Here is a 57,464-nt window from a genome sequence, read left to right as displayed (position 1 = left end):
CCGCAAGGCTCGTCAGCGTCTTGTCAGCATTCGCGAGCGTCGCCGCCGGGACATTGACGCTGCCGGGCACGCGACCGGGCCGGCCGTAGCGGCTCGGCTCGAGGCCCTGGTGAAACTGCGGTCCGAGTGCGTTGACGATCACCGTCGAGGGATCGCCGATCCGCGCCTTCACGACATCCTTGTCGACGAAGAAGCCGGCGCGTGGCGACGCCTTGAAGGTCGTCGCCGGATAGCCCTTCGGTGCGCCTGTTTCGATCGGCCGCCCCTCTTGCTTCCATTTGTCGAGGCCGCCGTCGAGCACGCGCGCGTCGACGCCGAGCGAGCGCAACATCCACCAGAACCGCGTCGACCACATCATGGTGCCGATGCTGTAGAGCACGATGGTCTTGGATGCATCAAGGCCGTGGCGGCCGAACGCGGCCTCGAGCTGGGGCACATCGGCCATCATGAAGAGCGGACCTGCGGAGATGTCGGAGAACTCGCCTTGCAGATCGAGGAAATCGGCGCCCGGGATGTGGCCGGCCGCAAAGGTCTTGTCGCCGGGCACCGCGCGATACGGCACGTCGCTGCCGGGCGGGACGGGCTCGTTGTAGGTCGTGCAGTCGTAGAGGCGCAGATTGGGATCGCCGAGAATGGCGGCGAGTTGCTCGGTGGTGATGAGGGCGTTCTCACTCATGGATCGAATCTCCCGTGATGAACTGCGAACCTATCTATTGCGCTTGCAACCAAATCCTCAAAACTTAACCCGTCACCCTGAGGTGCCGGAGCGCAGCGGAGGCCTCGAAGGGCGACGGCCACCAGCGGGGCCGTTCATCCTTCGAGGCTTGCCATGCCGTGCAAGAGCACCGCATGGCGCGCACCTCAGGATGACGGATTGAACAGGCGACGGCACATCGGCTACTGCTTCAACGTCTCCAGAAACCGCACCGGCTCACCTTGCGAGGCCGTCACCAGCTCGCCCTGCCACATCACGCGGCGGCCGCGGATGAAGGTACCGACGGGCCAGCCCGTCACACGCACGCCGTCATACGGCGTCCAGCCGGCTTTCGACGCCACCCATTTGTTGGTGATGGTCTCGCTGCGCTTCAAATCAACCACCGTGAAATCGGCGTCGTACCCGGCGGCGATACGGCCCTTGCAGGCCATGTTGTAGAGGCGCGCGGGGCCGGCGCTGGTGAGATCGACGAAGCGAGCCAGCGACAGGCGGCCGGCATTGACGTGATCGAGCATCAGCGGCACCAGTGTCTGCACGCCGGTCATGCCGGAGGGCGAAGCGGGATAGGTCTTCTGCTTCTCTTCCAGCGTATGCGGGGCGTGATCGGAGCCGAGCACGTCGATGATGCCCTGCTCGATGCCGCGCCAGATGCCGGCGCGGTGATCGGCGCCGCGCACCGGCGGGTTCATCTGCGCGAGCGTACCGAGCCGCTCATAGCATTCGGGCGCGACCAGCGTGAGATGATGCGGCGTCGCCTCGCAGGACGCGACGTCCTTGTGGTCGCGCAAAAACTCGATCTCTTCCTTGGTCGAGATATGCAGCACGTGGATGCGTTTGCCGGTCTCGTGCGCGAGCTTGACCAGGCGCTGCGTCGCCAACAGCGCCGCGGTCTCGTCGCGCCAGACCGGATGCGAGCGTGGATCACCCTCGATGCGCAGGGATTTCCGGTCGTTGAGGCGGTATTCGTCCTCGGCATGGAAGGCGGCACGGCGGCGGATCACCTGGAAAATACGGCGCAGGCTTTCGTCGTCCTCCACCAGCAGCGCACCGGTCGAGGAGCCGATGAATACCTTTACGCCGGCGCAACCCGGCGCACGCTCGAGCACCGGCAGGTCCTGCACGTTCTCGCGGGTGCCGCCGATGAAGAAGGCGAAATCGCAATGCATGCGGTGATGGGCGCGCTTCACCTTGTCGGTGAAGGTCGCTTCCGTCACCGTTAGCGGCGAGGTGTTCGGCATCTCGAACACGGCCGTGACGCCGCCCATCACGGCGCTGCGCGAGCCGGTCTCGAGGTCTTCCTTGTGCTCCAGCCCGGGCTCGCGGAAGTGCACCTGCGTGTCCATCACGCCGGGCAGGATGTGCAGGCCCTTGCAGTCGATCACCTCGGCGGCGGAGCCTTGCGACAGAGGACCCAGCTCGGCGATGCGACCGCCCGTGATGCCGATATCGCGAACACCCTCGCCGTCCTGGTTGACGACGGTGCCGCCCTTCAAGATCACATCGAAACGCTGGGTCATGGGGCCTCTCTCATCCCCAAGCGCAGGGCTCGAGGTCTTGTCGTTTATGCCTTGCGGGCTTACGTTCCGGAGCAACATGTCGCAAGAGATTTTCACATGAAATCAGCGTTTCTTCCCGACCGGGGCGTGGTCAAGGTCGCGGGCGAGGATGCGCGCAACTTCCTCAACGGCCTCATCACCACCGATGTCGACAGGCTCAAGCCGGGCCTGGGGCGATTCGGCGCGCTGCTGACGCCGCAGGGCAAGATCATCGTGGACTTCCTGATCACAGAGGTGCCCGCGGGCCATGGCGGCGGGTTCCTGATCGATTGCCCGAAGCCGCTGGCCGAGGGATTCGCCACCAAGCTGAAATTCTACAAGCTGCGCGCCAAGGTCACGGTTGAAACCCTCGATCTCGGCGTGCTCGCGGCCTGGGGCGGCCAGCTTGCGGCGCAACCGGACCTCGCCTTCGCCGATCCGCGCAATGCCGAGCTCGGTACCCGCATCCTGATCCCCGAGGATCTCAAGCAGAAATTGTCCGACCTGATCGGCGCCGAGTTGGTCGACGCTGCCGACTACGAGGCGCACCGCATTGCGCTCGGCGTGCCGCGCGGCGGGCTCGATTTCATGTACAGCGACGCGTTCCCGCACGAGACCAACATGGATCGGCTGGCCGGCGTCGATTTCGACAAGGGCTGCTATGTCGGCCAGGAAGTCGTCTCGCGCATGCAGCATCGCGGCACCGCGCGCACCCGCAACGTGAAGGTGCTGCTCGACGATCTCTCTCCGGAGGTCGGCGTCAGCGTCATGGCCGGAGACAAGCAAGTCGGCACCATGGGCTCGTCGGCGCAAGGCAAGGGCATTGCGCTGGTCCGCATCGACCGCGTCGCCGATGCGCTCGATGCCGGCCAGCCGCTCACCGCCGGCGGCCTGCCCCTGACGCTCGCCGAACCCGAAATCGTGCGTATTCCAACCAAGCAACCCACCGCATGAGCCGAGCCCCCCGCCTGCATCCCGACGGAAAAACCCGCTGCCCTTGGCCCGGCGAAGACCCGTTCTATGTCGCCTATCACGACACCGAATGGGGCGTGCCGGAATATGACGACCGCGCGCTGTACGAAAAGCTGATCCTCGACGGCTTTCAGGCCGGCCTCTCCTGGATCACGATCCTGCGCAAGCGCGACAATTTCCGCAAAGCCTTCGATGATTTCCAGCCGGAGAAGATCGCGCGCTACAGCGACAAGAAGGTTCACGCGCTGATGAACGACGTCGGCATCGTGCGCAACCGCGCCAAGATCGAAGGCACGATCCTGAGCGCGAAGTCGTATCTCGACATCATGGAGAAGGGCCCGGGCTTCTCGAAGCTGCTGTGGGACTTCATGGACGGGCGGCCCAAGGTCAACCATTTCAAGACCACCGCGAGCGTGCCGGCCTCGACGCCGCTGTCGGTGCAGATCTCGAAGGAGCTGTCCTCGCGCGGCTTCAAATTCGTCGGCCCGACCATCGTCTACGCCTTCATGCAGGCGACCGGCATGGTCAACGACCATCTGGTCGACTGCCACTGCCACGCGACCTGCGGCAAGACGCAGCGCAAGCCGCGCCTTAGGGCCAAATGACCGCGAAGAAGACGGCGCACGATGCGCAATCCCGCGCCTGGCAGCGCATGCTGTCGGGCCGGCGGCTCGACCTGCTCGATCCCTCGCCGCTCGACGTCGAGATCGCCGACATCGCGCACGGGCTGGCACGCGTGGCGCGCTGGAACGGGCAGACCACAGGCGCCCACATCTTCTCGGTCGCGCAGCACACGCTGCTGGTGGAGACAGTGATGCGGCACGAGATGCCGCGCGTCGACCAGCGCATGCGGCTCGCCGCGCTGCTGCACGATGCGCCCGAATATGTCATCGGCGACATGATCTCGCCATTCAAGGCCGTGCTCGACGGCCATTACAAGGCGGTGGAAAAGCGCCTGCTCGGCGCCATCCACGTCCGCTTCGGCCTGCCGCCGGTGCTGCCCGAGGAGATCACGCAGGCGATCAAGGCCGCCGATCGCGGCGCGGCGTACCTCGAGGCGACCGAGCTTGCCGGCTTCAGCGAGAGCGAGGCCAAGCGCCTGTTCGGCAAGGACCCGGGCCTCTCCGACAGCGTCCGGCGCGATTATCTCACGCCCTGGACCGCGGCGCGGGCCGAGAAGCAGTTTCTGGAGCGGTTCGGCGCGGTGTTTGCGTAGCATCATCCCTTCGTAGGGTGGGCAAAGCGAAGCGTGCCCACCAAACTGGGCGAAATGCGCGCGGTGCGAAATGGTGGGCACGGCGCGATGCGCCTTTGCCCACCCTACGAGCGCTCGCTATAATCAGCGGCAAAAAAGGTCCGTCATGATCCACGTCTGTTCCCTCGCCGCGCTTCCCGAAACCGTCCGCCTCACCAAGGCTAGCCACGTGCTGACGGTGATGGCCAATGTCGAACAGGTGGCGCGGCCCGTGTCGGTGCTGCCGGCCAACCATCTCAAGGTGTCGATGGACGACATCACCGAGGAGATGGACGGTTTCGTCGCGCCGTCGGAGGCGCATATCGACCAGGTGCTGGCTTTCGTGCGCGGCTGGGATCGCGCTGCGCCGCTGGTGGTGCATTGCTATGCCGGCATCAGCCGCTCCACCGCGAGCGCGTTCGCGGCGGTGTGCGCGCTCAATCCCGAGCGCGACGAGATCGAGATCGCCAAGAAGATCCGCGCGGCTTCGCCAATCGCCTCGCCGAACCGGCGCATCGTCAGCCTTGCCGACCGCGCCCTCGGGCGTAACGGTCGCATGCTGCGCGCACTCGACGAGATGGGGCCCGGCGCCATGATGGTCGAAGGCCGCCCCTTCGTGATCGAGCTCGAATGACCGCTGCAGGCCACTATGCAGGTGCCGCCGTCATGGCCGGGCATAGCCGTCCGAAGGACGGCGTCGCTTCGCTCGCCTATGTCCCGGCCATCCACGAACTTTCCCGCGGCACGCAGAACGTGGATGCCCGGGACAAGCCCGCGCATGACGTGGCACCACCCGCGATCATCATCGCATGAGCGACAAGCTGCTGACGCCGATCGAGATCGGCCTGACCGCGGCGATCGTCGCGATCGCGGAGCATGAGCCGCTGGTCCTCACCGCGCGCGGCAGCGACGGGCTGGCCGGACTGCCGTTCGGGCCGTTCGATGCGCTGAGCCACCGCACCTTCGAGATCGGCCTGCGCGCCTGGGTCGAGGAACAGGCGGCCTTGCGGCTCGGCTATGTCGAGCAGCTCTACACGTTTGGCGATCGCGGCCGTCATGCCGAGGCCGGCGACACCGGCGCGCATATGGTGTCGATCGGCTATCTCGCGCTGACGCGCGCGGTGGACGGCGAGCTTGCGGCGACCGGCGCGAGCTTCGAGCCCTGGTATCGCTTCTTCCCCTGGGAAGACTGGCGCGAGCAGCCGCCCGCGATCATCGCCCGCGACATCATTCCGGCGCTCACCAAATGGGCCGAGGAAGAGACGCCGGAGACCACGCGCGCACTGCCGCGCAAGGATCGCGTGCGGTTCTATTTCGGCCTCGACGGCGCGCCCTGGGACGAGGAGCGCGTGCTCGACCGCTACGAGCTGCTCTACGAGGCCGGGCTGATCGAGGAGGCGCGGCGCGACGGCCGTCCTGCGGCATTAGCGCGCAAGGCGCTACCCGCGCTCGGCACCTCCATGCGGTTCGACCACCGCCGGATTCTTGCCACGGCAATCGCGCGGCTGCGCGCAAAATTGAAGTATCGCCCTGTGGTGTTTGAACTTTTGCCCGCCGAGTTCACACTTACGGAGTTGCAGCATACGGTGGAGGCGATCTCCGGCCGGCATCTGCACAAGCAGAATTTCCGCCGCCTGGTCGAAACCGAAGCCCTGGTCGAACCGACCGGCGTGATGTCGACACAGACCGGCGGACGGCCGGCGGCGCTCTACCGCTTCCGACGCGAGGTGCTCCAGGAGCGGCCCGCGCCGGGCTTGCGCGTACGCTCCCGGCGCTAGAGCATGATCCGGAAAAGTGCGTAGCGGTTTTCCGAGAAGATCATGCTGAGATTCGCGTGATCGGCCCCTGCGCGCCGGTTGCCTGGAGGCTTCATGTTCGACGGCCCGTTTGACGTCTTCGCGTTGATCATCGCGATCATCGCCTTCCTGATCGCGATCAAGGCTTCCAGCGAGGCGGCCGAGCTGCGCCGCCGGCTGAGCTCGCTTGAAGAGAAATTTCATGCGCAGCGGCCGGTGCAACCGCCGCCGCTGCTGCCCGCCCAGGTGCAGGCCGAGGCGCCCGCGACGGCTGCTGCCGCCGAGCCGCCGCTGCTTGCGCCGGAAGCCGAAGCCGCACCGCCTCCGCTCGTCACCGAAGACGCTTCGCCGCCGCCCCTCGAAGCGAGCACGGAGGCCGATGCACCGCCGCCGCTGCCCGAGCCGGCTGCAGTTTCCAGAGAACCCGGCTTCGAGGAGCGTCTCGGCACGCGCTGGGTGGTGTGGATCGGCGGCCTTGCGCTCGCGCTCGGCGGCTTCTTCATGGTGCGCTATTCGATCGAGGCCGGCCTCGTCGGCCCCGGCGTGCGCGTGTTCCTCGGCGGCCTGTTCGCGGCTGCGCTGCTCGGCGCTGGCGAATGGACGCGGCGCAAGGAGAGCATCTCCAACATCGCGGCGCTGCCGATTGCCAACATACCCGCCATCCTCACCGCGGCCGGAACGGCGGTGGCGTTCGCGACCATCTACGCCGCCTATGCGCTCTACGGCTTCCTCGTGCCTGCGACCGCCTTCGTGCTGCTCGGCATCGTGGCGATGGGCACGCTCGCCGCGGCGCTGCTGCATGGACCGGCACTCGCCGGGCTTGGCGTCGTCGGCGCGTTTGCGACGCCGGTCCTCGTCTCCAGCGGCAAGCCGGACTATTGGGCGCTCTACATCTATCTCGCCATCGTCACCGCCGCGAGCTTTGGTCTCGCCCGGATTCGGCTGTGGCGCTGGCTTGCGGTGACCACTATCGCGTTCGCCGTGCTGTGGGTCTTCCCGGGGCTCGACACCAGCGACTTGCAGGTCGCGCCGCACGCCTTCCATGTCATCGCCGGCTTCGTGCTCGCCGCGCTGCTCGTGGTCTGCGGCTTCATGTTCGGACCAACCATCGAGGACAGCGAGATCGAGTCGGTGTCGTCGAGCTCGCTCGGCGCCTATCTGTTCGGCGCGATGCTGATCGTGCTCTCAAGCGCGCATGCGGATCTTGCGCTGATCGCCTTCACGCTGCTTGTCGGCGGAACGCTGTTCGTCGCCTGGCGGGCGCCGGCGGCGACCGGCGCGCTCGGCGCGGCCGCTGCGACCGTCTTCATCGTGTTCGCGGAATGGGCGGTGCGTGCCAATCCGGATATGCTGGTGTTGCCGGGCGGCCCGATGCCCGGCGTCGGACCGGTCGCGACCGACAGCTCAGTTACCCTGCATCTGGTGATGGCCGCGATCTTCGCCGCGGGCTTCGGCGTCGCGGGCTTTTTCGTGCAGGGCCGGTCGAATTCGCCGATCATCCCGGTGGTGTGGTCTGCGGCAGGCGTCGCGACGCCGATCGCAATCCTGGTTGCGCTCTATGCGCGCATCGCCCATCTGGACCGCTCCATCCCGTTCGCGATCCTCGCGGTCCTGCTCGCCGCGGCCTTCGGCGCTGCGACCGAAGCGCTGATGCGTCGCGAAGAACGACCGGGCGTGGCAACCTCGATCGCTCTGTTCGCGACCGGCACGCTCGGCGCGCTGGCGCTGGCGCTGACCTTTGCGCTGGAGAAGGGCTGGCTCACCATTGCGCTCGCGCTGATGTCGCTTGGCACCGCCTGGATCTCGTTGCAGCGGCCAATTCCCGTGCTTCGCCGGTTAGCTGCGATCTTCGCCGCGATTGTCACCGCACGCATCGCCTATGATCCGCGCATCGTCGGCGATGCCGTCGGCACAACGCCGATCTTCAACTGGCTGCTGTGGGGCTACGGCCTGCCGGCGGCCTCATTCTGGGGCGCGAGCATCTTCCTGCGCCGCCGCGGCGATGACGCCCCGCTGCGCGTGGTCGAAGCGGCTGCGATCCTGTTTACGGCGCTGCTCGCCTTCATGGAAGTCCGTCACCTTGCGACCGGCGGCGACATGATCTCGCCGCCGTCACTGCTCGAATTCGCGCTGCAGGTCTGCGTCGCACTCGCGATGGCGATCGGGCTGGAGCGGCTGCGGCTGCGCAGCCGCAGCATCGTGCACAATGTCGGAGCGGTCGTGCTCACCGTGATCGCCGGCCTCATCAGCGTGTTCGGCCTCTTCATCCTGGAGAACCCACTGATCTGGCGCATCGACGTCGGTGGCGCGGTGTTCAACCTGCTGCTGCTCGGCTACGCACTGCCGGCGATCCTGATGCTGCTGCTCTCTTATGCCGTGGTCGGCGCGCGTGGCAAGGTCTACGCCAACACGATTGCCGGCGGCGCACTGGTGTTCGCACTCGCCTATGTCACGCTGGAGATCCGCCGCTTCTATCACGGCCCGATCCTCTCCACGGGACCCACGACGGGCGCGGAGCAATACACCTATTCGATCGGCTGGCTCGCCTTCGGCGTCGTGCTTCTCGGTGTCGGCGTTCTCGTCAATTCGGAGCGCGCCCGCCTGGCCTCGGCGCTCGTGATCGCGCTGACGATCCTCAAAGCCTTCGTCATCGACATGTCGACACTGACAGGCATCTACCGCGCGCTGTCGTTCATGTGCCTCGGTATCGTGCTGGTCGCGATCGGCTGGCTCTACCAGCGCATCCTGTTCCGGCGGCAGGTCGCGCCGCCGGCTCCACAGACAGGCAGTTAAGTCTCAGGCCGCGCGGACCGATTCCAGGAACTGCGCGACCTCGACCTTGAGGCGCGTGCTGTCGGTCGCCAGCGATTTCGCCGCCGACAGCACCTCGACCGAGGCCTCGCCGGTCTCGATCGCGCCGCGCTGCACGTCGGTGATGTTCGAGGAGACCTCCTGCGTGCCGACCGAGGCCTGCTGGACGTTGCGCGAGATCTCCTGCGTGGCCGCGCCCTGCTCCTCGACGGCCGCAGCGATCGCCGCGGACACTTCGGAGAGCCGCTCGATGGTGCCGCCGATCTCCTGGATCGCGGTGACGGATTCCTGCGTCGCGGCCTGGATGCCCGAGACCTGCGCCCCGATCTCGCCGGTGGCCTTCGCGGTCTGCTCGGCCAGGGCCTTGACCTCGGAGGCGACGACGGCGAAGCCGCGGCCGGCTTCGCCGGCGCGCGCCGCCTCGATGGTCGCATTCAGCGCCAGCAGATTGGTCTGGCCCGCGATGGTGTTGATGAGCTCGACGACGTCGCCGATGCGGGAGGCCGCCTGCGACAGCGCATTGACGCGCTCGTTGGTCCGCGCCGCCTGCTCGACCGCTTCCGCCGCCATCCGCGCCGAATCCTGCACGCGACGGCTGATCTCGGTGATGGAGGACGACAGCTCTTCCGAGGCGGAGGCGACCGCCTGGACGTTGGTGGAGGCTTCCTCGGACGCGGCGGCAACCACAGTTGCCAGCTCCTGCCCGCGCTGCGCGGTGCTGGTCAGCGTCGATGCCGACGCCTCGAGCTCGGTGGATGCCGAGGACACGGTGCCGACGACCTCGCCGATCATGGCCTCGAACCTGCTGGTGATGGCGTCGACGCGGCGGCCGCGTTCGATCTTGGCTTCGGCATCGGCCGCGGCAGCTTCGTCGGCGGCCTTCTTGGCGATCAGGGCTTCCTTGAAGATCTGGAGCGCATCCGCCATCGAGCCGATCTCGGTCTTCTCGCCGCGATGCGGCACCTCGGCCGAAAGATCGCCTTCGCCGAGCGACTGCATCGGCTTGATGATCGAGGCGATGCCACGCGACACGTCGCGCACGAGATAATAGGCTGCGCTGATCGCGATCACGACCGAAAGCACGATGATGCCGACCAGCACGCGGAAGATCGTGGCGTAGCTGTCGGCCGCCTGCTTCGTCTCCAGCTCGGCGCCGCGATTGTTCATTTCGATCCCCTTCTGGAGCAGCGGATCGGCCGCCTGCGCCATCTTGGCGACCTTGGTCTGCAGCATTTCGTTGGCTTCAGCCGGGAACTTGCCGACGCTCTTGCGCGACAGCGCCATCACCTCCTGCACGCCGTTCAGATACTCGCCCCAGGCCGTGGCCCATTGCTGATAGAGCGAGCGCTCTTCCGATGAGGTGATCAGGGGCTCGTAGACCTTGCGGGTCTGCTCGATGCGGTCGCGCAACGAGGCAAGGCGCTTCTCGGCGGCCTCCTTGCCCTCGGCGCTCTCCTGCATCAGGTGCAGCCGCAGCGCGACGCGCAGCTCGTTGATGTCGGCCCGGAGCGAGCCGAGCGCACGCACGCTCGGCAGCCAGCTTTCGGCGATCTCGACGGTATGGGCGTTGATGTTCTGCATCGTGCCGATCGCCGTCACGCCGACGCCGGCGAGCGAGAGCACGAGGACCGACAGCACGGTCAGAAGCTTGAACACGATCGACAACTTCGACATCACGACAATCCCGCTGATACCAGGCAACGCACAAGTCACCCGCGCCGCAATCGTCGCATCGGACGACAGGGCCGGCTTCATTCCAAAAATGCTGGCTGGTTCTTATCCGGTAAGATTGCGCCCATAATTGCAAACAGGCGTTAACAAGAACCTAGTGGAACTACTGCTTCGCCGATTCTCGATACTCACAACGCCCGCGCAATCATTTACGGTTGCGGCGGTATCCCGCTGTGCACGTGAATGCGCTTCACGCGCGGCCGTTGGAGCTGGTCCACGCCCGGCGGGGCACAGATCAGGCCGCGCGCACGGTATCGAGAAATCTCCCGACCTCGAGCTTGAGACGGTTGCTGTCGCCCGACAGCATCTGCGCGGCGGACAGCACCTGCGAGGAGGCCGAACCGGTCTCGCTTGCGCCGCGCTGCACGTCGGTGATGTTGGACGAGACCTGATGCGTGCCTTGCGCGGCCTGCTGCACGTTGCGGGAGATTTCCTGCGTCGCCGCGCCCTGCTCTTCGACCGCCGCCGCGATGGTCGAGGAGATCTCGGACAGCTTTTCGATGGTGTCGCTGATGTCCTTGATGGCGCCGACCGATTCCTGCGTCGCGACCTGGATGCCGGAGATCTGCTGACCGATCTCGCCGGTCGCCTTCGCGGTCTGCTCGGCCAGCGCCTTCACCTCGGAGGCGACGACCGCAAACCCCTTGCCGGCCTCGCCGGCGCGCGCCGCCTCGATCGTGGCGTTGAGCGCCAGGAGGTTGGTCTGGCCCGCGATGGTGTTGATCAGCTCGACGACGTCGCCGATCCGCGTCGCCGCCTTGGACAGCTCGCTGACGCGTTCGGTCGTGGTGCGCGCCTGGCCGACGGCTTCGCTCGCGACACGAGCGGATTCCTGCACCTGCCGGCTAATCTCCGTGATCGAGGACGACAGCTCCTCGGTGGCCGAAGCCACCGACTGCACGTTGGTGGAGCTTCCTCCGAAGCGGCTGCAACCACCGTGGTCAGCCGTTGCGTACGCTCCGCCGTCGAGGTCAGCGTCGTGGCGGACGCTTCGAGCTCGGTCGAGGCCGACGATACCGTGCCGACGATTTCGCCGACGGCGCCTTCAAAATTGTCGGCAAGCCTACGCATCTCCGCTTTGCGCTGCTCGGCTGCGATCTGATCCTGCCGCATCTTGGCTTCCGCTTCCGCGCGCGCCTTCTGCTCGGACACGATCTTGAATTTCTCGACGGCACCGGCGACCTCGCCGACCTCGTCCTTGCGGCCGAGGCCCGGCAGCACCACCGAGAAATCGCCCGCCGCGAGCTTCTCCATCGCGAGCGTCAGCGCACGCATCGGCCGCGCGATGCTGAAGACGGAGAAGATGCATGCGCCGACGAGAACCAGTGCGACCAGCACACCGACGACGAGCGACGTCCGCGCAACCGATGCAGCCTCCGCTTCAGCCTCGGCGCGGGTCTCGACACTTCTCTGCTTGGAGAATTCGGTGATCTTGTTGGACAGGTCCGAAATCTCTTCGTTGATCGGCGCCAGCGTCCCTTTGCGGATGCCGTCGATCTCGGCCACGAGCTTTGCGTATTGCGCCGCCGCCTCGCCGTCCTTCTTTCCCTCGAGCGCGAGCTCCTGCCTGCGGACGGATTCGATCTGCTGCGCGCCTTTGCCGAAATCGCCGATCAGCACGGTCAAGCGCTCGATCCGCTGGCGGTTCTCGGGGGAGCGCGAGAGCTTCGCCATTTCACCGGCGAATTTCTGGGCCGCCGTCTGGCGGTCGTTGAAGTAACCGACCGCTTTCTGCATCTCGGCCGGCGAGGATGAGGTCAGGATGTCGCGAATGCCGATCTGCATGCCGCGGACCGAGGCCTTCGCTTCGGCGGCATTCTGCGCGATCGCCTGCTGCCCCGCTGCGCTCATGCCGAGCTTCTGGACCTCGGCGCCGCCGCTCATCTGCAGGTAGATCATCAGCGCAACGAGCCCGATGGTCAGCGCCGAGGTGACGGCGAGCTTGGTGCCAATTCGCAGATTTTGAATGAACGACATCGAAATATCCCGGCTACGCATGACCGCGCGGACGCGCGTGAAAAGTCCGGAAAGGCTAGCCGAGAGGTTCCTCATTAACGTTAAGCGGGGCGCATCGCGGCCTAGGTAGAAATACCGAAAACGCTGCTCAAGCTGCCGGACTTGCGCACTTTTCGCGTGTATCCGGGTCCCGCCTCGCGGATTTGCAGGGATCGCGATTCGTTAACGCCCGGCCCTCGTTCGCGGCCGTCAGCCCATCTTCTCGCCGACGAGGCTGACGCGGAAGACCGGCTTCTTGTTCTCGTCGAGCAGCTCCATGCGCCACTCGGCATTCGGCTTCAGGCCACGCGCGATGCCGCCGAGCAGATTGGCGCAGACCTCGGTCATCTCGCTCCAGGCGGCTGCCCTGTCCTCGAACTCGTACGGCTGGTCGGCGGCGCCGGAATAGCGGCCGGTGCTGATGCGGAAGAAATACAACGACATTGTAAAGCCCTTGCGCCCCCCGGCCCTGCGCAAATTGGGGCGCGACTAGCTACCAACGCATGAAAACCGCCGTCCGTATGATTACGGCGCAGCGGCTTCGTGCTCGATGGGCTCTTCGACGAGAAAGTACGCGGGGACGCCGCGGCCGGCTCACTGGGTCGAGCGGCGCAGCTCCAGCGGGGCGTCGTTCCTGGCGGGCTCGGCCTTCACCGGCTCGAGCCGACCGCTCTCGACACGCGGCGTCTCGACGCGCGCGGCGACCTCTGTGTTGGAGGCGCCGACCGAGCCGGTGCGCTCGGACGAACGCAGCGAGCGCGGACGCGCCGTGGCACGCGCCATCAGCATCTGGTTGCCGCCCTGGTGATGGAAGTCGCAATAGGCGAAGCCCATTCCCGACACCGAGCCGCGGAAGCTGCGCTCGTCGGTTTTTTCCAGGTTGAAACAAGGCTCGAACGGAATGCCCTTGATCGAGGCGCAGACGTTCTGGCCGCGGATCTGGAGTGTGTTGCCGGGCAGGCGGAGATGGCGCACCGGGCCCGAGCCCGAGAACTGCACCGCGCCGGCAGCGCCAAGGTCATCGAGGATGCGGCCCGCGCCGCGGGTGCCGTCGAAACAGGTGAAAGCGAACACCTTGCCGGCGACGAAGCGGCGCGCCTCGTCGGCATTCATGCTTCCAGCAATGGCGGGCGCAAACGTCGCTGCCGCCGTGACAGCCCCCAACACAATACGCGCAAGCATGCTCTACTCCGAACCGACCCCCGCAGCGGGCGATGCCTTATCTCTTTACCCGCTGCTTACCATACTAACCAAGGCAACATTGAAGCAGCTTGGTTGGTAAAGTCTGAACGCCGTTAGACAATTTTTACCACGACGCGACCGCGGACCTGACCGGCGAGGATTTTCGCGCCCCATTCCGGAACTTGGTCGAGCGAAATTTCCTGAGTGATTTCAGATAGTTTCGTCCGATCCAGGTCGGATGCCAGACGCAGCCAGGCAGCCTTCCGCGGCTCAATCGGGCACATCACGGAATCGATGCCGAGAAGGCACACTCCGCGCAAAATGAAGGGTGCGACGGAAGACGGCAGGTCCATACCGGCCGCCAATCCACAGGCCGCGATCGCCCCACCGTATTTTGTCATCGACAGGAGATTCGCGAGCGTGGTCGAGCCGACGCTGTCAACGCCGCCCGCCCAGCGCTCCTTGGCAAGTGGCTTGGCCGCCGCCGACAATTCGTTGCGGTCGATGACCTCAGTGGCGCCGATCTCTTTCAGATAGTCAGCCTCGGAGGCGCGGCCGGTCGAGGCGATGACGTGATAGCCGAGCTTCGACAGCACGGCGGTTGCGACCGAGCCGACGCCGCCGGCGGCGCCCGTCACCACCACGGGGCCGCTCTTGGGCGAGATGCCGTGCTTCTCCAGCGCCAGCACCGAGAGCATCGCGGTGAAGCCCGCGGTGCCGATCGCCATGGCATCGCGCGCCGAGAGCCCTTGCGGCAACGCGACCAGCCAGTCGCCCTTCACCCGCGCTTTCTCGGCATAGGCGCCGAGATGCGTCTCGCCCATGCCCCAGCCGGTGCAGACCACCTTGTCGCCCGCCTTCCATTGCGGATGCGAGGAGGCTTCGACCGTGCCTGCGAAGTCGATGCCGGCGATCATCGGGAAACGGCGCACCACCGGCGCCTTGCCGGTGAGCGCGAGACCGTCCTTGTAGTTCAGCGTCGACCATTCCACGCGGACGGTGACATCGCCATCCATCAGCTCGGCGTCGTCGAACTGCGTGAGCTGCGCGGTGGTGCCCTTGTCCGCCTTGTCGATCCGGATCGCCTTGAATGTGGCCACGGCTGAACTCCCTGACTTGTTTGACGGGGATGTTTAGCCGATCAGGCAGGCTGCGCAACCGCCCGCTGAACCGGTTTCTCCACGATCGGAAGATTGATCAGCGCCGAGAGCACGCCGAACAGGATCGAGAGCCACCAGATCGGCGTGTAGGAACCGAACTTCTCGAACACGATGCCGCCAAGCCAGACGCCGAGGAAGCCGCCGACCTGATGGCTGACGAAGGCAAAGCCATACAGCGTCGCGAGCCAGCGCGTGCCGAACATCAGTGCGACCAGCGCAGAGGTCGGCGGCACCGTCGACAGCCAGGTCAGGCCGGAGATTGCGCCGAACGCGATCGCCGAGAACGGCGTGATCGGGAACGAGATGAAGGCGAGCGTCGCAAGCGCGCGGGTGAAATAGATGGTCGAGAGGATGTAGCGCTTGGGCAGCGAGTTCTGGAGATAGCCGACGCTGAGCGATCCCATGATGTTGAAGAGGCCGATCGCCGCGATCACCCAGCCGCCGGTTTGAGTCGAGATGCCGCGATCAACCAGGAACGCCGGCAGATGCACGGTGATGAAGGCGAGCTGGAAGCCGCAGGTGAAGAAGCCGAGCACCAGCAGCACATAGGAGCGATGGCCGAACGCTTCAGCGAGTGCCTTGGTAAAGGTCTGCTCATCCGCAGGCGTCGCGTTCGCCGTGCTCGTGACCGGCGGCGTCGAGAGCGCCAGCGACAGCGGAACGATCAACAGCATCAGGAAGCCGAACACGGTGAGCGCCTGCTGCCAGCCGAAATTGTCGATCAGCGCGACGCCGATCGGTGCGAACAGGAACTGGCCGAACGAGCCCGCCGCGGTCCCGGCGCCGAGCGCAAGGCCGCGCTTCTCCGCCGGCAGCAGCTTCGTGAACGCCGAGAGCACCAGATTGAACGAGCAGCCGGCAAGACCAAAGCCGATCATGACGCCGGCGCCGATGTTGAGCGACAGCGGCGTCGAGGAATAACGCATCAGCAAGAGGCCGCCGGCATAGAGCAGCGCGCCGACGCACATCACCCGGAACAGGCCGAACCGATCGGCGACCGCACCGGCGAAGGGCTGGCCCAATCCCCACAACAGATTCTGCACGGCGATGGCGAGGCCGAACACGTCGCGGCCCCAGGCGAATTCGTGGCTCATCGGCTGCACGAAGAAGCCGAGCGCCGAGCGCGGGCCGAAGCCGAGCATGCCGATGGCGCAGCCGCAGAGAATGATGATCGCCGGCGTGCGCCAGGAGGAACGGGAGGCCGGACCGAGCTCGCCCACTTGTGTCGACATGCACTTCCTCATGTGTCGTTGGCGGATCCGGAATAGGCAGCCGCAACAGAGCGTTTAATGCAAATGCATGAAAGTCCCAAGTCAAAAAAGACTGCATTCCACGAAGGGCTGCCGCGAGAGCATTGCGTTTCGTCGCAGACTCGCCTGACGCGATAAGGCCGACTTGACGGGAATGTGTGCGGCTGGCCCTAGCGGCCGACTGCAGGGCGTGTTATCTTCGATTTACTCAAATTGAGTATATGTAGCTGTGGCGAAGCGCCCCGGCCCTCTCGGCCGGATTTCTCAGGCTCCATATATACTCATATAGAGCATAATTAGCATAGACGGGAGGCTTTGATGCCGATCACTGGAATTTACGGCCCCGACGATCTTGCAGGCCCGCCTCAGGGCCGCACCACCATCGCTCCTCGCGCTGCGCCGGCGCGCACGGAAGCTGCGCTGCCGATGCCCTCGCTGGAATGGACCGATGAGGTCGAGCGCGCCACGGCTCCGCTCTATGAGCGCGTGAAGCACGTGATCCCGCCGATCGAGTGGCCGCTGATGGCGCCCACCATCAAGGCCATCCATGAGCTAAAGGCAGCCCGCGGCGCGGTAATCCTCGCGCACAACTACCAGGCGCCGGAGATCTTCCACTGCGTCGCCGACATCGGCGGCGACTCGCTCCAGCTCGCGGTCGAAGCGACCAAGGTGAAAGCCGGCATCATCGTCCAATGCGGCGTGCACTTCATGGCGGAGACGTCGAAGCTGCTCAATCCGGACAAGACGGTGCTGATCCCGGACTCGCGCGCCGGCTGCTCGCTCGCGGCCAGCATCACTGGCGCCGACGTGCGGCTGCTGCGCGAAAAATTCCCCGGCGTACCCGTCGTCGCCTACGTCAACACCTCGGCGGAGGTGAAGGCCGAGGTCGACATCTGCTGCACCTCGTCCAACGCGGTGCAGGTGGTGGAGAGCCTGAACGCACCGACCGTGATCTTCCTGCCCGACCGCTATCTCGCCACCTACGTGGCCTCCAAGACCGACGTGAAGATCATCGCCTGGAAGGGCGCCTGCGAGGTGCATGAGCGCTTTACGGGCGAAGAGCTGCGCGCGTTTCGCAACGCCGATCCGTCGGTGCAAATCATCGCGCATCCAGAATGTCCGCCGGACGTGCTGGCGGAAGCCGACTTCACCGGCTCGACCGCGCACATGATCAACTGGGTGCGCAACAAGCGGCCGCGACGGCTGGTGATGATCACGGAATGCTCGATGGCCGACAATGTCCGCGCCGAGCTGCCCGATGTGGAGATGCTGCGCCCCTGCAATCTCTGCCCGCACATGAAGCGCATCACCCTCGCCAACATCCTGGAGAGCCTGCTGACCCTGCGCGAGGAGGTCACGATCGATCCCGCGCTCGCAGCGCGAGCACGGCGTTCGGTCGAGCGGATGATCAATCTGAAGAATTGAAGGCGAGAAGCAGCAACAACACAGCTGTCGTCCCGGACAAGCGCAGCGAAGCGGAGCGCAGATCCGGGACCCATAACCACAAGGAGTGGTTTGGCGAAGACTCGTGGTGACGAGCTCTCTCCGCAACTACTCCCTGGGGTTATGGGTCCCCGCTTTCGCGGGGACGACGGTGGAGTGAAAGGATAGAACCATGACAAACAACATCCACAACCTCACCCGCACCACCGACGACATCATCATCGTCGGCGGCGGCCTTGCCGGATTGTTCTGCGCACTCAAGCTCGCGCCGCGGCCGGTGACATTGATCTCGGCCGCGCCGCTTGGCCAAGGCGCATCCTCCGCATGGGCGCAAGGCGGCATCGCCGCGGCGGTGGCCGAGGGTGATACGCCGGAAGCGCATGCCGCTGACACCATTGCCGTTGGCGGCGGCATCGTCGACGAAGCCGTCGCACTCGGCATCGCGCGTGAGGCGGCACCGCGGATCCACGATCTGCTCGCCTATGGCGTGCCGTTCGATCGCGACCTTGAAGGCCGACTCGCCGTCGGGCGGGAAGCTGCGCATTCCGCGCGGCGCATCGTGCATGTGCGCGGCGACGGCGCGGGCGCGGCGATCATCGCGGCCTTGAGCGAGGCCGTGCGCCGCACACCCTCGATCCGGCTGATCGAAGGTTTTGTCGCCGAGGCGCTGTTGACGGAAGACGGCGCGGTCACCGGACTTCAATTGCGCAAGGCCGGCGATTCGGCGGCGCGACCGGTCCTGCTCGCCTCACGCGCGGTGGTGCTCGCCACCGGCGGCATTGGCCATCTCTATGCCGTCACCACCAATCCGGTTGAAGCGAACGGCTCGGGCGTCGCGATCGCTGCACGCGCCGGCGCGGTCATCGCCGACCCCGAATTCGTGCAGTTCCACCCGACCGCCATCATGGTCGGACGCGATCCTGCGCCGCTCGCGACCGAAGCTCTACGCGGCGAAGGCGCGACGTTGATCAATGGCGATGGCAAGCGCTTCATGCTGGCCCACCATCCGCTCGCCGAGCTCGCGCCGCGCGACATCGTCGCCCGCGGCGTGTTCGCGGAGATCGCCGCCGGGCGCGGCGCCTTCCTCGATGCACGTCAGGCGCTGGGCGCACGCTTCGCCGACAAATTTCCGACCGTGCATGCAAGCTGCATCGCCGCCGGCATCGATCCCGCGACGCAGGCCATCCCGATCGCGCCGGCGGTGCATTACCACATGGGCGGCATCGCGGTCGATGCACGCGGCCGCAGCTCGATCGACGGGCTCTGGGCCGGCGGCGAGGTGTCGTCCACCGGCGCGCATGGCGCCAACCGCCTCGCCTCGAACTCGCTGCTGGAAGCCGTGGTCTATGCCGCGCGCATCGCCGACGACATCGCCGGCCGCGCGATCCCCTCGCCGGCCCGGCTTCCGGATGCGCTGGTGACACAGCGCGTCGGCGCGCCGGATGCAGCCAGCGTGGCGCGGTTGCGGGCGATGATGAGTGCGAATGTCGGCGTGATCCGCGATGGTGACGGTCTTACCGAAGCCGTACGCAGCTTCGCCGCGCTGGAACGCGAGGCGACGAGCATCACCGTCCGCAACATGGCAACGACGGCCCTGCTCGTCGCAGCCTCGGCGTGGACCCGCCGCGAGAGCCGCGGCGCGCATTTCCGCTCCGACCATCCGGCGGATGTTCCCGCGCTGGCGCAGCGGACAATGACCACGCTCGCCGCTGCACGCGAAATCGCGGACAGCCTGAGCGAGCGTCCGCTGCCGCGCACCGTCCAACCCATGATTGCCTGAAGGACACTCGATATGACCCCGACCTCCCTGCTCTATCCCGACGCCTTCCTTTCGCCCCTCGCCATCGACGAGGCCGTGCAGCGCGCACTGGCGGAAGACCTCGGCCGCGCCGGCGACATCACCTCGCTCGCGACAATTCCCGAAGCAACGAAAGCGCAGGCCATTCTGGTCGCGCGCCAGTCCGGCGTGATTGCCGGATTGCCGCTGGCGCTGGCGACGCTACAAAAGCTCTCGTCCGACATCGAGGTGCGCGCCCATGTGCGCGATGCCGCGCGCGTCGCTCGGGGGCAGCACGTGCTGATGATCTCCGGCCCGGCGCGCGCCATTCTCACCGCAGAGCGGACCGCGCTGAATTTTGTCGGCCGGCTGTCGGGCGTCGCGACGCTCACGGCCGACTACGTCGCGCGCACCGAGGGCACGAAGATGCGGATCTGCTGCACGCGCAAGACCACGCCGGGATTGCGGGCGTTGGAAAAATACGCGGTGCGCTGCGGCGGCGGCTTCAACCACCGTTTCGGGCTCGATGATGCGATCCTGATCAAGGACAACCACATCGCGGTCGCGGGCGGCATCCGCCCGGTGCTGGAGCGCGCCCGGCCTTACGCCGGCCATCTCGTCAAGATCGAGATCGAGGTGGATACGCTGGCGCAGCTGCGCGAGGTGCTCGACACAAGTCTCGCCGACGCCGTGCTGCTCGACAACATGGATCTTGCGACCTTGCGCGAGGCGGTGCGGATGACGGAGGGGCGCCTCAAGCTGGAAGCGTCCGGCGGCGTCACACCGGACTCGATCGCCGCGATCGCGGCGACCGGCGTCGACTACGCCTCAGCCGGCGCGCTGACGCATTCGGCACCGAATTTCGACTGCGCGCTGGATATCGAGGCGTAGATCGTCATGCCCGGGCTTGTCCCGGGCATCCACGTTCTTCGTTCCCCATAGCCAGACGTGGATGGCCGGGACAAGCCCGGCCATGACGGTGTGGAAAGACTACCTTCGCTCGCTCACGCCCATCTCGGCGGAGCTCTTGGCTTCCTGCGCGAGCTCGGCCGAGAGCGCGGCGGTCTGCGCCGGCGTGCCCCAGCTCGGTTCCTCGCTGCCGTCGCCCCAGGCGCGCGGGCGGTAGAAGGTGTGCACGCCGGTCTTGTACATCTTCTTCATCTCGGCGACCCAGGACGGGCGCACCCAGTAGGCGTGGTAATGCGTGGACTTGCCGACCTCGGGCAGCCAGATCTGGCCGTCGAGCATCGCCTTCGAGATCTTCTTGGCGCGTTCCCACATCTCGGGCTCGCGGATCACGTCGGGATTGTTGTCGCAGGCGAAGGTGAACTGGCAGGCGAAGTGGCGATATTTGTTCTGGTAGACCACGCCGCACACGGTATCAGGATATTTGCCGGAGAACACGCGGTTCATCACCACCTGCGCGACCGCCATCTGGCCGCGCACGGCTTCGCCGCGAGACTCGAAGTAGATCGCTTCCGCGAGACATTTTTCCGATTTCGCGCGCGACTTGTCGTCGAGCGCGAGCCGCTCCGCCGGTGATCTGGCGCGCTGGTTGTCGACGTTGACCTCGCCCTTCGGCGCGACGCTCTCGCCGCTTTCGATATCCCTGGCGATCTCTTCGGTCGGCGGCGTCAGCGATGCGGTCACCTTCATGTCGGGATCGGGCATCACGATCAGCGGCTCGGCGCCGGGCTGCCAGCTCTCGATGCTCTCGAGATTGCCGCCGAGCGAGGAGCTGCCGAAGAACAGGTTCGCGGTCTTGACGCTGAAGGGATCGCGCGGCGGTGCCGCCGGTAGCGTCGCCTTCTTCAGTGCCTCCAGCGGCTGCACCGCGAACGATCGGGCAAGGTCGCTGGCCTTTGGCGGATTGGCATATTGCGGCAGCGGCGGCGCGCGCAGCGCTTCGGCGAGTTCGGGATCGAGCGCGGCTGCGGACTCCGGCGACATTGCTTGCGACATCGCTTGCGGCAAGGTGGCGGTCTTCGCGCCGAACACGGAGCTGTTCGAGGTCGCGGGATCTTCCTGCGCGGGTGCGGCGTCCGGTGCCGTCGTCTCAGGCGCCTGCGTGGGCGCGACGGTTGCGAGCCGATCGCCCTTCAGCGAGCGATCGACCTTGGGAAAATCGGCGGCCTGGTAGCGCGGCGGCGCCTGCAGCGCCGGATTGCGGCTGATCGCGCCGGTGACGTCGCGACCGTCGAGACTCGCGAGCCGAACCATCGCGCTCTGCGGCGTCGACGTGCCAATGGGGCGGGAAAAGCTGTAGGTGGCGAGCTGGATCGAGGACGCCGCGGAAAACACCTGCTTCTGCCAACGCTCGGCGACGCCGGGTTGGCGCGCCAGCAGAGAAGCAATGTCCTGATAGCCGGTCTCTCTCGGCATCAATGCGAAGATGCAGAGACCGATGCCGAAGGACGCGAACCGCGCGCCCTTCGGATGGTTACGCAACACTGACATCGATACGCTCACGCAACGCTTACGCCCGTTCCGATCGAACTCAGTACATCCGTGCAATTCGATCTTTTTCGTAAGTATCTAATTTAGGTTGCCGGGGCGTTAATCGGCGTTGCGCGCGCGGCACACTCAAGCGAACACAGGTGTTTTCACGGAGCGATTGCGTGCGTGGTAAATACCGCCTCATCTGAAGCGGTAAACATCTGGTCAACGCGTATGGTGAAGGAACTCTTGCACGCGCGTCTCATTACGGGACGCGTGTTGAGTTCCCTCCATCGTTATTTGCGAGCGCACGCTCTCGCCACGCCGTCATTGCGAGGAGCCCTTGCGACGAAGCAATCCAGAAACCCCTCCACGGAGAGATTCTGGATTGCTTCGCTGCGCTCACAATGACGGCGTGGAGAGAGCAGTGTGCAAAAATGAAAAGAGGCGGGGTCTGGCCCCGCCTCTTCGCATTCAACATTTCAATTCTTGCTTACGCCTGGCTCGCAATCGCCTTGCCGAGCGCGGCCTGCGCCGCGGCAAGCCGCGCGATCGGCACGCGGTAGGGCGAGCACGAGACGTAGTCGAGGCCGATATTGTGGCAGAAGGCGACGGAGGCGGGATCGCCGCCGTGCTCGCCGCAGATGCCGACCTTGAGCGAGGCGCGCGTCTTGCGGCCACGTGCGACGCCGATCTTGACGAGCTCGCCGACACCTTCCTGGTCGAGCGCGATGAAGGGATCGACCGAGAGGATGCCCTTCGCCACGTAGGGACCGAGGAAGCTCGCCGCGTCGTCGCGGCTGATGCCGTAGGTGGTCTGCGTGAGGTCGTTGGTGCCGAACGAGAAGAACTCGGCCGACTGCGCGATCTCGGCCGCGAGCAAGCAGGCGCGCGGCAGCTCGATCATGGTACCGACCTGATAGGCGAGCTTGGTGTTGGCATCGCGCATCACCGACTGCGCGGTGGCATCGATCCGCGCCTTGACCAGATCGAGCTCGGCCTTGGTCGCGATCAGCGGCACCATCACCTCGAGGCCGATGGCCTTGCCGGTGCGCTTCTGCGCCTCGACCGCCGCCTCGAAGATCGCGCGCGCCTGCATCTCGGCGATTTCAGGATACGCGATCGCGATGCGGCAGCCGCGGAAGCCGAGCATCGGATTGAACTCCGACAGCTCACGCGCGCGGTCCGCGAGGCGCCGCGGGTCGGTGTTCATGGCGCGCGCCACTTCCTCGACCTCGGCATGGGTGTGCGGCAGGAACTCGTGCAGCGGCGGGTCGAGCAGACGGATCGTGACGGGCAGGCCCTTCATGATCTCGAACAGCTCGACGAAGTCGGCGCGCTGCATCGGCAGCAGCTTTGCCAGCGCCGCGCGGCGCGCCTGCTCGTCCTCGGCGAGGATCATCTCGCGCACGGTGCGGATGCGGGTTTCCTCGAAGAACATGTGCTCGGTGCGGCAGAGGCCGATGCCTTCGGCGCCGAACTTGATCGCGGTGCGCGCGTCCTCAGGCGTGTCGGCATTGACGCGCACGCCGATCTTGCGGACCTGGTCGGCCCAGTTCATCAGCGTGCCGAACTCGCCGGACAGCTCCGGCTCGATCATCGGCATGCGGCCGGCCAGCACCTGGCCGAGCGAGCCGTCGATGGTGATGACGTCGCCGGTCTTGAAGGTGCGCGAACCGATGCTCATGGTGCCGCGGCCGTAATCGACGCGGATGGTGCCGCAGCCGGAGACGCAGGGCTTGCCCATGCCGCGCGCGACCACCGCCGCGTGCGAAGTCATGCCGCCGCGCGTGGTCAGGATGCCTTCGGCGGCGTGCATGCCGTGGATGTCTTCCGGGCTGGTCTCGATGCGGACCAGAATCACCTTGCGTCCATCGCCCTGGAGCTTGGCCGCTTCGTCCGAGGAGAACACGATCTCGCCGGAGGCCGCACCGGGCGAAGCCGGCAGGCCGGTCGCGATCACGTCGCGCTTGGCGTTGGGATCGATGGTCGGATGCAGGAGCTGGTCGAGCGAAGCCGGATCGATCCGCGTCACCGCTTCCTTCTTCGAGATCAGGCCCTCATTGGCGAGCTCGACCGCGATGCGCAGCGCCGCCTTCGCGGTGCGCTTGCCGCCGCGGGTCTGGAGCATCCACAGCTTGCCCTGCTCGACCGTGAACTCCATGTCCTGCATGTCACGGTAGTGCTTCTCGAGCAGCGTGTAGATCCGCGTCAGCTCCTTGAAGGCCTCCGGCATTGCTGCTTCCATCGACGCCTTGTCGGAGCCCGATTCCTTCCGCGCTTCCTCGGTGATGTCCTGCGGCGTGCGGATGCCCGCCACCACGTCCTCGCCTTGCGCGTTGATCAGGAACTCGCCGTAGAGCTTGCTCTCGCCGGTCGAGGGGTTGCGGGTGAAGGCAACGCCGGTCGCCGAGGTCTCGCCCATGTTGCCGAACACCATGGCCTGCACGTTGACCGCGGTGCCCCAGGATTCCGGAATGTCGTGCAGTTTGCGGTAGGTCACCGCGCGCGCGTTCATCCAGGATGAGAACACCGCACCGATCGCGCCCCAGAGCTGATCGTGCGGATCCTGCGGAAACTCCTTGCCGGTCTCGCGGGCGACGGCGTCCTTGTACTTGCCGACCAGCTCGACCCAGTCCTCGGCCGACAGGTCGGTGTCGAGCGAATAGCCCTGGCTGTCCTTGAAGGTGTCGAGGATTTCCTCGAAGTGATGATGCTCGAAGCCGAGCACCACGTCGGAATACATGGTGATGAAACGGCGATAGCTGTCATAGGCGAAGCGGCGGTCGCCCGAGAGCTCGGCCAGCGCTTCGACAGTCTCGTCGTTGAGGCCGAGATTGAGCACGGTGTCCATCATGCCCGGCATCGAAGCGCGCGCGCCGGAGCGCACGGAGACGAGCAGCGGGTTCTTGGTGTCGCCGAACACCTTGCCGGTCAACTTGCCGACATAGTCCAGCGCCTTCTCGACCTGCGGCTTCAGCTCCTTCGGATACGACTTGCCGTGCTCGTAGAAATAGGTGCAGACCGAGGTCGGGATGGTGAAGCCGGGAGGCACCGGCAGGCCGAGATTGGCCATCTCGGCGAGGTTGGCACCCTTGCCGCCGAGCAGGTCGCGCATTTCCGAGCGGCCCTCGGCCTTGCCGTCACCGAATGTGAACACCCATTTGCCGGCCTTGGGCGCCGCTGGCGCGGCCTTGGCCGGGGCAGCCTTCTTCGGCGCAACCGGCTTGGTCACAGCCTTTGCAGCTTTCGCGGCGGGCTTTGCAGCCGGCTTGGCTGCTGGCTTGGTGGCCGCTTTTGCAGTCGCTTTGGCAACCGGCTTCGGGGCGCTCTTGGCCAGCGCCTTGCGGGCCGGCGGCGCGGCTTTCGCGGCGGCGGAAGACTTTGATTTCGCTGAAGATTTATTAGGCTTCGAGGCGGCTTTGGCCATAGCTTGCACACAACCTGCGAGAGGGACGGGAAATCGCGGGCCTTACACCATTTTGGGCGGGCCCGCGCAAGTCGGACTGTTCCGGAAAGTGAACCCCTAGAGGTGAAGCCACTTCAGGAGCCCAAGCCCGATCGCGCCATTGATGATGAGAAAGATCGCGACGATCAGGTTGAGCAGCCGCGGCATGATCAGGATGAGCACGCCCGCAATCAACGACAGGATCGGCGAAATGTGGGCGACGGTGATGTGCATGAACTATCTTTCCATGAGGTGAGGCGAATCGCGGGCGGATCATAGCGGCCCTGGTTCCGCGAGTAGAGACGCGCAAGCGGCGGGCCGGTTCCCGCCACTCACGAAAACTGCCCGAAATTGCCGCCGATGCGGCAGGGCTTTTCCCGGAACATTGCCAAGAGGCATGCATTGGCAACCGGTCGCGCCACTGGCGCGTCCCGAAGAATCACGACGAAGGAGTTTTCCATGCGGAACAGGATTCTTGCTCTTGCAGCGCTTGCGGCCGCGATCGGCTCGCCCTTGGCGGCGCAGGCGCAAAGCGGGGTCACGGTCGGACGCGCGCCTGTCGTGGTCGATTCTGGCCCGACCATCGCGGTCGAACAGCGACCGGCCTTCCGCGACTATGTCGTTGAACAACGTGTGCCGGCCTTCCGTATTCCGGATCGCGTGGTGGTCGGAGCCACCTTACCGGAGACCGGCATCACCTATTATGACGTGCCGCAACGTTTCGGCGCCACCACCTATCGCTACACCGTCGTGAACGGCGAGACCGTGCTGGTTGAGCCGCGCTCGCGTCGCATCGTCGAGGTGATGGACTAGTTCAGCCCGACATGAACTCAACTCGATGTCCGGCGCGTCACTTCAATCAGGCTGGCGCGAAGCAGTGTTAAATCGGACATCAGGCCCTGCCCGGTCCTCCCCCCGCCGGGCGGGGCTTTTTTGCGCCCGTCATTCCGGGACGCGCGGAGCGCGAGCCCGGAATCCATCGAGCCGCGCGTGACGTAGAGAAATGGATTCCGGGCTCGCGCCAAATGGCGCGCCCCGGAATGACAGTGGTGTTTGCCGCGCGACCGCGCCTCAATCCTGGATCTTCGAGAAATCCGCCACCGCACGCGTGGCGCTGCGGATCTCGTTGAGCAGCTTCAGCCGGTTCTCGCGCACCTTCGCATCGTCGTCGTTGACGCGCACCTTGTCGAAGAATGCGTCGACCGGCGGACGCAGCTTTGCCATCGCGCTCATCGCGGCGGCGAAGTCCTCCTTGGCGACGGCGGCGCTTGCTTCCGCCTTCACCTCGCCGATCGCCTTCGCCAGCGCCTTCTCCTCGGCGAGGCTGTAGAGCGCAGCATCGGGCGCGCCGTCGAAGCTGCGCTTGTCCTTCTTCTCCTCGATCGAGAGGATGTTGCTGGCGCGCTTGGTGCCGGCGAGCAGGTTCTTGCCGTCGTCGCTGTCGAGGAATTTTCCGAGCGCCTCGACGCGGCGGACGATCATCAGGAGATCGTCCTGGCCGCCGAGCGCGAACACGGCATCGACGAGATCGTGACGCGCGCCCTGCTCGCGGAGCTGGACTTTTAGCCGGTCGGCGAAGAAGGCGAGCAGGTCGCTCGGGAGCTTCTGCGCATCCGCGGGCTGCACCGACAAGCCGGCGAGCGCGGACGCCGCCACCTGCATCAGCGACAAACGCAGCGCATTCTCGGCGATCAGCCGGATCACGCCCAGCGCTGCGCGACGCAGTGCATACGGATCCTTCGATCCCGTCGGCTTCTCGTCGATGGCCCAGAAGCCGACGAGCGTATCGATCTTGTCGGCGAGCGCCACCGCAACGCTAACCGGATCGGTCGGCACGCGATCGGCGGGGCCTTGCGGCTTGTAGTGTTCCTCGCAGGCAGCAGCGACGGAGGCGTCCTCGCCTTGCGCCAGCGCGTAGTACTTGCCCATCAGGCCCTGCACCTCGGGGAATTCGCCGACGACTTCAGTCAGCAAGTCCGCCTTGGCGAGATGCGCACCACGCGTCGCCTTGGCGACATCGGCGCCGACCAGCGGCGCGATCTCGGCGGCAAGACGCTCGATGCGTTTGATGCGCGCGCCCTGCGTTCCAAGCTTCTCGTGGAAAACGATCTGCTCGAACTTCGGCAGCCGATCCTCGAGCTTCGTCTTCAGATCAGTCTCATAGAAGAACTTCGCATCCGACAGGCGCGGACGGATCACGCGCTCGTTGCCTGATACGATGACCTTGCCGCCGTCGGTCGCCTCGATATTGGCGGTGAGGACGAATTTGTTGGTCAGCTTGCCGGTCTTGGGATCCTTGACGACAAAGCACTTCTGGTTGTTGCGGATGGTTGCACGGATCACTTCGTCGGGGATCGCGAGATATTCCTGCTCGAACGATCCCATCATGACGACCGGCCATTCGACGAGGCCCGAGACCTCGTCGAGCAGCACCTGATCCTCGACCAGCTCAAAGCCTTGCGCGAAGGTCAGCTCCTTGGCGTCTTCGAAGATGATGTCCTTGCGCGCCTGCGGATCGAGGATGACCTTTGCCGCCTTCAGCTTGGCTTCATAGTCCTCGAAGCGGCGCACGGAGATCGCGTCCGGCGCCATGAAGCGATGGCCATAAGTCGTCTGGCCGGCCCCGATGCCGTCGACCTCGAACTTCACGATATCGGGCTCTTCCGTCTCGAGCCCGAACGTCGCGGTGATCGCGTGCAGCGGACGCACCCAACTCAGCGAGCCCGGCTTGCCCGAGCGCGCACCCCAGCGCATCGATTTCGGCCAGGGGAAGGTGCGGATGATAACGGGCAGGATTTCCGCGAGCACGTCGATCGCGTCGCGACCGGGCTTCTCGATCAAGCCGATGTAGAAGTCGCCCTTGGGGTCGCGCTGGATCTTGGCCTCATCCAGCGACTTCAGACCTGTCGCTTTCAGAAAGCCCTGCACCGCCGCATCGGGCGCGCCGACCTTCGGTCCGCGGCGCTCGGTCTTCAGATCAGGCTGGCGCGCGGGGATGCCATGCACGGTGAGCGCGAGGCGGCGCGGCGTCGCGAAGGCTTTCGCGCCCTCATAGACCAGGCCTTCGGCGACGAGCTTGTCGGTGACCATGCGGCGCAGATCGTCGGCCGCCTTGGCCTGCATGCGCGCGGGGATTTCTTCCGAGAAGAGTTCAAGCAAAAGTTCGGGCATCAGGCCGCTCCGCCCGCTTCAGTATGGATCCAGGCCTCGCCGCAGGCTTTTGCCAATTCGCGCACACGCAAGATGTAGCTCTGCCGCTCCGTCACCGAGATCACGCCGCGCGCGTCCAAGAGATTGAAGACGTGACTGGCTTTGATGCACTGGTCATAGGCCGGCAGCGCCATCAGGTGCTGCTTCTTGTTGCCGCCTTCGCGCCAGCCGGCGTCGAGATACTTTCGGCAGGCCGCTTCCGCCATCTTGAACTGCTCGAACAGCATCGCGGTGTCGGCGTATTCAAAATTGTGCCGCGAATATTCCTGCTCGGCTTGCAGGAACACGTCGCCATAGGTGACCTTGGCGTCGCCCTCGCGGCCGTTGAAGTTGAGGTCATAGACGCGGTCGACGCCCTGCACATACATCGCAAGGCGCTCGAGCCCATAGGTGAGCTCGCCCGCGACGGGGGCGCATTCGAAGCCGGCAACCTGCTGGAAGTAAGTGAACTGGCTGACTTCCATGCCGTCGCACCAGCACTCCCAGCCGAGGCCCCAGGCGCCCAGCGTCGGGCTCTCCCAGTCGTCCTCGACGAAGCGGATGTCGTGCACGGCGGAATCGATGCCGATCGCGGCAAGCGACTTCAGGTACAGCTCCTGAAGGTTCGGCGGCGACGGCTTCATGATCACCTGGAACTGGTAGTAGTGCTGCATCCGGTTCGGATTCTCGCCGTAGCGGCCGTCCTTGGGCCGGCGCGAGGGCTGCACATAGGCCGCATTCCAGGGCTTAGGCCCGAGCGCGCGGAGTGTCGTCGCCGGATGGAAGGTGCCTGCGCCCATCTCCATGTCGTAGGGCTGCAGGATCACGCAGCCCTGCTCGGCCCAGAACCGCTGGAGCGCGAGGATGAAGCCCTGGAACGAACGTTCCGGGCGCATATGGGCGGGCAATGAGGCGTCCATCGTCAGATCAGGCTCTCGCGGGGGGTTTTGAATCGCGCGGGACCGTATCGACGGCGGGAGTGGGAATCAAGGCAAAGGGGGCGGATTCGGGCCAAACAGCCCATCGTCCCGGGAGGTGCCGTAGGGTGGGCAAAGGCGCGCTTGCGCCGTGCCCACCATCTTTCGCTGAAATCGATACTGCTCGTGGGCACGCTTCGCTTTGCCCACCCTACGGCAGCGGTGTGTGGAGCGGTTAACCCGGCCTATAAGCTCCGGTCACGGGGTCACGTTTCAGCGTCTGGATGTCCCCCATGTGGGCGGCTTCGGCGACGCGCGACAGGCGCATCTCCTCCAGCTCCTGGTTGATCCGGACGGCGGTCTTGTAGGCCCAGCGGACCACGGCAAGCCCGCCCAGGACGCCCGCGAAAGCGACGAACGGCGGCATCTGTCGATCCTTGTTCACTGCTCAGCCCCCACAAGCATTCTCGCGCAGACCGAGCCGCGCTGCAATTGGCTCGGGGCGGACCAAATGGCGCGGGACGGCTCGGCCTAGAACCCGAATTTCGCCCAAATCGCCCGCGTCTCGACCGCCGAGATCAGCTCGTCCGGCAGCCCGGCCATTGATTCCATGGCCAAAAGCTGCCCCGCGCCGGGCGCTTTCCGCCCAAAAAGGCCGGACAAAAGTCCTGTCGGCTGGGCAATCACGGGGGTGAGAACCTTCTCGCCATAGCGGGCACGAAGAGTTGAGCGGAGATCGCCGATGCCGTCGGCGAGCCCGAGCGCGATCGCGCTCTCGCCGGCCCAGTACTCTCCGGTGAAGAGCGTGTCGTCATTGCCGTTCAGCCGTGCGCCGCGGCTGTCCTTCACCAGCGAAATGAAGATCTGGTGGATCTCGCGCTGGATCGCCTTCAGCTTCGCCACGTCATCCGGGTTTTCCGGGAGGAACGGATCGAGCATCGCCTTGTGCGCACCGGCGGTGTAGAGGCGCCGCTCGATGCCGAGCCGCCTGATCGCGTCCTGGAAACCGAAGCTGCCGCCGACCACGCCGATCGAGCCGAGGATGGAGGACGGATCGCAGATGATCTCGTCGCCGGCGCAGGCGATCATGTAGCCGCCGGAGGCCGCGACGTCCTCGACGAACACCAGTACGGGCAGCTTCTTCTCCGCCGCAAGCTGCTTGATGCGCAGATAGATCTGGCGCGACTGCACCGGCGAGCCGCCAGGCGAATTGATCACCAGCGCTACCGCCTTGGCATTCCGATAGGAAAACGCCCGCTCCAGGATTCGCGCGACCCCGGCGAGCGTCATGCCCGGCCGCAGCGGTGTCACCGCCCCGATCACGCCCGAGAGCCGCACCACCGGCACCACCGCCGTGCCGGGACGGAAGCGCGCCGGCAGATATTGCATGAGCTTGTCGGCTAGGCCGGAACTGTCTCGATCGTTCAATTGTTCGGCCATGCCGTTACCTCTGATTAACCATTTCTTATCACGCGAGTGTCATTGGAAGTGCCTGGAACGTGTTTTGCAGATTTTCCGTTGGGAGGCTGCAATGGGGCAGCGGAGAACACCATGAAAATCTATCTGCTGATGCTGCTGATCGGTGCGCTGTTCATGGCGATCCGCCTGACGTCCCCGCAGGAACAGCAATCGGAATCGCTTCCCCAGTAAGCCGTCACGGCTCCGCCAGCGGCAATGCGGCCCTCCCTTCCAGAATATCGCTCACCTCTTTTTTAGGCACGCGTGACTCATCGTTGAGCACGAGGCCCGATAGCAGGCGTGTCGGGGCCCGACCGCCCTTGACCGCGCGGACCAGCACGCGGATCGCGGGCCGTCCCGCCTCGCCATGAACCGGCAGGATCGCGAGGCTCCCGAAGCCGCGTGACAGCGCTGCCAGGACATCGCCGATTCCATCTGCACGCCAGATCAAGGTGAGCGCGCCATTCGATCGGAGGATGCGCCGTGCTGCATGCACCCAGGCATGCAGCGTCTCGTCGGTCGCGACATGCGCGGTCTGGCGCGCCTGATCGGGCGAGCCACGGTGGCGCGCAGGATCGTTGAAAGGCGGGTTCATCAGCACGGCATCGACACTGTCGGGCGGCAGGTCATTTGCCGCAAACGCCTGCGCATCCGCGGTGACGTCGAGCACGATGGCCTCGGCGGCGATCGCGTTCGCCGCCGCATTGGCGCGCGCCAACTCCGCCAGTTCCGGATTGATCTCGACCAGGCAGAGCCTGATCCCAGCGACGCGACGCGCCAGCGCCAGCCCGGCCGTGCCGATGCCGGCGCCGAGATCGACCACGCGGTCGCCTGCGTGGGCCTCGGTCGCCGCCGCCAGCAATATGGCGTCGTGCCCGGCGCGATGGCCGCTCCGCTTTTGCTTCAGCTGCAACTGCCCGCCGAGAAAGGCGTCCTCGGTGATATCTGTGACGACGTCAATCATCGCCGCGCAGTTCGTGGCTGAGGCCCGCCTCGGTCAGGAGCTGACGGGCCTCCTGGGCGTCGTCCTCATGGACCAGGATCCGCCGCGGCAGAATGCCGAGCGAGCCCTCGATGATGCTCATGTTCTGGTCCAGCACCAGATGATGGATATTGGCGCCGTCGAGCAGCGCGCCGATCGCCGACACCAGCACCATGTCGTTGGTCCGAACCAGTTCACGCAAAACGCAGGTCTCCTGCCTGAAAGGGGCTAAAAGGGGCAAATGTCAATGGTTCCGCGGGCCTTGCCGCATCCGCTGCCAGTTTCTATTGTCTTTCCATCAGAATAGCCCCTCCGGGGCAAATATTGGAGACCGGCGTGGCCGTCATCGTACCTTTCGAAACTCCCGGCGCGTCGATCGAAGAGCTGGTGGCCCTTGTCGCTGGTGACATGGAACGCGTCAACGCCACGATCCTGTCGCGGACCGGCTCAGACGTAACCATGATCCCGGAGGTCGCCAACCACCTGATCTCCTCCGGCGGCAAGCGGCTGCGGCCGATGCTGACGCTCGCCATGGCCAACCTCGCCGGCTGCACCGGCGACGGCCACATCAAGCTCGCCGCGTCCGTCGAGTTCATGCACACCGCCACGCTGCTGCACGACGACGTCGTCGACGAGAGCGAGATGCGCCGCGGCAAGCTGTCGGCGCGCATGCTCTGGGGCAACGAGGCCAGCGTGCTGGTCGGCGACTTCCTGCTCGGACAGGCGTTCCGCATGATGGTCGAGGTCGGCTCGCTGCGCGCGCTCGACATCCTGTCCGCGGCCGCCGCCACCATCGCCGAGGGCGAGGTGATGCAGCTTGCCGCCGCCAAGAACACAGCGACCACCGAGGACGAATATCTCGCCGTGATCCGCGGCAAGACCGCCGAGCTGTTTGCTGCGGCCTGCGAGGTCGGCCCTGTGATCGCCAACCGCCCCAAGGCCGAGCAGACCGCCTGCCGCTCGGTCGGCATGAATCTCGGCATCGCCTTCCAGCTCGTCGACGACGTGCTCGACTATGGCGGCAAGAGCGCAAAGCTCGGCAAGAATACCGGCGACGATTTCCGCGAGGGCAAGATCACCCTGCCCGTCGTGCTCGCGTTCCGCCGCGGCAATGACAACGAGCGCGCCTTCTGGATCCGCGCGCTCGAACGCGGCGAAATCGGCGATAGCGATCTCGACCACGCCATCGGCCTGATGAACAAGCACCGCGCGCTCGAGGACACGCTGAGCCGCGCCCAACACTACGGCGCCATGGCGGTGGATGCGCTGGCGCTGTTCCCGCCCTCGCCGATGAAGAGCGCGCTGGAGCAGGTGGTGGCGTTCTGCCTGGCGCGGTCGCACTGAGCGACTGCCTTTCTTTCCTCTCGCAATTTGCTCCGTCATCCTGAGCCGCGAGTGGCGCGATGCATAGCATCGCGCCAGGAGCCTCGAAGGATGCACGGCCGAGCTACATCCGGGCCGTTGCCCTTCGAGGCTCGCTGCGCTCGCACCTCAGGGTGACGGCGATAGATTTGTGCGTGATGCATCAACGCCGTCATTGCAATGACGGAGTTCGAGGCAACAGCACACCCACTCTCGTGTCCCGGACGCGCTGCGGCGTGAAACGCCGCTGCGCTGAGCCGGGACCCACGTACCGAGCGATCAGCAACATAGGCCCCGGCTCTGCAGCGCACCGCTGAAGAATCGCTGCGCTGCGTCCGGGGCACGAGAGCGGTTATCCAGCAACCACTCACATCTCACCAATAGGCCCGCGGCCACACTCATCGCTCTCCCATCCCACCTCACCGGCGAACTACCTCCAAATTCTCACCGCTCCCTCCACCCGCAGGACGATTGCCTTCCCAGTCGCTTGCATTTTGCAAGTCACCCCCCTACCTTCCGCCCCATGCAGCCCAAATCCCCTTCCATCCTGGAATGCCCGGTCGGCCGCGCCGTGGAGACGGTTGGCGAGTGGTGGAGCATCCTGATCCTGCGGGATGCGTTTCAGGGCGCGACCAAGTTCGACGAATTCCAGCAAAGCCTCGGGATCGCGCCGAACATCCTGTCGCGCCGGCTTGCCCATCTCACCGCGAGCGGCATGTTCGTGCGCCGCCGCTATCAGGAGCGGCCGCCGCGCTATGAATATGTGCTGACCGACAAGGCGCGGGATTTCTTTCCGGTGGTCGCCGCGCTGCTCGCCTGGGGCAACAAGCATCTCGCCCCAAAAGGCGAATCCATCCTGCTGGCGAGCCGCGACGGCATCCGTCCACTCGAGCCGGTCGTGGTCGATGCGAGAGACATGCGTCCGATCACGCTCGCCAATACGGTCGCCATTCCCGGCCCCCGCGCCAGCCGCGGCATGCGCGCGCGGCTCGCTTCGCTCAAAGCCATGAACCCGGCCGTCGCGCCGGCTGGAGACTGACATGCGTCGTATCGTCGTGACAGGCATGGGCGCGGTGTCGCCGCTCGGCTGCGGTGTCGAATTGTCGTGGCGCCGGCTGCTTGCCGGCCAGAGCGGGCTGCGCCCGCTGCCCGAATGGGCGCAATCATTGCCCGCACGGATCGCCGGCCTCGTGCCCGACAAGGCCGACGATCCCGAGGGCGGATTCGACCCGGGAGAGGCCGCCGCGCCAAAAGACCAGCGCAAGATGGACCGCTTCATCCTGTTCGCGCTGCTCGCCACCGCAGAAGCGGTCGCGCAAGCCAAATGGACGCCGCAGGACGCATCTGCGCTGGAGCGCACTGCGACGATCATCGCCTCCGGCGTCGGCGGCTTCCCGGCGATGGCGGAAGCCGTGCGCATCACCGAGCAGCGCGGTGCGCGCCGCCTCTCGCCGTTCACGATTCCCTCGTTCCTCGCCAATCTCGCCGCCGGCCACGTCTCGATCAAATACGGCTACAAGGGCGCGCTCGGCACGCCTGTTACGGCGTGCGCCGCCGGCGTGCAGGCGATCGGCGATGCCGCGCGCATGATCCGCGCGGGCGAAGCCGATGTCGCGATCTGCGGCGGCGCGGAGGCCTGCATCGACATCGTCAGCCTCGGCGGCTTTGCCGCGGCCCGCGCGCTGTCGAGCGCATTCAACGACGAGCCCGCACGCGCCTCGCGCCCGTTCGATCGCGACCGCGACGGTTTTGTCATGGGCGAAGGCGCCGGCATTTTGGTGATCGAGGATCTCGAGCATGCGCTGGCGCGTGGCGCGACGCCGATCGCCGAGATCACCGGCTACGGCACGACCGCGGATGCCTACCACATGACGTCGGGTCCGCCCGACGGCGACGGCGCCCGCCGCGCCATGGAGCTCGCGCTGCGGCAGGCGCGGCTCGAGCCCGGCGATTTGCAGCACCTCAACGCGCATGCGACCTCGACGCCGGCCGGCGACGAAAGCGAGCTCGGCGCCATCGGCGCGCTGTTCGGCCGCAATCGAAACATCGTCGTGAGCGCGACCAAATCCGCTACCGGCCATCTGCTCGGCGCTGCCGGCGGCCTGGAAGCGATCTTCACCATCCTCGCCTTGCGCGACCAGATTGCGCCGCCCACGCTCAATCTCGAAAACCCCGACGCGAGCGCCGACGGCATCGACATCGTCTCGGGCAGCGCGCGGCCCATGCCGATGCAGAACGCCATCTCCAACGGATTCGGCTTCGGCGGGGTGAACGCCAGCGCGATCTTCCGCCGCATGGGCTGAACGACGGGCCTTGCAATCGTGGCAGCCCGCGCTACGAAAACAGGATGACCGAAACCAATTTCTGGCTGTTCCTGGCCGCAGCATTCCTCATTGCGGCAATTCCCGGCCCCGGCATTTTCTACGTCGCGGCACGAACCCTATCGGAAGGACGCGCAAGCGGCTTTGCCTCGACCGCGGGCACGGCGCTGGGCGGGATGGTCCATGTCGTGGCCGGCAGTCTCGGCATCTCCGCGATCATCCTGACGAGTGCGGAACTGTTCACCGCGGTGAAATTCGTCGGCGCACTCTATCTGGTCTGGCTCGGCATCAAGACGTTCCGTAGTGCCGGCCGCGCGCTGTCGCTGGAGCGCGAAGCCGTCGGTGACAAGCGCGCGTTTCGCGACGGCGTGCTGGTCGAGGCGCTGAACCCGAAGACCGCGGCGTTCTTCCTCGCCTTCATTCCGCAATTCCTCGATCCCGCGAGATCGAGCCCCACGCTGCAATTCATCATGCTGGGTGCGATCTCGGTGACGCTGAACACGCTCGCCGATGTCGTCGTGGTGCTGATGGCCTCGGCGACGCGCACGCAGCTGATCGGACGGCCGCATCTGATGCGGCGTCTCACCCAGGGCTCCGGCGTCTTCATCGCGGGACTCGGCCTCTCGCTCGCGCTGGCGAGGCGGCCGGCAAATGGCTAGCGCGCCGCAAGACCGTTTCTATGAATCGCACGGCCTGCGGCTGCATTATGCCGATTGGGGCAACGCGGGCGCGCCGCCTCTCATCCTGGTCCATGGCGGCCGCGACCATTGCCGCAGCTGGGATGTCATCGCGCGATCGCTTCAGCCGCATTTCCATGTGGTCGCGCCCGACCTGCGCGGCCATGGCGATTCCGACTGGACCCGTGGCGGCAGCTACGCGCTGACGGAGTATGTCTACGACCTCGCTCAGCTCGTTCCGACCATCGCAGCGCCTCAAGTCACTCTCGTCGGCCATTCCATGGGCGGCATGGTGAGCCTGATCTTTTCAGGATCGTTCCCCGAGCTGGTCACCAGGCTCGTCGTCCTCGACGGCGTGACCATGCTGCCGGATTCACCGAAGCCACCGGTGCATGAGCGCATCGGCAAATGGGTCAGCCAGCTCGACAGACTGCACGACCGCACGCCGCGCCGCTATGCCACCCTCGCGGACGCCGCCGCGCAGATGGTGCTCCACAACAAGCGGCTGTCGCGCGAGCTCGCGCTGCATCTTGCCAGCCACGGCGCGCGGCAGAACGAGGACGGCACCTATAGCTGGAAGTTCGATCCCTACCAGCGCGCCAGCGCGCCGCACCGGCTCTGGCCGGACGATCACGTCGCGCTGTGGTCGCGCATCGCCTGCCCGACGCTGCTGCTCAATGCCGGCGAAAGTTTTCTGGCGGGCGCGAGAGCGGCAGGCCTCGAGCGCTATTTCCCCAACGCGCGCATTGAAACGATAGCCGGCGCCGGGCACTGGCTGCAGCACGACAAACCGCAGGAAGTGCTCGGCGAGATCCGGCGTTTTTTGGGTTTGGCTGAGGACGGCGCGGGTTAGCTCCGCTGCCGTAGCTGCCGTAGGGTGGGCAAAGCGAAGCGTGCCCACCAATCTATCCGTTCAAATCTCGATTGACGGTGGGCACGGCGCTGTCGCGCCTTTGCCCACCCTACGGCACCGTCTTCGGAGAAACGCTTAACTCAACGTCCCCGCATGCACCCACCAACCGGGATGGTCGCGCCGGATTTTTTCGGCGGCGGCATGGGCCTCGGTCGCCGCGCCATAGACCGCAAAGCATGTCGCACCGGAGCCGGACATGCGGGCGAGCTTGACGCCGGCGGAAGAGCGCAACGCTTCCAGCACATCGCCGATCACGCGCTCGATGCGCATTGCCGGCGCTTCGAGATCGTTGGCGACGGTTTCGAGAACGTCGACCCAATCGGCGATCGAGGCGCCCTCCTCCGGCCAGGCCGGCGCTTCGAGGACCGAGGTTGCGCCGACCAGAAGCTCACCGTTGCGCAAGCCCAGCGCCTGGAACACGTCCTTGGTGGCGACCGGCACGCGCGGATTGACCATCACGCAGGGCATGCTCGGCAAGGCGAGCGGCAGCAGCTGCTCGCCGACGCCGGTCATGTCGCAGGCGCGCGAGAACAGGCACACCGGCACGTCGGCGCCGGTCGCGAGCGCGACCTTATGGATGCGCGGATCGTCGAGCGAGAGATTGTTGAGGCGCGCCAACAGTCGCAGCGCCGCCGCGGCATCCGCCGAGCCGCCGCCGATGCCGGCGGCAACCGGCAGCACCTTGTCGAGCGCGAAGGCGCCGAGCTTCAGGTCCGGCACGGCCTCGGCCAGGAGCTTGGCCGCCTTGAACACGAGATTGTCCGATGTCTCGCCGCACGCCGCGGCCAGCGGCCCGGTGGTGGTGAGCTTCAGCTCGCCGCCCGGCTCCAGCGTGAGCCGGTCGGCGCAGTCAGCGAACGCGACCACGCTTTCGAGATCATGATAGCCGTCGGCACGACGGCCGACCACGCGAAGGCTCAGATTGACCTTCGCGCGCCCTTCTTCAACCAACGCCGGCATCGGCGATACGCCCCCAGTTACTTGGATCAACCGCCCTTGCCGTCGTCCTTCTTCTTCTCCGCCTGCGCGGCCGAAGAGTTGGAATTGTCGTCCACCATCCCATTCGCGATCTTGGCCTCGATCTTCGGAAGGTCATCCGGCTCGGGCTTGAGATCGCGGGCGTGCGACCACTGGAATTTGGCCTCCAGCGTGCGGCCGACGCGCCAATAGGCATCGCCAAGGTGGTCGTTGATGGTGGGATCTTCGGGCTTGAGGTCGATCGCGCGCTCGAGGTTCTTCACCGCTTCCTCGTAATTGCCGATGCGGTAATAGGCCCAGCCGAGGGAGTCGACGATGTAACCGTCGTCCGGACGCTGCTCGACGGCGCGCTTGATCATCTTCATGCCCTCGTCGAGGTTCACGCCCTGGTCGATCCAGGAATAGCCGAGATAGTTGAGGACATGCGGCTGGTCGGGCTGCAGCTCGAGCGCCTTCTTCATGTCGGCTTCGGCCTTGCCCCACTGCTTGGAACGCTCCTCGCAGATGCCGCGATAATAGTACCAGACGCTGTTGGCCTTGTCGTTGCCGGCCGGCAGCACGTCGATGCCTTGCGAATAGGTCGCGCCGCAATCGCCGAACTTCTTGCGGCCGCGCTCGATATTGCCGAGCGCCATGATGGCTTCGAGATCCTTGGAATCCTCAGTGGTGACGCCCTTGAGGATCTTGATCGCCTCATCGGTACGGTCGGCGGAATCGAGGTCGATCGCGAGCTGGATCTGCGCGTTGCGCTTGAGCGGCGAGGACGCCGGCACGCGCTCATAGACCTTGATCGCCATCTGCGGCCGCTTCACCGACTCATAGAGATCGGCGAGCGAGAGCAGCGCCAGCGGATGGCTGGGCTGCAGGTAGAGCGAGAGCTGGAGATAGACCAGCGCAAGATCCTCGCCGCCGCGGCGGGTCAGCGTGGCGCCGATGCCGTAGAGCGCTTCGGCCGCGCCAGCCTGCGCGGAATCGACCAGCGGCGGCATCTTCTTGCCGGCCTTGGTGTCGCGCAGGCCTTCCACGATCAGTGGATGGCGGGCGAGCTTCTTGTCGAACGCCTGGTAGACGTTGGTCGCCGCAGCCGAATCCTTGTTGCGCGACAGCCAGCGGGCATAGGCCTCGGTCACGCGCAGCATGGAATCGTCGAGCTTGTAGGCGCGCTCGAAGCGGGTGCCGGCGTCCTTCTCCTTGCCGGAGAGCTCGAGGATCATGCCGGCATGGAGGTCCTTGAACAGCGGATACCATTCGGGACCGGCCAGCTTGTCGATGGTGGCGACACCGCCCTTGGCATCGCCGGCGCCATAGGCGGCCCAGCCCGACAGCAGCGTGGCGACGAGATCCGTGATCGGACCGCGGATCGACTGGTTGATGTTGCTCTGCGCGGTCGCGTACTTCTTCAGCTTGAGATCATGCACGCCGACGACGAGACGCGCGACACGGTTGGTCTTGTCGATGGTGAGGATGCGCTCGGCGAGCTTGACCGCTTCGTCGATGTCGCCGTCGGCGACCGAGGAGATGAAGGCGCGGTCGAGCAGCTCGTTGTTTTTCGGATCGGTGCGCAGGGCCGAGCGGTAGAACGCAGCCGCCGAAGCCGCATCGCGCTCGACGCTGGCGTGGCGGGCGGCGAGATAGCTGCCTGCGGTGGTGAGCGACTTCAGATCGTTTCGGGTCGGAAACTGCGCCGCCGTGTCGGACGGATGGTCCGGCGTCTGCGCCAGGACCGCGCCGGGGACCGTCGCGATCGCTGTGCCCATGAGGGCGATGGCGGCAACAGTCCAGCGGTTGAAACGATATGAAAACATCAGGGCTCGCCTTGGGTTGGTAGTGCCTGGGTTTGCAGCAGAAGGCCGTCTCGCATGCGAACGCGGCCGGTGGCATTGGGACCCGGAACCGTAGGGCCGACAATGCCGCTTTTGGCGCTTCACCGCAAGGATTCGGGCACGCGATCCCCTCCGCACGCCCCAAATCGGCCGACAACGCCCCAAGACGCTGCCAGTATGGCCTTATCGTGGCCGCGGGCTGCCGTGGCGGCCCGGTTCTCACGCGAACGTGCGTCACAATGCCGGGGGGCCCGTAACCTGGGTCACATCGGCCGTGGCTGCCCCCTTGGATTACATCGCCTCGTAGTTCGGCCCGCCGCCGCCCTCCGGGGGAACCCAGGTGATGTTGCCGTTGGGGTCCTTCACGTCGCAGGTTTTGCAGTGGACGCAGTTCTGGGCGTTGATCTGGAAGCGCGGGCCTGAACCCTCCTCGATCCATTCATAGACGCCGGCCGGGCAATAGCGGTTCGAGGGACCGGCGAACACGTCGTGCTCCGAGGTCTTCTGGAGGTTCATGTCCGTGACCTTCAGATGGACCGGCTGGTCCTCCTCGTGATTGGTGTTGGACAGGAATACCGACGACAGCTTGTCGAAGGAGATCTTTCCGTCCGGCTTCGGGTAGTTCTTCGGTGCGTGGCTCTTGGCAGGATCGAGCGTGGCGCGATCGGGCTTGGCGTGAGACAGCGTGCCGAACAGCGAGATGCCGAACAGCTGGTTGGTCCACATGTCGAGGGCGCCGAGCGGAACACCGAGAAGGGTGCCGAACTTCGACCACAGCGGCTTGACGTTGCGGATCCGGAACAGGTCCTTGCCGACAGCGGACTCGCGCCAGGCGTTCTCGTAGGCGACGACCTCGTCGTTGGCGCGGCCCTCGGCAAGCGCGGCGGCGACATGCTCGGCTGCGAGCATGCCGGTGCCCATCGCGTTGTGGACGCCCTTGATGCGGGGAACGTTGACGAAGCCCGCGGCGCAGCCGACCAGCGCACCGCCCGGGAAGGTCAGGCGCGGCACCGACTGGTAGCCGCCTTCGGTGATGGCGCGCGCACCATAGGCGAGGCGCTTGCCGCCTTCGAACACGTCGCGGATCGAGGGATGGGTCTTGAAGCGCTGGAATTCATCGAACGGCGACAGATACGGGTCGTCGTAGTTGAGATGCACGACGAAGCCGACCGCGACGCGGTTGTCGTCGTAGTGGTAGAGGAACGAGCCGCCGCCGGTGGAATTGTTGAGCGGCCAGCCGAACGAGTGCTGGATCAGGCCCTTCTTGTGCTTGGCCGGATCGATCTGCCAGACTTCCTTCAGGCCGATGCCGAACTTCGGCGGTTCGCTCTTGGCGTCCAGTGCGAACTTCGCGATCAGCTGCTTCGACAGCGAGCCGCGCGCGCCTTCGGCAAACAGCGTGTACTTGCCGAGCAGCTCCATGCCGCGCGTGTAGGAATCCTTGTGGGTGCCGTCCCTGGCGATGCCCATGTCGCCGGTCGCGATGCCACGCACCGCGCCCTTGTCGTCATAGAGCACCTCGGTCGCGGCAAAGCCCGGATAGATCTCGACACCGAGCGCTTCCGCCTTCGGCGCGAGCCAACGGCAGACATTGCCGAGCGAGCCGATGTAGCAGTGATGGTTGTCCATCAGCGAGGGCATCGCGAAGCCCGGGAGCTTGATGCGGTTGTCGCCGAACATCCAGTAGAAGTGGTCGTCCTTGACCTGCGTCTTCAGCGGACAGTCGGGATCCTCGCGCCAATCGGGGATCAGCTTGTCGAGCGAGATTGGATCGATCACGGCGCCGGAGAGGATATGCGCGCCGACCTCGGAGCCCTTCTCCACGACGACGATGTTGAGATCGGCGTTGAGCTGCTTCAGCCGGATCGCCGCGGCCAGGCCCGAAGGGCCGGCGCCGACGATGACGACGTCGAATTCCATGGATTCGCGCGGGGGAAGTTCTTCGGTGCTCATCTGATCTCAGCCCTTGAGACGGTTCCTTGTCATTTGCGCTCCCTTGTTTCCGATTTTTCCGGGTAGGACAACCACGGAAATGCGTTCCGCTGGGATGCAAGGCGCCTTAAGATGAACTAATAGTCTGACTTTCCAAATGATCCCCGAGCCCGCACCCACCGTCCGAGAGCTTCTCGCCTTCTATCTGGAGGCAGGGGTCGACTGCGCGCTCGCGGAGGAGCCGATCGACCGCCTGGCGGAATTGGACGCACCGCCTCCGGCCCCGCGCGCGGCACCGCCGGTCGAGGCGCCGCGGTCGGTCGCCGCGCCTGCAGTGATGCGCGGCGAGGCCGCACCTGCGCCCGACATCGCCATCGCGTCCGCACGCGAGGCCGCGCGCACCGCGCCGACGCTCGAGGCGCTGCGTGAGCTGATGCAAAACTTCGAGGGCTGCGCGCTTAAGCACACGGCGACGCGGCTGGTGTTCGCCGACGGCAATCCGCAGGCGCGCATCATGTTCGTCGGCGAGGCTCCGGGCCGCGACGAGGACATCGAGGGGCTGCCGTTCGTCGGGCGCAGCGGCAAGCTGCTCGATCTGATGATCGGCGCCATAGGCCTCAACCGCACCACCGCCTACATCGCCAACGTCATTCCCTGGCGGCCGCCCGGCAACCGCACGCCGACACCGCAGGAGACGCAGATCTGCCTGCCCTTCATCCAGCGCCAGATCGAGCTGGTGAATCCCGATGTGCTGGTGACGCTCGGCAATCCCTCGACGCAGACGCTGCTGTCGACGCGCGAAGGCATCATGCGCACGCGCGGACGATGGTTCGAGTACGAGACCGGCCATCGCACCATCCGCGCGCTGCCGACGTTCCACCCGGCCTATCTCTTGCGGTCGCCGGCGTACAAGCGCCTGGCCTGGCAGGATCTGCGCGCGATTGCGAAGGTGCTGGCGGGATAGCGGGCTCCCGTAGCTCGTGTAGGGTGGGCAAAGCGAAGCGTGCCCACCATCCTTATCGTTGCGACGGATCGGCTTGACGTGGGCACGGCGCTTTGCGCCTTTGGCCACCCTACGATGTCAGCGTCCGGAGCACGCGCGTCAGCTCCCCTTCGGCCGCACGATCGCCCAGCCGACCCGCAGCAATCCCTGTCGACCATTGACCAGCCATTCGAACGCGCGCGGCACTTCCGGCACGATGCCGGGAAAGCGCGCGAGGATGTCCGGCGGCGGGGTGCCGGCGGTATCGGAGGCGCGCCAGACCACGACGCCGCCGGTCTCGCTGAACTTGGCCTGGTTCATCCACGGCGTCCGCCCGGGCTGGGCGTCGATGAACAGGTGCGGCCGGCCGGAATGCAGCGTGATCAGGCTGGCAAGCTGGGTCTCGCCGGCGACCGCGCGCAGGCGATGGTTGGTGCGGCGGGCGAAGCTCTCGTCGAAGAAATCAGAGATCGCTCGCGCGGGCATCGAGGTCGCGATCTCGTTGGTGCCGGTCCAGGGCAGGAACAGCACGGCGAGCACAACGCCGGCGGCCGGCGCGGCGACGGCGGCAGCCCACACCGTCCGCAGCATCCGCGCGCGGCGCATCGCGATGAGGTCGCCGGCCGCGACCACCACGGCAAGCCCGGACATCACCAGCACGACGCCGGCGCCGCCGACGACGGAGTCGAGCCCGAGCAGGCCCGAGATCAGCACCGCGCCGAATGCCGGCGCCAGCGCAAAGAAGTAAACGAAGTTGCGCCCGAGCGGCTCGACCGGCGGGCGGAAAATGATCGGCGCCTCCTCGCCCTTGGCGACGAAAAGACCGGTGTTGAGGAAGGTCAGCGCCGGGATCGCGGCCGCGCCGAGCACGAGCCCGCCGAGCAGCCAGGCCGCATGGATGGCGCGGGCGTTGAGCTCCGTGACTTGCGGCAAGGCCGGCATCGTAAACGTCTCGGCGCGCATCAGCCAGACCGCATAGGGCAGCGCCAGCACCGCGACGACGATCAGCGCGAATAAGGGATCGAGCGAGCGCAGCGTGCGGCGGCCGCCGGCGGTCGAGATCGCGAAGACCACGATCAGCAGCAGGAGGAAGATCGCGGCGGGCGTGGTGAGCAGCAACAGGCCGGCCTCGATCGACCAGGCGAACCAGGCATTGCCGCGGCGCTGGCCGATGACCTGCCAGGAATGCAGCAGCAGCAACGCCCAGAGCGGCCGCGCCAGCACCAGCGGGCCGAAGTCGAGCCCGGGCGAGGAGAAGGCCAGCACCGTCATGGTCAGGAGCACGGCAAGCACCGCCTGCTGCGAGCCGACCACGGCGCGGGAGAGATGATAGAGCGCGATGAAGGTCGCAATCTCGCAGAGCTGGGCCAGCACATAGACGCCGAACACGTGGCCGCCGGCGGCGCGGTAGGCGATGTCGGCGAGCCAGATCGGCAGCGGCGGCCCCAGATCCGTACCGACCTGATATTCGCGGCCGAACGCCAGCAGCGTCGCAAGGCTGCCGGGCGGGCTGCGATAGAACGCCAGCGCCACGAACAGCCACATCAAAGCCTGGAGCAGCACGGCGATCCACACGATCAGCCGCGGCCGGGCGCGAATGAGCTCGATGACCAGGGAGGTAAACCGCATGCAACGTCCGAAAGATGCAGCCAACCCGTCCAGCCGGCCCTATTCGCTCACACCTGTTTTGATAATGGGCGCTGCGCGCTGTGGCAACGACCGTCTGCTCCCTCTCCCCGTTCTTACGGGGAGAGGGTTGGGGTGAGGGGCCCCTGCCTCCACAATGACGGTGAGAGCTGAGCTCGCGGAGACTCCCCCTCACCCGCACGCGGGGAGAGGCGAAAGAGGCTGCGGAGAGACGCGCTACAGATTTGCCGACGCGTCGACCTCGACGCCCGCTTCCATCTGCACCTCGACCTCGCTCACCGAGAACAAATCCTGCACCGGCTCGACGGTCCAGGGCATATGCTTGGCGCGGGCCGCCGCGACGGGGGCGAAGAAGCTGCGGTGGTGGACGCTGGGGCCGAGGCGATCGAGGGCATCGAGATGCTCGGGGACCGCATAGCCCTTGTGCTGCTCGAAGCCGTAGCCGGGGCAGTCCTGCGCCAGCGCGCACATCAGGCGGTCACGCGTTACCTTGGCGATGATCGAGGCGGCGGCGATCGACAGCACGATGCCGTCACCGCCGATCACGGCCTCGCAGTCGCACGCCGTGTCGAGCCGGTCGCGGCCGTCGACGAAGACGTGGCGCGGCTGCTCCGGCAGCGCCACCACGGCACGCTTCAAGGCCCACAGCGAGGCGCGCAAAATGTTGTCGCGGTCGATTCGCGAGGGCGAAGCGACGGCGACCGAGACCTGCGCGGTGGCGCAGATCTTGTCGAACAGCTTTTCGCGCTCCTCCGCGGTCAGGCGCTTGGAATCGTCGATGCCGCGCGGGATGCGGTCGGGATCGAGAATCACGGCGGCTGCCACCACGGGGCCGGCCAGCGGCCCGCGGCCGGCCTCGTCGCAGCCGGCGACCGGCCAGACGCCGCGCTTGATCAGCGCGCGCTCGCGGCGGAAGCTCGGCGGCGCGATCGCGATGATGCCCTTCTTGCCCGGCAGGACCGGCGCGGCCTTGACGGCAGCTGCCTTCGCCTTGGCAGGCGCGGCCTTCTTCGCAGCAGCGCTGGCCTTGGGCGCGTCTTTGGCCGGCTTCTTGGCGGACTTGTCCCGAATCATGGCCGGGATCGTGCGCAAGCGATCCAGCCAGCGCAACCGGGAACCCTGCGCAATTCCCGTTATTCAGACCGTCGCTACTCCGCCAGATGCACCCGCCGGTCCTCGCCGACCTCGATGCCGGGCGCGACGACCACTTCCCAGGTATGGCCGTCGGGATCGGCAAAATAGCCGGAATAGCCGCCGTAATCGGTCTCATGCGCCGCCTTCAGCGGAGCAGCACCCTTGCCAAGCGCGAAGGCTAGCACCGCATCGACCTCCTCGCGTGTCCGGCAGTTCCAGGCGAGCGTCGTGCCGCGGAAGGTCGATGGCCTCGGATCGTCAGGCAACTTGGCGTCGGCCGCGAGCAGATCCCAGGGATACAGCGCGAGCACCGGGCCGCCGGTGTCGTAGAACGCGACGGCCTCGCCGGTCGCCTTCAGCCGGCGCGCAAAGCCGAGCGCGTCGTAAAAGGCGATGCTGGCGCGGATGTCGCTGACGCCGAGCGTGATGACAGTAAGCCGCGGTACCGGCGGAGGGAGTTCCTTGCTCATGCGACGCCTCTTCCGTTTCCCAATCAAAACAGGCTGAGCTGCTCGCCGTTCTGCTTCGGCTTGGCAAAGTGATCAGTCGTCAGCTTCGAGCGCCGCTTGTTGAGACCAAGCCTCTCGCAGGCGATCTCGAAGCGGCGGCCGATGGTCCAGGCCATCGGTCCCGTTCCCTTCATCCGCTCGCCCCATTTCGCGTCGTAATCGCGGCCGCCGCGCATGTCGCGGATCAGCGTGAAGACGTGGCGATAGCGGTCCGGATAGTTGGCCATCAGCCATTCGCGGAAGAGATCGCGCACCTCCAGCGGCAGCCGCAGCAATACGTACGACGCTTCCTTGACGCCGGCATGGGCGGCGGCATCGAGGATGCGCTCGATCTCGGAATCGTTCAGCGCGGGGATCACGGGCGCGACCATCACGGTGGTGGGAATGCCGGCCTCAGAGAGCTGCTTCAGCGCCTCCAGCCGCTTCGGCGGCGTCGAGGCGCGCGGTTCCATGGTGCGCGCCAGCTTCGGATCGAGCGAGGTGACTGATAGCGCGACCTTGGCGAGGTTGCGCCTCGCCATCCGCGCGAGGATGTCGATGTCGCGCGCCACCAGCGCCGATTTGGTGACGATGCCGACGGGATGGCCGGTGCGCTCCAGCACCTCGAGAATGCCGCGCATGATTTTGCGCTCGCGCTCGATCGGCTGATAGGGATCGGTGTTGGTGCCGATCGCGATCATCCGCGGCTCGTAGCCGGGCGCGGCAAGCTCCTTCTCGAGCAGCGACGGCGCCTCGGGCTTCACGAACAGTTTTGACTCGAAGTCGAGCCCCGGCGACAGGCCGAGATAGGCATGCGTCGGCCGCGCGAAGCAATAGACGCAGCCATGCTCGCAGCCGCGATAGGGATTGATCGAGCGGTCGAAGCCGATGTCGGGCGAGTCATTCCGGGTGATCATCTTGCGCGAGGTATCGACGCCGACGATGGTCTTGAACGGCGGCAGATCTTCCAGGCTCTGCCAGCCATCGTCGAAGGCGACGCGGGCCTCGGCCTCATATCGGCCGCTGGCATTGGATTGGGCGCCCCGCCCTCGCCTGCGCTGGCGGTCGATGGCGACGCCGAGCTCGGGAAAATCAGAGTCCGCACCCGCCGGCTCGGAGGGCGCCGTGACCGGCGGGTGCTTGAGAGCATGAGAGGATGCTGCTGGACTCATGAAGCCAAGATAGCACGGCATAGGAACAAATCAAGAACACAAACGAAAAACTCGAAAACAACCCCATGCACAGTAGCCGCCCAAATTTCGGGCGCGCGGCTTTGACCTCACGCAACACGCTTGCCGGGACGATCCAGTTTGATGCGGCCCAGGGATCGATCACGCTGGAACAATGTTGATGACGATCCCCCGGTGAAGGGTCGGCATGAAAATGACAAATCAACAACAATCGGCCGCCGCAAGCAGCGACCTCGATCTGCTCGATCGCTATTGGCGCGCCGCCAACTATCTCTCCGTCGGGCAAATCTACCTGCTGGACAATCCGCTGCTGCGCGAGCCGCTGCGGCCCGAGCACATCAAGCCGCGTTTGCTTGGCCATTGGGGCACGACGCCCGGGCTGAACTTCATCTACGCCCATCTCAACCGCGTCATCCGCGCGCTTGATCTCAGCATGATCTATATCTGCGGGCCCGGCCATGGCGGCCCGGGCATGGTCGCCAACACCTATCTCGAAGGCAGCTACAGCGAGATCTATCCTGATATCGCGCGCGATGCGGACGGATTGCGAAAACTTTTCAGACAGTTCTCCTTCCCCGGCGGCATCCCGAGCCATGCGGCACCGGAAACGCCGGGCTCGATCCACGAAGGCGGCGAGCTCGGCTACGCGCTGGTGCATGCCTATGGCGCGGCATTCGACAATCCCGATTTGGTCGTCGCCTGCGTCGTCGGCGACGGCGAGGCCGAGACCGGCCCGCTCGCGGCCTCCTGGCATTCGAACAAGTTCCTGAACCCCGCCCACGACGGCGCGGTGCTGCCGATCCTGCATCTGAACGGCTACAAGATCGCCAACCCGACCGTGCTCGGGCGGATGCCTGACAGCGAGATCCGCGACCTCATCCGTGGGCTCGGCCACGAGCCGCTGTTCGTCGAGGGCGACGATCCCAAATTGATGCACCAGGCCATGGCGGACGCACTCGACGTCGCGCTCGCCAGCATCCGCTCGATCCAGCAGCACGCCCGCGACGGACGCAAGGCGGTCGAGCGGCCGCGCTGGCCGATGATCGTGCTGCGCAGCCCGAAGGGCTGGACCGGCCCGAAGGAAGTCGACGGCAAGAAGGTCGAAGGTTTCTGGCGCGCGCATCAGGTGCCGGTTGCGAGCTGCCGCGAGAACCCGGCTCACTTAAAGATTCTCGAAGACTGGATGCGCGGCTATGAGCCGGAAAAACTGTTCGACAAGAGCGGCGCGCTCATCCCCGAGCTTCAGGCGCTGGCCCCCGACGGTACCAGGCGCATGGGCGCCAACCCGCATGCCAATGGCGGGCTGCTCAAGAAGGAGCTGAAGCTGCCGGACTTCCGCAGTTTTGCGGTGGATGTGTCTCAGTCCGGCAGCGTTGTGGCGGAGGCGACACGTGAGCTCGGCAAATTCCTGCGCGACGTCATTCGCCTCAATGCCGACGCGCGTAACTTCCGCATCATGGGACCGGACGAGACGGCGTCAAATCGGCTCGACGCAGTGTTCGAAGCGACCGAGCGGGTCTGGATGGAGCCAACGGAACCTTACGATGTGCATCTCGCGCAAGACGGACGCGTGATGGAGGTGCTGAGCGAGCATCTCTGCCAGGGCTGGCTCGAGGGTTATCTCCTCACAGGCCGCCACGGCTTCTTCTCCTGCTACGAGGCGTTCATCCACATCGTGGATTCCATGTTCAACCAGCACGCCAAATGGCTGAAGGTGACGCGGCATCTGCCATGGCGGCGCCCGATCGCCTCGCTCAATTATCTCCTGACCTCGCATGTCTGGCGTCAGGACCATAACGGCTTCAGCCATCAGGATCCGGGCTTCGTCGATCTCGTCGCCAACAAGAAGGCCGACATCGTCCGCATCTATTTCCCGCCGGATGCCAACACGCTGCTGTGGATCGCCGATCACTGCCTGCGCACCTATAACCGCATCAACGTCATCGTCGCCGGCAAGCAGCCGGCGCCGCAATGGCTGTCGATGCAGGAGGCCGCGACGCATTGCGATGCCGGCATCGGCATCTGGACCTGGGCCGGCAACGAGGATGCAGACAGCGAGCCCGACGTGGTGATGGCCTGCGCCGGCGACGTGCCGACGCTGGAGACGCTCGCCGCCGTCGACCTGCTGCGCAAGGCGCTGCCGGACCTGAAGATCCGCGTCGTCAACGTCGTCGATTTGATGACGCTGCAACCGAGCGAGCAGCACCCGCACGGCCTCTCCGACCGCGACTTCGACAGCCTGTTCACGCGCGACAAGCCCGTGATCTTCGCCTATCACGGCTATCCCTACCTGATCCACCGTCTCACCTATAACCGCACCAACCATGCCGGCATGCATGTGCGCGGCTTTGCCGAGGAAGGCACCACGACGACGCCGTTCGACATGGTCGTGCTCAACGGGCTCGACCGCTATCACCTCGCGATCGAGGCGATCGAACGCGTGCCGGGCCTTTCGACCAAGGCCGCGCAGGTGAAGCAGAAGTTCCGCGACAGACTGATCGAGCATTCGCGTTACGTGCGCGAGCACGGCGAGGACATGCCTGAGGTTCGCGACTGGGTCTGGCCAAACAGCGCCGGCGGCAACACGCCGGCCGAAGCCGGCGATTGACGCCCGCCATGTCGGATGCGGTCCTCGTTCTCAACTCGGGCTCGTCGAGCGTCAAGTTCGGCCTGTTCGATATCTCCGCGGCCGAGCCCACCCTGCTCTGCAAGGGCCTGCTCGACGAGCATGAGGCAAAGCCGCGGCTCGCCGTGAAGAGCCCTGCCGGCGAAGACCTTTTCGAAGCACACAGGCAAGCATCTGGTGCGGACAGCGGCGATCTGTTCGCTGATGTACTCGGCTTCGTCGATGATCGTTTTGGCGACCATCGCCTGCGCGCCGTGGGTCACCGCATCGTTCACGGCGGGCCGGACTATTCAGGCCCGGTGGAAGTGACGGATGATGTCTACGCGAAGCTGGAGCAACTGACTCCGCTGGCGCCTCTGCATCAGCCACGATGCCTGGAGCCGATCCGAACCATCGCGGCGATCAAGCCTGACCTCACGCAGATCGCCTGTTTCGACACTGCCTTCCATCACAGCATGGCGCCGCCGGCGAGCCGTTTTGCGATCCCGCGGCGCTTCGAGGCGCGCGGCATCCGCCGCTACGGCTTTCACGGTCTCTCGTTCGAATATGTCGCGGGCCGCATCGCGGAAATCGCGCCAGTGCTTGCGACGAAGCGCACCGTCATCGCGCATCTCGGCAATGGCGCGAGCCTCTGCGCATTGCGCGATGGCCGCAGCGTCGATACCACGATGGGGCTGACGCCGCTCGACGGCCTCGTGATGGGCACGCGAAGCGGCACGATCGATCCCGGCGTGCTGCTCTACCTGCAACAGCACGAGAAGATGTCTGCCGAAGACGTCCAGCACCTGCTCTATCACCAGTCGGGCCTGCTCGGCGTCTCCGGCATCTCCGCCGACATGCGCACGCTGCTCGCAAGCGGCGAGACTGCCGCGCGGGAGGCGGTCGATCTGTTCGTTTTGCGGGCGACGCAGGAGATTGCGGTGATGGCGACGACGCTTGGCGGGTTGGACTGCCTGGTCTTCACCGGCGGCATCGGCGAGCATGCGTGTGAGATCCGCAGCCCGATCGGAGAGCGCCTTGCGTGGCTCGGCGTGCGCATCGATGCGGCGGCGAATGACAAGGGACGTGAGCGCATCAGCGGCGGCGACAGCGCCGTGGATGTGCTCGTCATTCCGACGAATGAGGAACTGACGATCGCGCGACACTGCGCTGCGGTGCTGCAGGCGAAAGCATAGGTATCGTAGGGTGGGCAAAGCGAAGCGTGCCCACCAATTCTAGGTCGTGGGCACGGCGCGAGCGCGCCTTTGCCCACCCTACGATACTGGGACTTGCGGAGACATAGCGCACAACGACTTCCAGGCTCAGCGCTCAGTGAATACCGGCAAAGATCTGGATGCACCCGATCGCGACCTCGATCAGGATCAGCACGACGACCGCAATCTCGAGTCGCAGCGACCGCTGGGTGTCGATGATGTCGGTCAGCGCATCGGCCGTCTCAGCAACGACCGTAAGCTTGCGCTCGAGCGTGTCGAGACGCTCCTTCAATTCGTACTCATCTTCGAGACGCGCATAGAGCCGGTCGAGCTGCGGTTTTTCCCACAGTGCATCGGGCTTCTCGGCAACCGCGACGCGGCCGGCGACGCGCTGCTGGACGAGCAGCGCGTTGCCGATGAGCTGCAGGATGCCCCTGCGTCGCCGCGACGTACGGCCTTTCTCGGCGAGCTCCCGCGCAAAAGGCTCGATGACATCGAAGACCGCAGCGACGCGCCGCTCGTCGCGCGCAAGCGACGTGCTTTTGGCGAGTGCGTCCGCGATCAGCAGCAGCCGTTCGTCGGAAAATTTCGAGAGGTTGATCGGGCCGCCCGGCTGGATCGCTTCGGCATTTTCATCCTTGCAGAGCTGGGCCTGCGCGGTCTCCTCCTCATGGGGGCTGAGCTCGCCGATCACGCGGGACTTGAGGCTGTCGAGCAGCACCTTCTCTTCCGACGGCAGCAGACCGATCAGCACCACGACGCCGTAGCGGAAGATCACGACGAGGCCGGCATGGACGCGGAAAGCGGCCGGCGTCGAGGAGACGGGCGCACCAAGCTCGAGGCCAGACGGATTGATGCGTTCGCCGAGCATCACGGCGCGGATCCGCAAGGTCGGCGCAGCGTCCGGCTTTGGCGATGCTGGCGTGGTGCCAACGGGAAGCTGATCGGCGCTCACTCGACTATCTCACTCTCAGTGCCGGCGGTTGCAGGTTTTCCCGTCGTAAGGTCCATGTCAAACCGCCGATGCGGGCTTGCGGACCGGTAGCGTTCTCACCTCGATCATATCGGCGGAGACAGCCCCGTTTGAAGCTCACGAAGCCGAAATTCGCGAAAACATCGGGCAATATTGCCACCCCGCGCAGGACAGATTTAGCAGCGATGGGCGGGCGTGGTTTACCATCGCATGGCGGAACGCCGCCAAAAAGTTGCACTCGGCGACGCCGCGTGTTTATGACAAAGTCATAACAAGCTACGCTTCTCCCGAATTGCGGACCTCGAAGCCTCAATCATGCTGAGCGTCATCATTCCGACCGAAGGTGTCGAGCAGACGGCGGTCGCAACTCTGGCCGCGCTGGTACCCGGTGCGGCCGCAGGCATCATCCGCGAAGTGCTGCTTGTCGACGGCACCCGCAACGGCGTCATCGAGCGCGTTGCCGACGTCGCAGGCTGCCGTTTCATCGACTTCAAGGGATCTTCCCATGGCGCGGCGCTCGCCGCCGGTGCGCATCAGGCCCGTTCGCCCTGGCTGATGTTCTTGCCCGCCGGCGCCGTGCTGGAAACCGGCTGGATCGAGGAGACCACCCAGTTCATCCAGGCCGTCTCCGCCAGCGGACGGGATCGTGCAGCGGTTTTCCGTTATGCCCGCTCGCCTTACGCAGATACCGGTCTGCGCGACGTGTTCCGCGCAGTAGCGCGTAACTTGGTCGGCCCGCTGGGGGATCAGGGGCTTTTGATCGCGCGTGACCATTACGACCGGGTTGGTGGCTATCCGCCCCAGGCCCGCCGTTCCGAGGCACGGTTGCTCCGCCGCCTCGGCCGCTCGTCCCGGACCATGCTGCGCAGCCGGATCGTCATGGTCGGCTGAAGGCACCTAATACTTGCCAAAGTCAAATAATTATTTGACAATGGCAATTATTGAGGTGTCCCGATGTCATTCAACGGTACCGACCACCAGATCGCGGCAGTCCGCGCCTTCAACCGCTTCTACACCCGCAAACTCGGCGTGCTCGACCAGCACCTTGGACAGAGCCCGTTCTCGCTCAGCGAGGCCCGCGTACTGTACGAGCTCGCGCATCGCGACGAGCTTTCCGCAAAGGAGATCGGGAACGAGCTTGGTCTCGACCCCGGCTATCTCAGCCGCATCGTGCAGAGCTTTGACGAGAAGGGTCTGATCACGCGAACGCCCCTGCCCGCGGATCGCAGGCAATACCAGCTCAGCCTCACCGCCAAGGGCCGCCAGACCTTCGCCAAGCTGAACCTCGGCTCGCAAAACGAGGTCGCCGCCATGCTGGCGCAGTTGTCGGCCGGCGATGCAGCGCGGCTCACGCAGGCCATGGCGACCATCGAGGCCGTGCTGGAGCAACGCCGAAGCCAGCCGGCTTCTTTCTTGCTGCGCAGCCATCGCGTCGGCGACATGGGCTGGGTCGTCTCTCGCCAGGGCGCCGCCTATGCCGCGGACTATGGCTGGGACATCAGCTACGAGGCCCTGGTCGCCGAGATCTGCGCACAGTTCATCAGGAATTACGATCCCGCGCGCGAGCACTGCTGGATCGCGGAGGTCGGCGGCGAGCCGGTCGGCTCGATCTTCCTGGTCAAGGCCACGGACGAGATCGCCAAGCTGCGCCTGTTGCAGGTGGAGAAGAAGGCGCGCGGGCTCGGCGTCGGCCGCGCGCTGGTCGAGCAATGCATCCAGGGCGCGCGCGAGCGTGGCTACAGCAGAATGACGCTGTGGACCCAGAGCATCCTGGTCGCTGCGCGCGGCATCTATCAGAGTGCGGGATTCAAACTCGTGAAGGAAGAGAAGCACCACAGTTTTGGTGCCGATCTGGTCGGCGAGACGTGGGAGCGGGATCTCTAGCTGCGCACACAGCGATGCGCATGAATGTGCCCTCTCCCCTTGCGGGAGAGGGCAGCGACGCTGGCGGACACAACCTCACTTGGGTGAGGGGTATTTCCCGCGAGCGTGAACTCGTAGGGTGGGCAAAGGCGCACTTGCGCCGTGCCCACCACTGATGCCGCATTGACCGAAGTCGTGGGCACGCTTCGCTTTGCCCACCCTACGAGACTGTGAGCGCGGAGACATACCCCTCATCCGGCGCTTCGCACCACCTTCCCCCACAAGGGGGAAGGGAAGAAAGAACAGACTACACCGTCGCGCCCTGCGCCTTTGGCCTGCGCAGATGCTCATCCAGCCGCGGCATGATCTCGACGAAATTGCAGGGGCGCGTGCGGTAGTCGAGCTGGCTTGCGAGGATGCCGTCCCAGCCGTCGCGGCAGGCGCCGGGCGAGCCCGGCAGGCAGAAGATATAGGTCGCGCCCGCAACGCCGGCGGTGGCGCGGCTCTGGATCGTCGACGTGCCGATCTTGGCGTGGCTCAACATGTGGAAGGCGATCGAGAAACCGTCCATGCGCTTCTCGAACAGCGGCTCGATCGCCTCCGGCGTGACGTCGCGCCCGGTAAAGCCGGTGCCGCCGGTGGTGATGACGACGTCGATGCCGGCGTCCGCGATCCAGCGGCGGATGACGGCGCGGATCGCCTCGACGTCGTCGGTGACGATCTCGCGCGCGGCGAGATGATGGCCGGCTAATGTCAGGCGATCGGCGAGCGTCTGGCCCGACTTGTCGTCGGCGAGCGCGCGCGTGTCGGAGACGGTGAGCACCGCGATGTTGAGCGGGATGAACTGCTTTGTTTCGTCGATCGAGGCCATTTGCCCTATCCTCTCGTGTCCCGGACGCGATGCAGCGCGTTAGCGGTGCGCTGCAGAGCCGGGACCCATTCTAAGGGACGTGAGGACCGGCAATATGGGCCCCGGCTCAGCAGCGCAGCATTACATGCTGCGCCGCGTCCGGGGCACGAGACCGTCGCTACTGCCCGCCGCCGAACGTGTTGCAGGCCTGGACCGTGCCTTGCTGATAGCCGGTCATGAACCATTGCTTGCGCTGCGCGGCCGAGCCGTGGGTGAAGGAATCAGGCACGACGCGGCCCGTCGCCTGGCGCTGCAGCGTGTCGTCGCCGATCGCGCTCGCCGTGGTCAGCGCAGCGTCGATGTCGCCGGGCTCGAGGAAGTTCGGACGCTTCTTGGCCTCGCGGTTGACCCAGACGCCGGAGAGACAATCCGCCTGCAGCTCCACCTTGACCTGGAGCGCGTTGGCCTCGGCCTTGCTGCCGGCCTGCTGCTGCAGCCGCGTCACGCGCGGGATGATGCCGAGCAGGTTCTGGATGTGGTGGCCGGCTTCATGCGCGATGATGTAGGCGGTGGTGAAGTTGCACGCCGACTTGCCGGAGCAGCCGCGGAAGCGCGTCTCGACCTCGCGGAAGAAGGAGGTGTCGAGGAAGATGGTGCGGTCCGGCGGGCAGTAGAACGGCCCCATCGCCGACTGCGCCATGCCGCAGCGGCCGCCATTGGTGGCGTTGCGGAACAGCACGACCTTCGGACCGGTATAGTTCTGCCCGCTGGCCTGGAAGATCTCGCTCCAGCGATCGTCGATCTCGCCGAGGATGCCGGATATCATGCTGCCGACCTCGTCGGTCGGCGCGCCGCGCTTGGCCGAGGTCGACTGCCGATCGGTCTGGTAGCTCGGCGCCTGGCCGCCGCCGCCGAGGATCTCGGCGCCGCCGATCAGGATGCGCGGATCGATGCCGAAGGCATAGCCGATCAGGCCGAGCACGATGATGGTACCGATGCCGAGCCCGCCGCCGCCCATCGGCAGGCCGAACCCGCCGCCTCCACCGCCGCCAAAGCCACCACCTTCGTCGCGACGATCCTCAACGTCGTCGCTGCGGCGGAAGTCATCGTAACGCATGGCGGTCTTCCCTTAGGTGTCCCTGATTTGGGGGTCCCTGATTCAGTCTCGTCGGCGCACAGATACGCAAAAGCTCAACGCGCCACACAGGTAAAATTTCCATTGCGTTAATCAATATCCCGGTCGGCAAAAATTGCCTAGTGCGACAGCACGCCCGCACCAGCAATTTTTTCCGGTCCGCGTGCAATTTTTTCCGAGAGAAATTTGCGGCCGCGGCAGCCGTCGCTCCGTGAACGGATGCGAAATATACCGTAAAACACAGCGATTGCGCGCATCACGCGGCATGCCGCGGGCGATGCGACGCCTGCTCAGAAAAGCAGCGGGTTAAGTCGTTTTTTACTTTGCCGCTGCAATGTAACGGCCAGTCGGTTGTTTGGTCCCGCGTCGCCGACAGCGTCGCCTGAGTCAGAGTTCTTGAGTCATGGTAGAGTCGCGTCGCGGGGCGTCTGCAAGGGCGCCCCGCACAAATTTTGAGTCCGCCTCGCATCGCATCATCATCGGCGATTGCGTCGCCGAGATGTCGAAGCTTCAGGCTGGCAGCGTCGATCTGGTGTTCGCAGATCCGCCGTACAATCTCCAGCTCAAGGGCGATCTCAAGCGTCCCGACGAATCCCATGTCGATGCCGTCAACGACGACTGGGACAAGTTCGATTCGTTTTCCGCCTACGACGATTTCACCCGCGCCTGGCTGCTTGCCGCGCGCCGCGCGATGAAGCCGTCGGCGACGATCTGGGTGATCGGCTCCTATCACAACATCTTCCGCGTCGGCGCGATCATGCAGGACCTCGGCTTCTGGCTCCTGAACGACATCGTCTGGCGCAAGACCAATCCGATGCCGAATTTCCGCGGCCGCCGCTTCACCAACGCGCACGAAACGATGATCTGGGCCGCGCGTGACGAGAAGGCCAAGGGCTACACGTTCAACTACGAAACGCTGAAGGCCGCCAACGAGGACGTGCAGGCACGCTCGGACTGGCTGATCCCGCTCTGCACCGGCGAGGAGCGCCTCAAGGGCGCGGACGGCAAGAAAGTGCATCCGACGCAGAAGCCGGAAGGCCTGCTCGCGCGCGTGCTGCTGTCGTCGTCGAAGCCCGGCGATCTCGTGATCGATCCCTTCAACGGCACCGGCACGACCGGCGCCGTCGCCAAGCGCCTCGGCCGCTCCTATATCGGCTTCGAGCGCGACAAGACCTATGCGAAAGCCGCCGAAGCGCGCATCGCCAAGGTCGAGCCGCTGCCGGAAGAGAGCCTCGCCCCGTTCATGACCGCGCGCGAAGCCCCGCGTGTCGCGTTCTCCGAGCTGATCGAGCGCGGCATGATCATGCCAGGCACCAAACTGTTCGACGCCAAGAAGAAGCTCGGCG

General features: G+C 65.7%; 48 protein-coding genes and 1 pseudogene (2 of these 49 running past the window's edge). 22 read left to right on the top strand and 27 right to left on the bottom strand.

The window, feature by feature from the left end; translation table 11 throughout:
- Both WN72_RS12545 and WN72_RS12540 read right to left on the bottom strand, forming a co-directional pair.
- On the bottom strand, nucleotides 1-676 hold the 5' portion of the coding sequence (locus tag WN72_RS12545) for a sulfurtransferase (RefSeq protein WP_027558201.1). It extends 191 nt beyond the left edge of the window; only the first 676 of its 867 coding nucleotides appear in the window; the start codon lies at nucleotides 674-676; its stop codon lies off the left edge, out of view.
- A 221-nt stretch (nucleotides 677-897) separates the two neighbouring features.
- Nucleotides 898-2,232: a dihydroorotase gene (locus WN72_RS12540; RefSeq protein WP_092217912.1), complete on the bottom strand. Its 1,335-nt coding sequence runs from the start codon at nucleotides 2,230-2,232 to the stop codon at nucleotides 898-900.
- Nucleotides 2,233-2,328: 96 nt separating this feature from the next.
- On the opposite strand from WN72_RS12540, the gene ygfZ reads away from it, so the two are divergent.
- The 7 genes from ygfZ to WN72_RS12505 all read left to right on the top strand — a co-directional run bounded on the left by ygfZ (nucleotide 2,329) and on the right by WN72_RS12505 (nucleotide 9,045).
- Complete coding sequence (ygfZ, locus tag WN72_RS12535) at nucleotides 2,329-3,204, top strand: CAF17-like 4Fe-4S cluster assembly/insertion protein YgfZ (protein ID WP_092217911.1); 876 nt, start codon at nucleotides 2,329-2,331, stop codon at nucleotides 3,202-3,204.
- Nucleotides 3,201-3,827: a DNA-3-methyladenine glycosylase I gene (locus WN72_RS12530; protein ID WP_027558198.1), complete on the top strand. Its 627-nt coding sequence runs from the start codon at nucleotides 3,201-3,203 to the stop codon at nucleotides 3,825-3,827. The genes ygfZ and WN72_RS12530 overlap by 4 nt, the downstream gene beginning before the upstream one ends.
- Nucleotides 3,824-4,438, top strand: coding sequence for a YfbR-like 5'-deoxynucleotidase (locus WN72_RS12525; protein WP_027558197.1), 615 nt, complete (start codon nucleotides 3,824-3,826; stop codon nucleotides 4,436-4,438). Before WN72_RS12530 ends, WN72_RS12525 begins: the two co-directional genes overlap by 4 nt.
- Nucleotides 4,439-4,583: 145 nt before the next feature.
- Complete coding sequence (locus WN72_RS12520) at nucleotides 4,584-5,090, top strand: tyrosine phosphatase family protein (protein WP_027558196.1); 507 nt, start codon at nucleotides 4,584-4,586, stop codon at nucleotides 5,088-5,090.
- Nucleotides 5,087-5,269: a hypothetical protein gene (locus WN72_RS12515; RefSeq protein WP_027558195.1), complete on the top strand. Its 183-nt coding sequence runs from the start codon at nucleotides 5,087-5,089 to the stop codon at nucleotides 5,267-5,269. Before WN72_RS12520 ends, WN72_RS12515 begins: the two co-directional genes overlap by 4 nt.
- Nucleotides 5,266-6,234, top strand: coding sequence for an NUDIX hydrolase (locus WN72_RS12510; RefSeq protein WP_092217910.1), 969 nt, complete (start codon nucleotides 5,266-5,268; stop codon nucleotides 6,232-6,234). The genes WN72_RS12515 and WN72_RS12510 overlap by 4 nt, the downstream gene beginning before the upstream one ends.
- 93 nt (nucleotides 6,235-6,327) lie before the next feature.
- Nucleotides 6,328-9,045, top strand: a complete 2,718-nt coding sequence (locus WN72_RS12505) for a DUF2339 domain-containing protein (protein ID WP_092217909.1) — start codon at nucleotides 6,328-6,330, stop codon at nucleotides 9,043-9,045.
- Nucleotides 9,046-9,048: 3 nt separating this feature from the next.
- Here the strand turns inward: WN72_RS12505 and WN72_RS12500 are convergent, their stop codons facing one another.
- From WN72_RS12500 to WN72_RS12475, 6 genes and pseudogenes are all read right to left on the bottom strand, one after another.
- On the bottom strand, nucleotides 9,049-10,737 hold the full coding sequence (locus tag WN72_RS12500; RefSeq protein WP_167381012.1) for a methyl-accepting chemotaxis protein: 1,689 nt from the start codon (nucleotides 10,735-10,737) through the stop codon (nucleotides 9,049-9,051).
- A gap of 292 nt (nucleotides 10,738-11,029) precedes the next feature.
- Nucleotides 11,030-12,771: pseudogene (locus WN72_RS12495) on the bottom strand (methyl-accepting chemotaxis protein).
- Between the two features lie 228 nt (nucleotides 12,772-12,999).
- The gene (locus tag WN72_RS12490) at nucleotides 13,000-13,233 is read right to left on the bottom strand and encodes a DUF6894 family protein (RefSeq protein WP_027558190.1); all 234 of its coding nucleotides are present in this window, start codon (nucleotides 13,231-13,233) and stop codon (nucleotides 13,000-13,002) included.
- A 150-nt stretch (nucleotides 13,234-13,383) separates the two neighbouring features.
- Nucleotides 13,384-13,971 carry a hypothetical protein gene (locus WN72_RS12485; protein WP_027558189.1) on the bottom strand — a complete coding sequence of 196 codons (588 nt, stop codon included), beginning with the start codon at nucleotides 13,969-13,971 and terminating at the stop codon, nucleotides 13,384-13,386.
- A gap of 113 nt (nucleotides 13,972-14,084) precedes the next feature.
- Nucleotides 14,085-15,071: an acrylyl-CoA reductase (NADPH) gene (acuI, locus tag WN72_RS12480; protein WP_092217908.1), complete on the bottom strand. Its 987-nt coding sequence runs from the start codon at nucleotides 15,069-15,071 to the stop codon at nucleotides 14,085-14,087.
- Between the two features lie 41 nt (nucleotides 15,072-15,112).
- The gene (locus tag WN72_RS12475) at nucleotides 15,113-16,363 is read right to left on the bottom strand and encodes an MFS transporter (protein ID WP_092217907.1); all 1,251 of its coding nucleotides are present in this window, start codon (nucleotides 16,361-16,363) and stop codon (nucleotides 15,113-15,115) included.
- Nucleotides 16,364-16,699: 336 nt separating this feature from the next.
- Here WN72_RS12475 and nadA point away from each other — a divergent pair, with 336 nt between their 5' ends.
- From nadA to nadC, 3 genes are all read left to right on the top strand, one after another.
- Nucleotides 16,700-17,806: a quinolinate synthase NadA gene (gene nadA / locus WN72_RS12470; RefSeq protein ID WP_092217906.1), complete on the top strand. Its 1,107-nt coding sequence runs from the start codon at nucleotides 16,700-16,702 to the stop codon at nucleotides 17,804-17,806.
- Nucleotides 17,807-17,996: 190 nt separating this feature from the next.
- Nucleotides 17,997-19,604: an L-aspartate oxidase gene (locus WN72_RS12465; RefSeq protein ID WP_027558185.1), complete on the top strand. Its 1,608-nt coding sequence runs from the start codon at nucleotides 17,997-17,999 to the stop codon at nucleotides 19,602-19,604.
- Between the two features lie 12 nt (nucleotides 19,605-19,616).
- Nucleotides 19,617-20,492, top strand: a complete 876-nt coding sequence (gene nadC, locus WN72_RS12460; protein ID WP_092217905.1) for a carboxylating nicotinate-nucleotide diphosphorylase — start codon at nucleotides 19,617-19,619, stop codon at nucleotides 20,490-20,492.
- A gap of 99 nt (nucleotides 20,493-20,591) precedes the next feature.
- Here the strand turns inward: nadC and WN72_RS12455 are convergent, their stop codons facing one another.
- From WN72_RS12455 to WN72_RS12445, 3 genes are all read right to left on the bottom strand, one after another.
- Nucleotides 20,592-22,058 (bottom strand): cell wall hydrolase, encoded by a 1,467-nt coding sequence (locus tag WN72_RS12455; RefSeq protein ID WP_167381011.1) that lies wholly within the window; start codon nucleotides 22,056-22,058, stop codon nucleotides 20,592-20,594.
- 472 nt (nucleotides 22,059-22,530) lie between these two features.
- Entirely contained in the window at nucleotides 22,531-25,467 is a 2,937-nt protein-coding gene (gene ppdK / locus WN72_RS12450) for a pyruvate, phosphate dikinase (RefSeq protein WP_167381010.1), read from the bottom strand.
- Between the two features lie 96 nt (nucleotides 25,468-25,563).
- Nucleotides 25,564-25,719 (bottom strand): DUF3096 domain-containing protein, encoded by a 156-nt coding sequence (locus WN72_RS12445; protein WP_074077234.1) that lies wholly within the window; start codon nucleotides 25,717-25,719, stop codon nucleotides 25,564-25,566.
- Between the two features lie 225 nt (nucleotides 25,720-25,944).
- Here WN72_RS12445 and WN72_RS12440 point away from each other — a divergent pair, with 225 nt between their 5' ends.
- Entirely contained in the window at nucleotides 25,945-26,298 is a 354-nt protein-coding gene (locus WN72_RS12440; protein ID WP_027558181.1) for a DUF1236 domain-containing protein, read from the top strand.
- 258 nt (nucleotides 26,299-26,556) lie between these two features.
- Here WN72_RS12440 and glyS read toward each other — a convergent pair whose 3' ends face one another.
- The 6 genes from glyS to WN72_RS12410 all read right to left on the bottom strand — a co-directional run bounded on the left by glyS (nucleotide 26,557) and on the right by WN72_RS12410 (nucleotide 32,233).
- A complete protein-coding gene (gene glyS / locus WN72_RS12435) occupies nucleotides 26,557-28,656 on the bottom strand; it encodes a glycine--tRNA ligase subunit beta (RefSeq protein ID WP_092217902.1) in 2,100 nt (699 codons plus the stop codon).
- Nucleotides 28,656-29,594 (bottom strand): glycine--tRNA ligase subunit alpha, encoded by a 939-nt coding sequence (locus WN72_RS12430; RefSeq protein WP_027558179.1) that lies wholly within the window; start codon nucleotides 29,592-29,594, stop codon nucleotides 28,656-28,658. The genes glyS and WN72_RS12430 overlap by 1 nt, the downstream gene beginning before the upstream one ends.
- 232 nt (nucleotides 29,595-29,826) lie before the next feature.
- Entirely contained in the window at nucleotides 29,827-30,018 is a 192-nt protein-coding gene (locus WN72_RS12425; protein WP_027558178.1) for a hypothetical protein, read from the bottom strand.
- Between the two features lie 104 nt (nucleotides 30,019-30,122).
- Nucleotides 30,123-31,031, bottom strand: coding sequence for a S49 family peptidase (locus WN72_RS12420; RefSeq protein ID WP_027558177.1), 909 nt, complete (start codon nucleotides 31,029-31,031; stop codon nucleotides 30,123-30,125).
- Between the two features lie 214 nt (nucleotides 31,032-31,245).
- The gene (locus WN72_RS12415) at nucleotides 31,246-32,013 is read right to left on the bottom strand and encodes a tRNA1(Val) (adenine(37)-N6)-methyltransferase (RefSeq protein ID WP_027558176.1); all 768 of its coding nucleotides are present in this window, start codon (nucleotides 32,011-32,013) and stop codon (nucleotides 31,246-31,248) included.
- Nucleotides 32,006-32,233: a putative signal transducing protein gene (locus WN72_RS12410; protein ID WP_011085319.1), complete on the bottom strand. Its 228-nt coding sequence runs from the start codon at nucleotides 32,231-32,233 to the stop codon at nucleotides 32,006-32,008. Before WN72_RS12410 ends, WN72_RS12415 begins: the two co-directional genes overlap by 8 nt.
- Nucleotides 32,234-32,367: 134 nt before the next feature.
- On the opposite strand from WN72_RS12410, the gene WN72_RS12405 reads away from it, so the two are divergent.
- From WN72_RS12405 to WN72_RS12385, 5 genes are all read left to right on the top strand, one after another.
- Nucleotides 32,368-33,375 carry a polyprenyl synthetase family protein gene (locus WN72_RS12405; RefSeq protein WP_092217947.1) on the top strand — a complete coding sequence of 336 codons (1,008 nt, stop codon included), beginning with the start codon at nucleotides 32,368-32,370 and terminating at the stop codon, nucleotides 33,373-33,375.
- A gap of 541 nt (nucleotides 33,376-33,916) precedes the next feature.
- On the top strand, nucleotides 33,917-34,432 hold the full coding sequence (locus WN72_RS12400) for a winged helix-turn-helix transcriptional regulator (protein WP_092217901.1): 516 nt from the start codon (nucleotides 33,917-33,919) through the stop codon (nucleotides 34,430-34,432).
- Nucleotide 34,433: 1 nt separating this feature from the next.
- The gene (fabF, locus tag WN72_RS12395) at nucleotides 34,434-35,696 is read left to right on the top strand and encodes a beta-ketoacyl-ACP synthase II (RefSeq protein ID WP_027558173.1); all 1,263 of its coding nucleotides are present in this window, start codon (nucleotides 34,434-34,436) and stop codon (nucleotides 35,694-35,696) included.
- A 44-nt stretch (nucleotides 35,697-35,740) separates the two neighbouring features.
- Entirely contained in the window at nucleotides 35,741-36,373 is a 633-nt protein-coding gene (locus tag WN72_RS12390) for a LysE family translocator (RefSeq protein ID WP_092217900.1), read from the top strand.
- Complete coding sequence (locus WN72_RS12385) at nucleotides 36,366-37,244, top strand: alpha/beta fold hydrolase (RefSeq protein WP_092217899.1); 879 nt, start codon at nucleotides 36,366-36,368, stop codon at nucleotides 37,242-37,244. Before WN72_RS12390 ends, WN72_RS12385 begins: the two co-directional genes overlap by 8 nt.
- A 135-nt stretch (nucleotides 37,245-37,379) precedes the next feature.
- On the opposite strand, the gene WN72_RS12380 is transcribed toward WN72_RS12385, so the two are convergent.
- From WN72_RS12380 to WN72_RS12370, 3 genes are all read right to left on the bottom strand, one after another.
- Complete coding sequence (locus tag WN72_RS12380) at nucleotides 37,380-38,264, bottom strand: 4-(cytidine 5'-diphospho)-2-C-methyl-D-erythritol kinase (protein WP_092217898.1); 885 nt, start codon at nucleotides 38,262-38,264, stop codon at nucleotides 37,380-37,382.
- Between the two features lie 26 nt (nucleotides 38,265-38,290).
- On the bottom strand, nucleotides 38,291-40,087 hold the full coding sequence (locus tag WN72_RS12375) for a tetratricopeptide repeat protein (RefSeq protein ID WP_092217897.1): 1,797 nt from the start codon (nucleotides 40,085-40,087) through the stop codon (nucleotides 38,291-38,293).
- 309 nt (nucleotides 40,088-40,396) lie between these two features.
- On the bottom strand, nucleotides 40,397-42,058 hold the full coding sequence (locus WN72_RS12370; protein ID WP_027558168.1) for an electron transfer flavoprotein-ubiquinone oxidoreductase: 1,662 nt from the start codon (nucleotides 42,056-42,058) through the stop codon (nucleotides 40,397-40,399).
- Between the two features lie 136 nt (nucleotides 42,059-42,194).
- Here WN72_RS12370 and WN72_RS12365 point away from each other — a divergent pair, with 136 nt between their 5' ends.
- Entirely contained in the window at nucleotides 42,195-43,001 is an 807-nt protein-coding gene (locus WN72_RS12365; protein WP_092217896.1) for a uracil-DNA glycosylase, read from the top strand.
- 138 nt (nucleotides 43,002-43,139) lie between these two features.
- Here WN72_RS12365 and WN72_RS12360 read toward each other — a convergent pair whose 3' ends face one another.
- From WN72_RS12360 to WN72_RS12345, 4 genes are all read right to left on the bottom strand, one after another.
- Complete coding sequence (locus WN72_RS12360) at nucleotides 43,140-44,648, bottom strand: glycosyltransferase family 39 protein (RefSeq protein WP_092217895.1); 1,509 nt, start codon at nucleotides 44,646-44,648, stop codon at nucleotides 43,140-43,142.
- Between the two features lie 234 nt (nucleotides 44,649-44,882).
- On the bottom strand, nucleotides 44,883-45,740 hold the full coding sequence (gene rnhB, locus WN72_RS12355) for a ribonuclease HII (RefSeq protein ID WP_027558165.1): 858 nt from the start codon (nucleotides 45,738-45,740) through the stop codon (nucleotides 44,883-44,885).
- Nucleotides 45,741-45,814: 74 nt separating this feature from the next.
- Nucleotides 45,815-46,270 carry a VOC family protein gene (locus WN72_RS12350; RefSeq protein ID WP_092217894.1) on the bottom strand — a complete coding sequence of 152 codons (456 nt, stop codon included), beginning with the start codon at nucleotides 46,268-46,270 and terminating at the stop codon, nucleotides 45,815-45,817.
- Between the two features lie 23 nt (nucleotides 46,271-46,293).
- Nucleotides 46,294-47,460, bottom strand: a complete 1,167-nt coding sequence (locus WN72_RS12345) for a PA0069 family radical SAM protein (protein WP_092217946.1) — start codon at nucleotides 47,458-47,460, stop codon at nucleotides 46,294-46,296.
- 211 nt (nucleotides 47,461-47,671) lie between these two features.
- On the opposite strand from WN72_RS12345, the gene WN72_RS12340 reads away from it, so the two are divergent.
- Complete coding sequence (locus WN72_RS12340) at nucleotides 47,672-50,086, top strand: phosphoketolase family protein (protein ID WP_092217945.1); 2,415 nt, start codon at nucleotides 47,672-47,674, stop codon at nucleotides 50,084-50,086.
- Nucleotides 50,087-50,094: 8 nt separating this feature from the next.
- Entirely contained in the window at nucleotides 50,095-51,279 is a 1,185-nt protein-coding gene (locus WN72_RS12335; protein WP_092217893.1) for an acetate/propionate family kinase, read from the top strand.
- A 133-nt stretch (nucleotides 51,280-51,412) separates the two neighbouring features.
- Here the strand turns inward: WN72_RS12335 and WN72_RS12330 are convergent, their stop codons facing one another.
- Complete coding sequence (locus tag WN72_RS12330) at nucleotides 51,413-52,252, bottom strand: RMD1 family protein (RefSeq protein WP_092217892.1); 840 nt, start codon at nucleotides 52,250-52,252, stop codon at nucleotides 51,413-51,415.
- Between the two features lie 333 nt (nucleotides 52,253-52,585).
- Here WN72_RS12330 and WN72_RS12325 point away from each other — a divergent pair, with 333 nt between their 5' ends.
- Both WN72_RS12325 and WN72_RS12320 read left to right on the top strand, forming a co-directional pair.
- Nucleotides 52,586-53,161, top strand: coding sequence for a glycosyltransferase family protein (locus tag WN72_RS12325; protein ID WP_092217891.1), 576 nt, complete (start codon nucleotides 52,586-52,588; stop codon nucleotides 53,159-53,161).
- 63 nt (nucleotides 53,162-53,224) lie between these two features.
- Entirely contained in the window at nucleotides 53,225-54,154 is a 930-nt protein-coding gene (locus tag WN72_RS12320) for a bifunctional helix-turn-helix transcriptional regulator/GNAT family N-acetyltransferase (protein ID WP_092217890.1), read from the top strand.
- Nucleotides 54,155-54,440: 286 nt separating this feature from the next.
- On the opposite strand, the gene moaB is transcribed toward WN72_RS12320, so the two are convergent.
- Nucleotides 54,441-55,004, bottom strand: a complete 564-nt coding sequence (gene moaB / locus WN72_RS12315) for a molybdenum cofactor biosynthesis protein B (protein WP_027558157.1) — start codon at nucleotides 55,002-55,004, stop codon at nucleotides 54,441-54,443.
- A 157-nt stretch (nucleotides 55,005-55,161) separates the two neighbouring features.
- Nucleotides 55,162-56,100, bottom strand: a complete 939-nt coding sequence (gene ypfJ, locus WN72_RS12310) for a KPN_02809 family neutral zinc metallopeptidase (protein ID WP_092217889.1) — start codon at nucleotides 56,098-56,100, stop codon at nucleotides 55,162-55,164.
- 421 nt (nucleotides 56,101-56,521) lie between these two features.
- Between ypfJ and WN72_RS12305 the strand changes: the two genes are divergently transcribed.
- On the top strand, nucleotides 56,522-57,464 hold the 5' portion of the coding sequence (locus tag WN72_RS12305; RefSeq protein ID WP_092217888.1) for a site-specific DNA-methyltransferase. Its footprint extends 188 nt past the window's final position; 943 of the gene's 1,131 nt are visible here — the first part of the coding sequence; its start codon is at nucleotides 56,522-56,524; the stop codon falls past the right edge of the window.

This window comes from Bradyrhizobium arachidis, from assembly GCF_015291705.1.
Classification (GTDB): Bacteria; Pseudomonadota; Alphaproteobacteria; order Rhizobiales; family Xanthobacteraceae; genus Bradyrhizobium; species Bradyrhizobium arachidis.
The sequence above is the reverse complement of the archived record's forward strand: the minus strand, read 5'-3'. Positions and strand labels throughout refer to the sequence as shown.

Bases quoted from the DNA above. Each gene is read 5' to 3' on its own strand.
- WN72_RS12515 (WP_027558195.1), top strand. From the start codon at position 5,087: ATGACCGCTGCAGGCCACTATGCAGGTGCCGCCGTCATGGCCGGGCAT.
- WN72_RS12420 (WP_027558177.1), bottom strand. From the start codon at position 31,031: ATGGCCGAACAATTGAACGATCGAGACAGTTCCGGCCTAGCCGACAAG.
- rnhB (WP_027558165.1), bottom strand. From the start codon at position 45,740: ATGATTCGGGACAAGTCCGCCAAGAAGCCGGCCAAAGACGCGCCCAAG.
- WN72_RS12485 (WP_027558189.1), bottom strand. From the start codon at position 13,971: ATGCTTGCGCGTATTGTGTTGGGGGCTGTCACGGCGGCAGCGACGTTT.
- WN72_RS12400 (WP_092217901.1), top strand. From the start codon at position 33,917: ATGCAGCCCAAATCCCCTTCCATCCTGGAATGCCCGGTCGGCCGCGCC.
- WN72_RS12505 (WP_092217909.1), top strand. From the start codon at position 6,328: ATGTTCGACGGCCCGTTTGACGTCTTCGCGTTGATCATCGCGATCATC.
- WN72_RS12530 (WP_027558198.1), top strand. From the start codon at position 3,201: ATGAGCCGAGCCCCCCGCCTGCATCCCGACGGAAAAACCCGCTGCCCT.
- ppdK (WP_167381010.1), bottom strand. From the start codon at position 25,467: ATGGCCAAAGCCGCCTCGAAGCCTAATAAATCTTCAGCGAAATCAAAG.
- WN72_RS12365 (WP_092217896.1), top strand. From the start codon at position 42,195: ATGATCCCCGAGCCCGCACCCACCGTCCGAGAGCTTCTCGCCTTCTAT.
- WN72_RS12350 (WP_092217894.1), bottom strand. From the start codon at position 46,270: ATGAGCAAGGAACTCCCTCCGCCGGTACCGCGGCTTACTGTCATCACG.
- WN72_RS12510 (WP_092217910.1), top strand. From the start codon at position 5,266: ATGAGCGACAAGCTGCTGACGCCGATCGAGATCGGCCTGACCGCGGCG.
- WN72_RS12360 (WP_092217895.1), bottom strand. From the start codon at position 44,648: ATGCGGTTTACCTCCCTGGTCATCGAGCTCATTCGCGCCCGGCCGCGG.
- WN72_RS12475 (WP_092217907.1), bottom strand. From the start codon at position 16,363: ATGTCGACACAAGTGGGCGAGCTCGGTCCGGCCTCCCGTTCCTCCTGG.
- WN72_RS12525 (WP_027558197.1), top strand. From the start codon at position 3,824: ATGACCGCGAAGAAGACGGCGCACGATGCGCAATCCCGCGCCTGGCAG.
- WN72_RS12340 (WP_092217945.1), top strand. From the start codon at position 47,672: ATGACAAATCAACAACAATCGGCCGCCGCAAGCAGCGACCTCGATCTG.
- WN72_RS12440 (WP_027558181.1), top strand. From the start codon at position 25,945: ATGCGGAACAGGATTCTTGCTCTTGCAGCGCTTGCGGCCGCGATCGGC.
- WN72_RS12540 (WP_092217912.1), bottom strand. From the start codon at position 2,232: ATGACCCAGCGTTTCGATGTGATCTTGAAGGGCGGCACCGTCGTCAAC.
- WN72_RS12335 (WP_092217893.1), top strand. From the start codon at position 50,095: ATGTCGGATGCGGTCCTCGTTCTCAACTCGGGCTCGTCGAGCGTCAAG.
- WN72_RS12520 (WP_027558196.1), top strand. From the start codon at position 4,584: ATGATCCACGTCTGTTCCCTCGCCGCGCTTCCCGAAACCGTCCGCCTC.
- WN72_RS12465 (WP_027558185.1), top strand. From the start codon at position 17,997: ATGACAAACAACATCCACAACCTCACCCGCACCACCGACGACATCATC.
- WN72_RS12490 (WP_027558190.1), bottom strand. From the start codon at position 13,233: ATGTCGTTGTATTTCTTCCGCATCAGCACCGGCCGCTATTCCGGCGCC.
- ypfJ (WP_092217889.1), bottom strand. From the start codon at position 56,100: ATGCGTTACGATGACTTCCGCCGCAGCGACGACGTTGAGGATCGTCGC.
- nadC (WP_092217905.1), top strand. From the start codon at position 19,617: ATGACCCCGACCTCCCTGCTCTATCCCGACGCCTTCCTTTCGCCCCTC.
- fabF (WP_027558173.1), top strand. From the start codon at position 34,434: ATGCGTCGTATCGTCGTGACAGGCATGGGCGCGGTGTCGCCGCTCGGC.
- WN72_RS12345 (WP_092217946.1), bottom strand. From the start codon at position 47,460: ATGAGTCCAGCAGCATCCTCTCATGCTCTCAAGCACCCGCCGGTCACG.
- WN72_RS12320 (WP_092217890.1), top strand. From the start codon at position 53,225: ATGTCATTCAACGGTACCGACCACCAGATCGCGGCAGTCCGCGCCTTC.
- WN72_RS12430 (WP_027558179.1), bottom strand. From the start codon at position 29,594: ATGGACGCCTCATTGCCCGCCCATATGCGCCCGGAACGTTCGTTCCAG.
- WN72_RS12455 (WP_167381011.1), bottom strand. From the start codon at position 22,058: ATGTCAGTGTTGCGTAACCATCCGAAGGGCGCGCGGTTCGCGTCCTTC.
- WN72_RS12380 (WP_092217898.1), bottom strand. From the start codon at position 38,264: ATGCCGGCGTTGGTTGAAGAAGGGCGCGCGAAGGTCAATCTGAGCCTT.
- WN72_RS12385 (WP_092217899.1), top strand. From the start codon at position 36,366: ATGGCTAGCGCGCCGCAAGACCGTTTCTATGAATCGCACGGCCTGCGG.
- WN72_RS12390 (WP_092217900.1), top strand. From the start codon at position 35,741: ATGACCGAAACCAATTTCTGGCTGTTCCTGGCCGCAGCATTCCTCATT.
- WN72_RS12445 (WP_074077234.1), bottom strand. From the start codon at position 25,719: ATGCACATCACCGTCGCCCACATTTCGCCGATCCTGTCGTTGATTGCG.
- WN72_RS12500 (WP_167381012.1), bottom strand. From the start codon at position 10,737: ATGTCGAAGTTGTCGATCGTGTTCAAGCTTCTGACCGTGCTGTCGGTC.
- WN72_RS12370 (WP_027558168.1), bottom strand. From the start codon at position 42,058: ATGAGCACCGAAGAACTTCCCCCGCGCGAATCCATGGAATTCGACGTC.
- nadA (WP_092217906.1), top strand. From the start codon at position 16,700: ATGCCGATCACTGGAATTTACGGCCCCGACGATCTTGCAGGCCCGCCT.
- glyS (WP_092217902.1), bottom strand. From the start codon at position 28,656: ATGCCCGAACTTTTGCTTGAACTCTTCTCGGAAGAAATCCCCGCGCGC.
- WN72_RS12415 (WP_027558176.1), bottom strand. From the start codon at position 32,013: ATGATTGACGTCGTCACAGATATCACCGAGGACGCCTTTCTCGGCGGG.
- WN72_RS12325 (WP_092217891.1), top strand. From the start codon at position 52,586: ATGCTGAGCGTCATCATTCCGACCGAAGGTGTCGAGCAGACGGCGGTC.
- moaB (WP_027558157.1), bottom strand. From the start codon at position 55,004: ATGGCCTCGATCGACGAAACAAAGCAGTTCATCCCGCTCAACATCGCG.
- WN72_RS12425 (WP_027558178.1), bottom strand. From the start codon at position 30,018: ATGCCGCCGTTCGTCGCTTTCGCGGGCGTCCTGGGCGGGCTTGCCGTG.
- ygfZ (WP_092217911.1), top strand. From the start codon at position 2,329: ATGAAATCAGCGTTTCTTCCCGACCGGGGCGTGGTCAAGGTCGCGGGC.
- WN72_RS12375 (WP_092217897.1), bottom strand. From the start codon at position 40,087: ATGTTTTCATATCGTTTCAACCGCTGGACTGTTGCCGCCATCGCCCTC.